This is a genomic window from Streptomyces sp. NPDC090798 (assembly GCF_044768965.1).
GTDB lineage: Bacteria > Actinomycetota > Actinomycetes > Streptomycetales > Streptomycetaceae > Streptomyces.
Genome location: NZ_JBIVXA010000039.1, coordinates 1 through 45,134 on the forward strand (window position 1 = coordinate 1; position 45,134 = coordinate 45,134).

The following is a 45,134-nucleotide window of genomic DNA, read 5'->3' on the forward strand; positions in this document are numbered from 1 at the left end:
CTCGGTATGGGCGTCGTCGCCGGCCTTCTCGAACTGCTTGAACAGCTTCTCCACCGTCTTGTGGTCTTCCTTGAGCAGCACAATCCCGTCCACAGGTATCCCTCCGCATCGACTTTCCCGGGCGACCCGTGCCGCCCAGGGGAACCGAGTACCCACTGCGGCCTCATATCTGTCACAGACGACGTTCGTGTGACTCGGAACGATGACCCGAGCTGAGCCGTCCGCCGGTGAGTGAAGAGGCCGGGAATCCGCACGGCGCGCCCGTGAAGAGCACAAGCGACCGCGGAGAAGAACAGAGCAAGGCCCGTAGTGACGAGAAGGGCATGGCCCCAAGGGCCGCTCCCGGCGCCCCAGCGGAACCAGGGACGCATCCGCCACCGCCGGCGTCGACCCGCAGGGCCCGCCCGGCAGCCGCAAGGCCCGCTGACCTTCGCGCCCAGTCTCTGGTCGTGGTCTACGACATCCCCCCCGATCGAGCGTCGAGGTCTCGTCGATGGCATCGTCCGTGCCCGGTACCGTAACGGCCCCCGTGGCCTCCACCGCGACGCAGACGGCCCGCCCGAGGCCCGCCCGGCGTTGCCGCACTGCCGATGCGGCACGTGCACGCACGGTGGGCGGAGCGATGTCGGCAGCCGACGGGCCGACCCTCACAGGCACCGGGGCATCTTCACCGTCGAACCCCGCTCTGACCTACGCCTTCGCATTTCTCGTGCTCCGACCGACTGCACAGCGGGATCTCATGCCGGCTCCTGGCCGGCCCGCTCGTGCGAGCCGCAGGCTCGGACTGCGTGGCACTGAGCCGTGGTGGCGGGTCTACACAGCGAGCTGCGCCTGTGCCCCGGCTGCGTGGGGCCTCTGGCCGTTCCGAGCATTTTCCAGAAGCGCGTCCGCAGCGGCGATGGCGTCCTCGACGGTAGCCGTCGCGGTCGTCACACACAGCGTGTAGGCGACATTGTCAAGGTCCCTGGCCGTGCGCGGATCGCTGCTGTGCGCGTGAGCGAAGCGAGCCTCCGCATAGCGTGCAAGGAGTGTCCGCAGGACCTTGGGGTGAGGTTCGAGCATCGCAGTAGCGCCTCTCGTCTTGTGCTGCTCACGACCGGTTTCCCGCTTGCCGTGGCCGCACACGTGCACGTTTCGGCCAGGAGGTGTAGCGCTCTTTGCGCCACTGCGCTCCGAGGGGTCCGGTCGACACTCGTGTCCTGGTGCATCGGTTCTCCTGCTTTGCAGTGCCAGGCGGCGTGCCCCCCCGCTCCCCGCTTCCATGCGTCCCGGTACAGCTTTTCGACATGCCTGGACGACAGAACACCACCAGTTCGGCGTGCAGAAAATCTGTCATGGTGGGAGTAGACATTCGTGATCGCGGGGGTTAATGTCTTGCCCGTAGCCAGGAAGTCAGGAAGGCGCGGCAGACACGAAACTGCCGTGCACCAGCAGGTATTGGCACGGCAGTAGAGCGGCGGGGCCGGAGCAGTCTCGGGGTCCTCTCGCTGGCTGCCGGGCTGGGCGGCTCACAGGGGCCGCCGGCAGTACGTAGGTGCAAGAGATGGATCAGGAAGAGGAGAAGGAGGCAGACGCCATCAGGATCGCCCGGGCAGGGACGTAGTCGGCCCGGGTACCGCAGGCCCCGGAACGGAAGGTGGTCCCACGGTCACGCATACGCGATCCCCGCACGCATTTCCCTCTCCCGGGAGAGCGGGCGGAAACAGAAGGCCGGCACCGCAGTAGGCCGGCAGATGGTGTTCAACTCCCTCGGGGCCCTGGTGCCGTACGGCACCAGGGCCCCTGATGTGTTCCCACGACAGAGGCGCGAATGACCGCAGAAAACTCTCCGAGTCGTCTCGATGGACGACGACTACCCCGCCTACACCATGGGTCGTGCCGCCGAAATGCTCGGCACCACACCCGCCTTCCTGCGGGCGATCGGTGAAGCCCGCCTCATCACGCCCCTGCGCTCGGAGGGTGGCCACCGCCGCTACTCCCGCTACCAGTTGAAGATCGCCGCTCGCGCCCGCGAACTCGTCGACCAGGGCACTCCGGTCGAGGCTGCCTGCCGCATCGTCATCCTCGAAGACCAACTCGAAGAGGCCCGGCGCATCAACGAAGAACACCGGACCGGTGTTCAACCGCGCCGCACAGCGGACGCCTGAGTTCGGCGCGGCCGAACAGCGGCGTGTATCCGGACGGGAGCTTGGTGAAGAGGCCGCTCGGAGAGCTCCATCTGTACGCCGTTGGCCTTCACGACCGGGCGGCGCTCGACCTCGATGTCGAGCGCGCCCTTCGCGACACCGGCAGGGCGAGGGCGATCACGTACTCCTTGCCTTGACGGAAGGCATCACTCGGCATTGCCGAGGCGGGTGATCCAGACGAAACTGCTCAGTCCCGGGTGCCTCGCCAGTCCAGGCAGACCACGGCGGCGTCGTCGTGCAGGACACCTTGTTGGGTGCGCAGGACGGCCTGCGTCAGCGCGTGAACGGTGTCGCGAGGGTGCAGGTCGCGGGTGCCCTCGATCAGGGCGGGAAGATCCTTGGCGATGGCATTGCGTTCGAGCATGCCGTCAGTGACCAGGATGAGGCGGTCTCCCGGTTGCAGTTGGCGGGACTGGACGCGGTGTGGGTGCGGCAGGGGGGCGCCGAAGGGGGGATCGATCTCGGGAGTGATGTGGTGGAGATGTCCCTCGCGCAGGAGCCAGGGCCACGGGTGGCCGGCGTTGATGAGACCGACACCTCCCGTCCGCAGATCGATGCGCAAGAGCTGGCCGGTGACCAAGGAGCCGAATGAGCCGTGGTCGAGCAGGGCCTGATGGGCTTGTCGGGCCTGTTCGGCCAGGTCAGCGCCACTGCGACGGGCCATGCGCAGAGCGCCGACAAACAGGGTGGCCAGCAGGGCGGCCTGGACGTCGTGGCCCATGGCGTCGGTGATGGACACGTGCAGGGTGTGGCGGTCGAGGGAGTGGTCGAAGGTATCGCCGGCGACCGTTTCGGCCGGGATCAGCTCGCCGGAGACCGTGAACTGCGGTGCCTCACAGGTGAGGCAGTCGGGGAGGAGAGTGTTCTGGATCTCAGCGGCCAGGACTGCAGGGAGGGTGCGCCGGCCCCACTGATACAGGTCGGTGAAGCGGCGGTTGGCGATGAGGATGTAGGCCAGAGCATGGGCCGATTCCACGATCGCCTGCACGGTTGCGGATTCGGGGGCCTGAGAGAGGAAGACCTCGAGAAGTCCGATGGCATCCCCCCGGTTGGTCACCGGAGCCACGATCTGAACCTGCCCGTCAGGGTGCCCCTCTCGCATGAGTACCCGCTGGTCGCGCAGGACTTGCTCGTAGACGGTGCCGGGCAATCCGATGTGCTCCCGCTCCTCGCCGGCGTCGGCGTTGCTCAGACGCACAACGGCGTTGCCGGTGTAGTCGGTGATCAGGAAGGACACGGATCGGGCGTCCAGGCTCCTCGCCAGCTCGAAGGCGACCACCTCGGCCGACTCAACAGGCATCCGGGCCTCCGCCGCAGCAAGCAGTCCGGACAGCCCTGCAGATCCTTCAGCCATCTCCGGTTCCTCTCGGCCGGATCCACTCAAAGATCCACTCGTGCGACGGGTGCACCCACGGGCTGTGCCCGTCATCCGGCGCAACACAGAGTCACCCCACCCGACGGCGCGGCACTCCCATTACGCCACCAGCGGCATGTCACAACCTGTCAGACGGATTGGGGCGATATCCCGTTAGTGAGGCTCCGACGCAGATCGTCGACGCGCTCCGGCCTCAGGTTCCATCGGCTGGGTTTCTACCTACGGACAGGACTCGCACTTCCGGCGCTTCCTGGAGAACTAGCAGCTCTCCTACATCGCTGCCGTCCCCCAGCCGCAGCAGGTGAACAGCCCGCGCGTCGAACCTGTCATACCGCTCGCTCGTCCAGGTTCCAGTCGTGTCAAGTCACGACCGGATGGCCGCCAGCGGCAGGAAAGCGGTGACCGCCCGCCCCCGGCGCGGATCCGCTCCCAGGCGGAACGACGACTTGATCTGACGAGACCGAGCTGTCCGGCGGCCTGCGTCGGGTGGTTTGTTAGCGGTGCTGGCCCTGGATCCGGTCCCACAAACCGGTATGTCCTTACTGGGTATCCCGAGCAGCAGGTCGACCCCGTCACGCCATGGAGGTCCACCCGTCCGGGCTCGCCGTCTCGGCGCTTTACGTGTGGCTCTGGATTGGCTGGGTGCGCGTCGGCGGGCGGGGCGCTGAGGCGGGCCTGAGGTCGGGTGGAGGACTCAGGCGATGGCCTGGTTTTGTGCCGGGCTGAGGTAGTGCACGGCGGTCTGTTCGGCATGCGGGATGAGCAGGCCCTGCAACTCCTCGGCTGCGACCTTGAGAAGGTCGCCGTCACGGGTGGAGTGGAGGGTTTCGAGGACGAAGGTGACGTGGGTGGAGTCCCTGGTGACGCGGGTGCGGTGGGCGTCGCGGTGGTTCCAGTGGCGTGTCAGGACGCCGGAGGTATCCGCATAGATGATCTCGCCGGGCTTGGGGTTCTCGGTGGTGTCAGGTTCACCGAGCGGGGTGAAAGTCTCGGTGCCGTCTGCGGGGCGGATGTCGACGTCGCCGGTGACGTGGTCGAGGTCGAAGGCGCCGGCGGGCAGGCCATGGCGGACGGAGACGGAGTTGTAGGAGTCGACGGCCGGGTTGATACGCGGCAGGACCCCCTTCTTCGCGAGGCGGCGACCGAGTGCGTCGACGCTGGGGCGGATGCGGCGGGGGTTGGTGCCGAAGGCGCGGTAGGCGGTGTGCCACGCCTCGATGCGGGGGTCGGTCTCGTTGGCGGGCTGCCAGGCACCGTCGGCGAGTTGCTGCTCCAGGTCCTCCATGGCGGCGGTGGTGTGGGGCCAGGATTCGTGGCTACGCAGGCCGGTGGCGGTGATCAGGGCGACAAGGGTGTCGGGGAAGGCGTCGGCGACGGCGGGGCTGAGACGGAATACGGTCATGGGAGGGGTTCCGTTCCTGTGTGCGTGCGTGCGGTTGGGCGCGGGTCAGGGTTTCCAGGGTCCGATACGGTCCAGACGGCGGCGCTGCTGGAGGGCGGTGGGCACGTCGAGACCCTGGCCGCGTGCGGTGAGGTGGTCGGCGACGGCGGTGCGGTGCTCGACGGGCTTGTGGTCGTCGTACTTGAACTTGGCCACCACTCCGGTGACTTCGAGGCGCAGGCCGCGGATGCCGGGCAGCATCCGGCCGTAGGGCGGCTGGTCGACCGCGACGGGGGCGTGGTCGCCGTCGGGCTGGAAGTGGGCGAGTTGGCGGCGCAGCAGCTCGGCCTTGGCCTCGGGGTCGTCGATGATGTGGGCGCGGCAGGTGAACTGGACGGCCGTGTAGTAGCTGGTGGGGACGCCGTCCGTGGGCGGGGCGCCGGCTGGGGCGCGCCATGGGCCAGGGATGAAGGCGTAGTCGCCGAAGACGGTGAGAAGGACATTCGGGTCGTGGTCGATCGACTTCCAGGCCGGGTTGGGACGGGCGAGGTGGACCAGGAGGTGATCGCCGTCGCTGGTGAAGTGGGTGGGGACGGCGACGGGCGGGTGGCCGGGCAGGCCGTTGACGCTCAGGATTCCGAAGTCGTGCCCTTCGGCTATCCAGCTCTGCCATTCGGCTTCGTCCAGGCTGGTGTCCCAGGGCTGGATGAACATGCTGTGCTCCTTGGGTAGTCGGCGGAGATGGGGGCGGGGAAGGGGGGGTTCAGGTGAGAGCGAGGAGACTGACGGCGACGGCGGCGGTGGCCAGCCCGACGAGCTGGCCGCGGTGGATGTGCTCGGCGAGCACGCCGCGGGCGAGCAGGACGGTGCCGGCCGGGTAGAGAGCGGTGATCACGGCGACGACGGTGAGGTCCCCGCTGCGGGCGGCGAGAAGGAACAGCAGGTTCGCCATGGAGTCCAGCACACCGGCGGCTGTCGACATCGCGTACGCGGGGCGCTCGGAGCCGAGCCTGCGGTACATGAGGCCGGCCGCGACCAGGATGACGGCAGAGGAGACCGTCCGGCCGATGATCAGCGGGGCCACGCCGCTGTCGGAGGGTGCCTGGTGCAGGAAGATCAGCTGGAGGGCGATGGCACCGCCCGCGCCGCAGGCCAACACCAGCGCGGTGCGCGACGGGCGTGCCGACCCGGTGCCATGTCCGGCGCTGACCAGCACCACCGCGACCAGCGCGAGCGGCAGGCCCACCAGCCCGGCAGCGCTCAGGTGCTCGCCCTCCAGCAGACCCACGCCGGCGGGCAGCATGGCGGACACGAGGGCGGTGACGGGCGAGAGTACGTTCATCGGGCCGATCGCCAGGGTGCGGTAGAGCAGGGCGAATGCGGCGGCCGAGGCGATCCCGGACGCGGCGCCCCAGCCAAGGGCGCCGGCGCTGAACGAGGCTCCGAGGAACGGCCACAGCAGCAGCTCGACCGCGAGAGAGGCCGGGGCCGCGATCATCACGGTGCGCAGCACATGAGCCTTACGGGCCCCCAGGCCGCCGAGGAAATCGGCGCATCCGTAGGCGAGTGAGCTGCCCAGGGCCAGCAGCAGAGCGATCACGGTACATCCCTTACGATTGCGATGGAACGACTAAACGGTACAACGAATCGACTGGCCCGTGTCAACCAAACGACCGGGCGGTGCATCAAAGTGGTCCACTGGCGAGGATGGTGATCGGATGGCCGAGACAGAGGCAGCCCTGCGGACGCTCGCGCACAACGTCAGGACGGCCCGCACCCGCGCGGGCCTGTCCCTGGACGAGCTAGGCCGTCGCGCCAAGGTCAGCAAGGGGGCCCTCGTCGGGTTGGAGAAAGCGCAGGGCAACCCGAACTTCGCCACCCTGGTCCGACTGGCCGACACCCTCGGCGTCTCGGTGTCCGCTCTGATGGAGGGACCGTCCGAAGGTCGCGTCCGTGTCGTGGCCGCCGACGCCGTGATGCCGTTGTGGACCGGCGCGCAGGGCAGCGAGGCCCGGCTCATGCTGACGACCTCGGGCCCGGCGCCGGTCGAGGTCTGGCGCTGGAAACTGGAACCGGGCGAGGAGTACCCCAGCCACCCCCACCAGGCGGGAGTCGTAGAAACCGTCAGCGTCACCGCCGGCCGGATGACCCTGATCGTCGACGGGGCCGAGCACCCGGTTGAAGTCGGACAGACCGCCACCTTCGACGGCGACGTCACCCACACCTACCGAGGCGTCGGCACCGAGTCCTGTCACCTGATCATGACGGTCCACCTGCCGCCCGGCCCCGCTTCCACATCCTGAGCTGACGACACTCGGGAAAGCCGCAGCGGCGCCGCCCCCCTTGGTCCTGGGGTCCTGGTCTCACACTCGCACCTACGCGGTGGTGCTCCACCTCGCTGTACGCGACCGGGATCCGGGCGAAGCCCCGGGCCGGCCCGTACAGCTGGACGCTGCGGGCAAGTACCCGGGCCCGTCACGGTGTCTACCGCCCGTCCTGGGAAGTGGTGCAGCGGCTGTTCTGTGCATTCGTCACCGATAGCCGGTGCGGCTGGCCGGGGGAGTGCCTGCACACGTTTGAACCGGGCGCCGCGGCTGGCGGCGTCGCGGGATGCCGTGCCGCTGAAGACGGTCTACGGCGCTGGAAGTTCCCCGCCGCCGGATCCCTCGCCCTCCTTTACGGCATCCCCGGCGAACGTCTGCTGTACCTGACCACCGACCAGATACACGGCACCTCGGATAGCATGGTCCTCCAGCTCGGAAACTCGCGTTGTGGATAGCGCCCAGCCTGGCCGAACTCGTTCACCAACTCGCCAAGGCACCCCGTCAGCGCTCCGCTCTCGCCCGCCGCCTGGCCAACCTGACTCCACGGTTGTTCCCTTGCGCGCTGCCCGGCCATCCCCTCAGCCGCAAGGCGTTCAACGACCAACTCGCGTGCCACGGCATCAAGGTCAGACCGGCAAGGACCGCAGCCCTCATCGCACTCGCCGCCGAACTGCCCCCGCCGCTCCCGGCCGAGCTGCTCGATGTCCATATCCACACCGCACTCAGATGGCCCCACCGTGCTCGGCGTGAGCGGAGCGCCCACCTCGCCGTCCGCATCACCGACGTTACGGGGGTGGATGAACCTGCGTATCAGCCAACAGGAATGGGACCAGGAACTCGTGACGAAGCGGTACATCCTCACCGGCGCGCCCGGCGCAGGAAAGACAACGATCCTCCGACAACTGCAAGAACGCGGGTTCGATGTCGTTGACGAGGCAGCGACTGAGGTCATCACGCGCGAACAAGCCGAGGGGGATGCCGAGCCCTGGAACCAGGCAGCCTTTGTCCAGAAGGTGGCGGACCTGCAGCGCCGCCGACAAACGCAGTCCACAGCGAGCGACGTGCCCCTCCAGATCTACGACAGGTCTCCGATCTGCACTTACGCCCTGAGCGCATACCTCGGACGCCCTGTCCCGGAGGTGCTCTCCTTCGAGATCGACAGAATCACCCACGAGCGGGTCTATGAACAGCAGGTCTTCTTCATCCGCAACATCGGGTTCTGCGAGCCAACTGCCGCCCGCCGGATCAGCTTCCAGGAGTCGCTGGCGTTCGAGCGGATCCACGAGCAGAGCTACCGGCAGTTCGGCTACGACCTCATCGACGTCCCGGCCGGTGATGTGGCCCATCGGGTGGCGATGATCGCAGACATCATTTCGCAGCTTGCGTAGGGAGGGTCCGCAGTAGCCACTCCCAACAGCTGGGAGGGGGCACGGACCTCAGTAGTCCGCGTCGGCTGACGGCATGGAGTAGGGACCGGCTGAACTGAGGCTGAGGTCCTCGGTTCTCGGGCTCATCGGCGGCGATTGTCAGTCGACGGAGTCCATGAAGTCCAGCATTCGACGGTTGACCTCTTCCGCGTGGTCGATCTGTGGTCCGTGACCTGTGCCGGTGATGATCTCTGCCCGGGTTCCCGGTATCAGGCGGGGCACGCGCTCCATTTGCTGCTGTGGGTGCACGAGCAGGCTGCGCTTGCCGAGCGCGAGGTAGAGCGGGGTACGGATGGTGGACAACTCGTCGTCGGTCAGGGGGAGAGGGGCCGGGCGGCGTATGCGGTAGGCGCGGACGGCTGTTCTGATCATCGTGCGTAGCTCCGGCACGACGAGGACCGGCTGCTCCAGCCAGGCCGCCAGCCGTGGGCGGAGTGCCTTGGGGGCGAAGGTCGCGAAGAGACTGGCGAATATCCAGACGAAGAAGCGAAGTCCCACCTTCTCCAGGCCGCCGGGGTCGAGCAGCGTGACCGAGGCGAGGCGGTCGGGCCTGCGGTGCGCCTGGTTCAGGGCGAGCCAACCGCCGTAAGAGGAGCCGACGAGGTGGACGCGGTCGAGTCCGAGTCCGGCGAGTGTCTCGTCCAGCCACTGTGCGGCGCGTTCCGGTTGGTGGATGGGTTCGCGCTGCACGCTGCGTCCGGGGTCACCCGGGGTGTCGATCGCGTAGACCGGGCGATCGTCGCTGAGCGCGCGGGTGTTCGGGTACCACATGGCGGAGCAGGAGCCCGCACCGTGCACCAGGACGACCGGGATGCGCGACCGGGCGGCAGCGTCCACAGGACCATAGCGGTAGACGTGCGTGGCGCCGAAGGATGTCTCCACGTCTTCTTCCGCGAGGGCGGGCGCCCCCAGCGCGTAGACCGCGTCGCAGGCCGCGAAGTAGCGGTCGCGCCAGGCTTCGCTCACGTAGCGGCCGACGTCAGCCTGAGGGCGGTCAGCGGTTTCGGGCACAGACACCTCCTGGTTCAGTTCCTTTGTGGTACGAACGTACCACCATGATGATACCGCTGTACCATCAACGAGTCCCGGCAGGGTCGTACCAGCGAAACGACGAGCGGAGGAGAAGAGGCCGATGCCCAAGCGCGTGGATCATGCGGAGCGCCGTACCGAGATCGCCGAGGCGCTCGTCCGGGTTGCCGGGCGGCACGGGCTGCATGCCGTGGGAATGCGCGATGTGGCGGCCGAGGCGGGCGTGTCACTGCGACTGGTGCAGTACTACTTCGAGACCAAAGAGAAGCTGCTGCTCTTCGGGCTGCAGTACCTGACGCAGAGGTTCGGGGCGCGGGTCGCCACCCGGATCAAGGACAGCGGGGACAGTCCCGGGCCGCGCGCCACGATCGAGGCGCTGCTGATGGCGGCCCTGCCCACGGACGAGGAGAGCCGCACCTTCCACTTCCTGTACACCTCATACGCCTTGCTGGCCGTCAATGACCCCGCACTCGCTGCCCAGCCCTTCATCAAGGACCCCGATGCCGCTGAGGACGCCGTGACCGGATTCCTCCAGCAGGCGCGGGAGGCCGGTCTGCTCCGGCCGGGTGTGGAACCGCGACTGGAGGCAGCCGGCCTGCTCGCCATGTCCGCGGGACTCGGCACCGGCATTCTCGTCGGCCAGCGCAGCCCCGAGTCGGCCGCCGCCGTCTTGGACCACCACCTGGATCGCATCTTCCACGGCGGTGAACGTGACCTTCCGACTCGGCCGACGCGCGAGTGACGTCTTGTCTCGTGGACGTCCTGGAGGACCGCGGCGGCGCCGTGGTGCCCGCAGTGGCAGAAGCGCTATGACGTCCGAGCGCGGCTGCACGCCCTGCGGCTCGCCCACCAGTAGCACAAGGAGCCTTGACCAGCGGCGTCCCGAAGTCGTCGGCCTCGGCACCGGACTCCAAATTGAACGCGTTCAAAAAGGAGGCTACGCTGAGGCCGAGCAAAGCCGAGGGGGTTCGATGAAGGTAGTGCTGCCCGGGGGAACCGGACAGGTGGGCACGATTCTCGACCGTGCGCTGACGGCGGCCGGCCACGAGGTCACGGTGGTGACCCGGCGTCCCGCGCGGGCGCACGACATCGGATGGGACGGGGCCACGCTCGGCCGCTGGGCCGCGGCGATCGACGGCTGCGATGTCGTGATCAACCTGGCCGGGCGCAGCGTCTCCTGCCGTTACACCACCGAGAACCTGCAAGCCATGCTGGACTCCCGGGTGGACTCGGCGCGGGTGGTCGGCGAGGCCATCGCCGCCGCCGCGCGGCCGCCGCGCGTCTGGCTGCAGATGAGTACGGCCACGGTCTACGCACACCGCTTCGACGCGGCACACGACGAGGCGACCGGGGTGATCGGAGGCTCGGAGGCCGGGGTGCCGGGCCACTGGGCGTACAGCGTCGAGATCGCGCAGAACTGGGAGCGGGCGCAGGCCGAGGCGCCGACTCCTGTGACCCGCAAGGTGGCCCTGCGCTCGGCCATGGTCATGAGCCCGGATCGGGGCGGTGTGTTCGACGTACTGTCACGGCTGGTACGACTCGGGCTGGGCGGTCCGGTGGCCGGCGGCGCGCAGTACGTCTCCTGGATCCATGACGAGGACTTCGTGCGAGCGGTGGAGTTCCTGATCGCCCGGGACGACCTCGAGGGGCCGGTGAACCTCGCCTCGCCCGGCCCCCTTCCGCACCGCGACTTCATGCGGGCGCTGCGCACGGCCTGGGGCGTCCCTGTGGGGCTGCCGGCGACGCGCTGGATGGCCGAGTTGGGGGCGTTCGCGCTGCGCTCGGACACGGAGTTGCTGCTCAAGAGCCGTCGGGTGGTGCCGGGTCGGCTGGGCGCAGCCGGGTTCGCTTTCGCGCATCCCGAGTGGGAAAGGGCCGCTACGTCCCTCGTGCAGCGGGCCAGGCTGGTTCGTGCGGGCTCGGGGCGGCCCCGTAGATCGAGCCACGCTGTGTAGACGACCGCAAGAAGTGGACCGGAGCCTGACAGCCGACACCGTGTGTCGCCGAGTTCGGGCGGCATTCGTCGATCACAGTGCCCGAAAACGTCGGTGAGAACTGACTCCGGTGCGGGAGGGCGGGCACCTTCTCGGCAGGTGCGGGTCGACGGAAAGCTGGTCGAGCCAGTGCCTTGCGCACGGCGCTGGATGGTCGTCGGAATGCACACAGGGGCACGGCGTAGGTTCCGCACACCCTTTGCCTCTGGCATTCACTCCCAGGGTCCACTTCTTTCACCCGTTTCACCCGGTTGGAGCGCTGGCCGAGCCTGCCGGTGCGGACGCGTGAACACTCCATGTCATAGATCTCACAGAAAGCGAGAACGGCATGGCAGCATTTCCGGTCCCCGGTTCACGGCGCCGAATACGTCGCGCACAGGTCATGGCGGCCGGGTGCGCCGTGGCCATGTGCACGGTCCTGGCGGCCCCTGTTGCCGCGGACGGCGGCACGGCCACGACCAAACCCACCATCGTGCTGGTGCACGGCGCGTTCGCGGACGCCTCCAGCTGGAATGGGGTAGCCGAACGGCTCGAACGCCGTGGCTACACGGTCATCGCTCCCGCCAACCCGCTGCGCGGGCTGTACAGCGACGCCACCTACATCGCCTCCGTGCTGGACAGCATCAAGGGCCCGATCGTGCTGGCGGGTCACTCATATGGCGGCGCCTTGATCAGCACGGCCGCCGCGGGCAACCCCCGGGTGAAGTCCCTGGTGTACGTATCGGCACTGATGCTCGACGTGGGCGAGAGCGGAATGTCCCTGGGGGCCAAGTTCCCCAGCGAACTCGGCACCGCCACGAAGTCCGTTCCCTACCGGGCCGGCGGCGTCAGCGGGACAGACCTGTACCTCAAGGCCGACAAGATCCATCCGGTCTTCGCCGCAGACCTGCCGGAGATGACCACGAGGGTCATGGCGGTCACCCAACGACCTGCGGCAACGACTGCGTTCTCGGAGACGGCCAAGGTGGCCGCCTGGAAGCACATCCCGTCGTGGTTCCTCGTTGCGAAGCAGGACAAGACCATCAATCCCGACCAGGAACGCTTCGAGGCGAAACGCGCGGGTTCACACACGGTGGAGATCGATTCCTCCCACGTGGCCATGATCTCGCACCCCGACGCGGTCACCGACCTCGTCCTCCAAGCCGCCGCGGCCACCGATCCCGCCCGGCCTGCGCTGGCCGCCACCGGAACCACCCATGACGCCCGGACCGAGACCGCACTCACCGGCATCGCCGCCGGCTCGTTGATCGCCGGCACAGGAGCCGTCCTTCTGGGCCGTCGTCTGAGGCGCTCCCGGCCCTGACAATGCTCCGGGACGGCGTGATCCCGCCCGGCGTCGCGGGCTGCGGCCCGGGACCCCGGGCGGTCTTGGTCCAGCCGCTGAAACTCTCGTTCAAGGCGATAGCGACGCTGTTCCTCTCCTGTCGCCCCGTCAGAACCTGGAACGGCGGCTCGGTTCCCCTGTGGTCCAGCTCCATGTAGCTCAGCTCATCGATATAGCCCAGCCAATCGATGCATAAAAGATCGACTCGGCCATAGCGGGTGATGGTCTTGGACAGCTGCGTCTCCTCCGCGGCCTCGACCAACTCGTTGACGAGTTTGGTGGCGAGTGTGTAGCGGACCCGGTAGCCGGCCATCGCCGCCTCGGTGCCCAGGACGATCAGCAGGTGGGGCCCGCCGGCGCCGGAATCGCCGATCAGGCAGAGCGGCAGGCCCTTCTTGACCGAGCTGCACCTGCCCGGGCATTACGGCGAATCGCCGCCTATAGGTCGACCTTGGACTTCGGTGGCATCGAGGCCCCCTCACCACGCAGAGCAGGGACGACCTGCCCAGCCTTCATACCCTCGCCGCAGGCATCGACCGCGACCGCGACGCCGTCATCGCCGGCCTCACGCTGCCATGGAACTCTGGCGTCGTCGAAGGGCATGTCAACCGCATCAAGATGCTCAAGCGCCAGATGTTCGGCCGAGCCGGTTTCGGCCTGTTACGCAAGCGCGTACTGCTGGCCACCTGATCAACCGCCCGGCTCTGAGCGGTGATACGACTTCCCTCTACAGAAAGATGATGAGGGGGCGACAGCGTGGACGCGGTAGTAACGATCAGCCTGATCCGCATGGCGGCCGCTGACTTGACCATGGGGCCCTGGCAGCGCCCCTCGGACGCTTATCTGGTCCAGTTGGGCCTGGACGCTCTGATGGCCGATCTCGAGACTCCCTCGCTTCCCCTGTTGGCTGGGCTCGCGCGCGGTGAGTACCCCCAGGCCCGCGAGCTGTTCGACCTTGTGCTGGAAGAGATGGGCCTGCTGCCCCTGGCCTCGGAAGATCTTGCCAAGGCGCGATGGACTGCGGCCCGTTGGTGGGGCGGCCAAATCGTGGCGGGCCAGCTCGATCCCGTACACGGAGCCAAACTGATCTATCAGGAGTCCGCAGCGGAACTCGAATACCCCGACACTCTGCAACCCATCGTTGACCTGGCGAGAGCACTCGACCTGCTGAACGATCAACCTCCGGTCCAGCAGCACATCCGCGACCAGGTCACCTCCGCGGCGCGAGACTTTCTCGCCACAGAAACGCGCCATGACCGCAGCTTTTGAACTACGTCGCATGACCCACCGTGACCGGTTCACGGAAAGCGAGCCAGCACCAGGACTCACTGATAGAGCCACCGCTGTCGGTGTGCACGACCTTCCCCGAACGACCCGCGCACAGACTCCTGCCCGGTCCGCCCCCCTCGGCCCGCGCGGACAAGGCGGACACGACGGAGACCGATACGCCCGGCTCCGGTGAGCTGGGTCGGCCGACTTCATGAGCGCCGGGCAGCCGGCCCTTCGGCCTCAGCTTCGAATTCCGAGCCCCGAGCCCTGACCGACCTCAGGCGTCGACTTCCGTCTCCAGAATCTCCGCTGAGTACAGGCGTGCCGTCCCGACTCGTGCTCGCAACGCCGGAACAAAGCTCAGGACTTGTGGGTCAGCCGCCGTCTCAGCAGCCAAGGCGCCGACTTCGGCGGACAGCGCTTCGCTGCTCAGAGCTGTCGCCCTGCGACCGGAAGGCGCGGTAGTGGCCCCTTCCGCGACCTCCCTGACCGAACCTCCGCAGGGCTGTACGGAGGCAGGTCGAGGGCCGTCCTGACGCCCGGTGAGGGCAACGGCACGTTTCGGTAGTTGTGTCCGGGATGCGGACGTGGCCCAAGGAGTGGCTGAGCCCGCGCTCTCCCATAGGTCAGATGACGTAGCCGTGGCAGCCGCTGTACGAACTACGTCATTTGGCTCAATCGACGGTCGTGGCCGCCCTTCTAGCGTTCGGGTCATCATCCCCACGAGCCCGGACCGGAATTCCGGGCGAAGGAGGCAATGCCGTGAGCGAAGTGAAGAACATCGTGCTGGTCCACGGCGGATTCGTCGATGGCTCCGGCTGGCAGGGCGTCTACGATCACCTGACCGCCGACGGCTACCGGGTCACCGTCGTGCAGAATCCCACCCTGTCACTGGCCGGCGACGTCGCCGCGACGCACCAGATCCTCGACGGCCTCGACGGCCCTGCCGTGCTGGTCGGCCACTCCTACGGTGGCGTCGTCATCACTGAGGCGGGGAACCACCCGAACGTCGCCGGGCTCGCGTACATCGCGGCATTCGCGCCCGACAAGGGCGAGTCCGTCAGCTCCCTGATCGCCGACCCGCCGCCCGGCGCGCCGGTTCCGCCGATCCTGCCGCCCAAGGACGGGTTCCTGTTCCTGGACAGGGGCAAGTTCGCGGCGTCGTTCGCCGCCGACGTGCCCGCGGCGGTGGCGGCCTTCATGGCCGATTCGCAGGTGCCGTGGGGCGTGGACGCGCTCGGCGGGACGGTGTCGGAACCGGCTTGGCGGACCAAGCCCTCGTGGTACCTGGTCGCCACCGATGACCACATGATCCCGCCGCCCGCCCAGCGAGTCATGTCCGAGCGGGCGGGTTCGACCGTCACCGAGACCCCGGGCAGCCACGCCGTCTACGTGTCCAACCCCGCGGCCGTGGCGGCCGTGATCAACCAGGCGGCCCACGCGGTCTCCGCCCGTTAGCGGCGGCGGCACCTCCCACGTCGCCGCCCAGTCCGTCCCGCCCGGTCCCACCGGCCGGGCGGGACTTCACTCCCCGCCTTCTCCCAAAGGAGTTTCGCCATGCACGTCCGCCGAATGATCACCCGCCGCCGGGCGCTCGTGGGCGGAGTCGCCGTCGCCGCGACGGCCGCGATGGTCGCCCCGGTCGGCTCCACCGCCGCGGCCGCCGACGACACCGAGGCCCAGCCGAAGGACAGGCCGACCATCGTTCTCGTGCACGGCGGATTCGCCGACGCCTCCGGCTGGAACGGTGTCATCGAGCGGCTCCAGCACGACGGCTACAAGACCATCGCCCCCGCCAACCCGCTGCGCGGCATCCCCACCGACGCCACGTACATCGCGAGCGTCCTCAGCTCGATCGAAGGACCGATCGTCCTGGTCGGCCACTCCTATGGCGGCGCCGTCATCACCAACGCCGCCGCGGGCAACCCCAACGTGAAGGCACTGGTCTACGTCGCGGCGTTCGCACCCGACAAGGGCGAGCAGCTAGGCGTCCTGCTCAACAAGTACCCCGGCAGCCTGATCGGCTCGTCCGTGCAGGAAGTGCCCTACCCCAACCCGGACGGCACCACCGGCACCGATCTTTACCTGCGGGCCGAAAAATTCCGGGCCGCGTTCGCAGCCGACCTGCCGGTCTCCACCACCCGGCTCATGCAGGCGACCCAGCGGCCCTTCTCGGCCTCGTCACTCACCGACGTCACCCAGGCCGCCGCCTGGCGCACCATCCCCTCCTGGGCCATCGTCGCCACCGAGGACAAGGCCATCCCGCCCGCCCTGGAGCGCTGGTTCTACAAGCGCGCCAAGTCCCACGTCATCGAGGTCAAGGGCGCCTCGCACGTCCCCATGATCAGCCACCCGGTCACTATCGCCAAGCAGATCGAGTCCGCCGCCCAGGCCACCAGCTGACCGGCGCCACCTCGGAGAGCAGGCCGCTGAGCGCGGGCCATTCTCACGCTCAGCGGCCACACATCCCACCCCGCCAGGCAGCCGCCCGACGTTCCAGGTCCGGCGTCACGCCAGAGCAGCAGAACGGGCTCACCGCGAGCCGCTCCCTCCTCTGCGACATCCAGGACGGCGAAACCCTGAGCCGACACCGCCACGCTGCTCCAGGAACGCGAAGAACCTCGGGCCGGTCCGTCATGACCAACCACATCTTGGAGATCTCGCGGCCTCGCCCCGCACAGGCGCCGACCGTCCGCGGCCCGGTGGCCGTGGACGATCTGGGCACCGCCCTGATCGACGAACACGTCTTCGTCCTGAGCGAGGAACCGCGCCGGAGCGTCCCGGAGAACTGGGACGAGCAGCAGCGCACAGACAACGCGGTCACTCGGCTGACCGCCCCGGCCACGATCACGATGTGGCTGTGCGGTTCGTCCTGGCCGGCGGCGACGTCGGCCGTCCGGAGGCCGCGAGGCGCGCTCGGCACGGGGATGCGCGCCCCGGCCGTGCCCGGCTTCGCACCGAGCCGAGCGCCCCTGTTCCAGCCCGTGGTGTGGCGATCGGAGCGCAGGTAGCGTGCGGGCTGTGACACCTGACGATGGGGCCGGCCCGGTACGGAAACCGCACGACGGCCTTTTGCCGGCAGCGGGTGGCACGTTGGTCGGGCGGGAGCACGAGCTGAAGTTCGTTGAGGAGTTCGTGCTGCGTGCTGCCAGTGACGGAGATGCCCTTGTGCTCTACGGGGAAGCCGGCGTCGGTAAGACGGTCTTGCTCGACGCCGCCGAAGAGGCGGCTGCCGCGAGCGGGGTTCCCGTCATTCGTACCGCCGGCGTCGAGGTCGAAACGGATCTGGCGTACGCCGCTCTGCACCGGCTACTGACGCCGTTCCTGACGCAGCTCGACGGGTTGAGCGCGCAGCAGTGTCGCACGCTGGCGACGGCGCTCGGGCTCGACGAGGGACCGCCGCCTGACCGGTTGGCCGTGTCGAATGCGGTGCTGTCGCTGCTCGGGCTGGCCGGAGGTGACGGTCCGCTCCTGGTGATCGTGGACGACCTGCCGTGGCTGGACCGGATGAGCGCAGCGGTACTCGCGTTCGTCGCGCGGCGGCTCGCCGGCACCCGGATCGGGTTGCTCGGCGCCTTCCGCACGGGTGAGTCGAGTTTCTTCGACGGTGGTGGGCTGGCGGCCGTCGAGGTGATGCCGCTGGGCCAGACCGCCGCGGCCGGCCTGGTCGACCGGCGCTTCCCGGCACTTGCGCCAAGAGTGCGTCAGCAAGTGCTCGCCGAGGCCGCCGGGAATCCGCTGGCGCTGCTGGAACTGCCCGCGCGAGTGGCCGATGGAAACCATGAACGCCAGACGGCTCCGGTGCTGCCGTTGAGCCAGCGGTTGGAGCATCTGTTCGCCGCCAGGGTCGATCCGCTTCCGGTCGCGACCCGGCGCGCCCTGTTGCTCGCCGCGCTCGACGCCACCGGTGACCTCGGCATCCTCGTAGCGGCCTTCGGCGCCAACGCCATCGACGACCTCGCCCCGGCGGAGCGCGCACAGTTGATACGGGTCGATGGTGAGCGGCGTCGGCTGGCGTTCCGTCACCCGCTGATGCGGTCCGCGGTCATCGCGATGTCCACCGATCAGCAGCGGCGCGACCTCCATGGGGCGATCGCCGCGCAGATGCCGGACCAGCCCGACCGCCGCGCCTGGCATCTGGCCGAGGCCGCCGAAGCCCCGGACGAGTCCATCGCGGTGCTCCTGGAGCAGACGGCGGACCGGATCCTCCGTCGTGGCGACGCGGTCGGCGCGCTCGCCGCCCTGCTGCGCGCGGCCGACCTCACTCCCGCCGGCCGGGACCGCAGCCGGCGGCTGGCACGCGCCGCGTACGTCGGAGCAGAGGTCACGGGGGACATCGGCAGGGTGCCGCGGCTGTTGGCCGACGCGCAGAATGCCGACCCGGGCGGTGCCGACGCGCTGGCCGCGGCGGTCGCGACGGCCGCGTATCTGCTGAACGGTGAGGGCGACGTCAACGCGGCGCACCGCATGCTCTTCGGGGCCATCGCGGCTCGCGAGGTGCTGGACGGCGACGACGACGGCCTGATCGAAGCCCTCTGGTTTCTCATCGCCATCTGCGTGTTCGGTGGACGGGCGGAACTGTGGCAGCCGTTGGATGGCTTGATGGGGCGTTTCAGACCGGCGCCACCGCGATATCTGACCGTCCTCGCCAAGGCTTTCGGCGATCCCGCGCATCAGGCCCTGCCGGTACTCGACGAACTCGACGGATTGATCGGTGGGCTGAGCCAGGAGCCCGATCCGGCATACGTGGCACGTGTCGCCATCGCCGGTGCCTATGTGGATCGACAGCGCGCGTGCCGAGGCCCCGTGCAGGCGGTCGTCGACCACGGCAGGGAGGGCGGTGCCGTCACCTCGCAGATCCAGACCGAGGTCATCCTGGCCAACGACGACTTCTTCTCCGGCCAATGGGATGAGGCGCTGGAGCTGTGTGGCGAAGGGATACGCCTCTGCGAGCTGCACGGCTACCCGTTGCTGAGATGGCTGTACGTCCATCAGGACGCCGTGATCGCGGCGGCGCGGGGCCGGACCGAGCGCGCGCGGGCCGCAGCAGAGGCGATGACTCGCTGGGCGGCACCGCGCGGAGTCGGGCTTCTCCTCGCGTATGGGCACGGTATCGAGGCCCTGCTGTCGCTCGGACGCGGTAAGTATCAGGAGGCATTCGTCCATGCGTCCTCCATCACTCCGCCGGGGAAGTTGCAGCCGTACGCCCCCTACGCCCTGTGGACCGCTCTGGATCTCGTCGAGGCAGCGGTACGCGCAGGCTTGCGCACCGAAGCCGCTCGGCACGTCGCCGCACTGAGTGACATGGACGTCCCCGCGATCTCCCCCCGCCTGGCACTCGTCACGGCGGGAGCCGCCGGCATGGTGTCTCCCGACGGGCGGTTCACGGACCACTTCGAAGCAGCGCTCGCCGTCGCCGGAGCGGAACGGTGGCCCTTCGACCGAGCCCGGATCCAGCTGTCCTTCGGGCAACGCCTCCGCCACGGCCGAGCCATGACCGAGGCGCGCAGACATCTCAGCGAGGCCTTCGACACCTTCCAGCGGCTCGATGCCACGCCGTGGTCCGCCCTCGCCGGCAAGGAACTGCGGGCCGCCGGCGGAGCACGGGGGAAGCTTCAGGCGGGTGGCATCGCAGCATTGACGCCGCAACAGCGGGAGATAGCGACGCTGGCGGCAGCGGGTCTGACGAACAAGCAGATCGCCGAGCGACTCTTTCTGTCGCCGCGCACAGTCAGCACGCACCTCTATCAGATCTATCCCAAGCTCGGCGTGACCACCAGGGCCGGACTACGTGATGCTCTGAGCTACGAGGAGCCCCCCACGGAGTGAGCTGCCGCGCGCCGTCCGGTGCGGAGCCTCGCCCTCCGCCGCCAACTGCGGCTCGCCTCCGGGGGAGATCGGGTCTTGTCGCCGCGGCCGCCGACCATGCCGGGCCGGCCCCTACCCCAACTACCCATACGGCGTTACAAGTTGACATGATAGTTTGTGAAATGTGAGGGATGCCCATGTGAAGCGGGCGTTCAAGTACCGCTTCTGTCGGACCGATACGCAGGCAGCTGAGCTGTGGCGCACGTTCGGACGCGTGCGCAAGGTCTACGGTGACCGTGTCGCAGGAAGCCGCCGGACGCTGGTTCGTGTCCCTCCCGGTCGAGGATCTGGGCGTGCGGCTGCTTCCCGCCATGGACACCGGGCCCAGCGAGAACTCTTCCGCAAGGCCGGGAGCAATGGCACCAACCGGGCCAAGGCCCGCCGGAAGGTCGTTCGCAACCTGCTCAAGCACGGCAACCTCGCCCGCGCCCCAGTGGTACGGCCGCGAGGTGATCGCGGTCGACCGCTTCTTCTCCTCCTCCAAGCTGTGCTCGACCTGCGGAAGGCTGCAGAACAGAGCCGTAGGAACCCCCTTCTTCAGGGTGGAGGAAGTCAATTGACTGAATTGGGGGGCTGTGGACGGGCCTGGCGTGGCGGCAGCACTCGTTGGGAGGATGCGAATGCATACCGGTGATGCCAACGCCACCGTGACCCGGCAGGAGCTCGGAGTGCAGGGCGGCCCCACTGGATTGGTCGGCCACTCGTGCGGTGGCACCGTCATCAGCGAGGCCGGCACCCACGACAAGGTCGCGGCCCTCGTCCACGTCGCGGCGTACGCGCCTGACAAGGGCGAGCCCGTCGGGCCTCTGACCGCCGACCCGCCGCCCGCCGTCCCGGTGCCGGTCCCGCCGAACCTGCCGCCCAAGGGCGGGTTCTTGTTCCTCGACCGCGACTCGGCGTCGTTCGCCGACGACCTCCCCGCCGACCGCGCGGCCTTCCTCGCGGACTCGCGGGTTCCGTGGGGCGCCGACGCGCTCGGCGGCAGCGTGACCGATCCGGACGACCGTCCCGGCCGTGCCTCTTTCGGCCCGGACCTCCCGCCATCCAGCCGTATCGCCCGTCGGTCCGACGGCGTACGTTCGGCCGAGAGACACTTGCGAGGCACGTCATGAGGACCGGCGTCATCTCACCAGCCGACCCACGTCAGCTGCTCTATGGCCGCGACCACGATCTCGCCGTCATCGGCGCCTTCGTCCACGGCGCCGCCAACCACGGCGGCGGGTCCCTGCTGGTCACCGGAGACGCAGGTGTCGGCAAGAGTGCGCTCCTGCATGCCGCAGCAGCGCGAGCCGTCGACGGAGGCGTCCGGGTACTGCGGGCGGCCGGCGCGGAGTTCGAGGGGGACCTGCGCTTCGCCGGGCTCCACCAGATTCTGCTTCCGCTGCTCGACGGGCTGGCCGACCTTTCCGACCACCATCGGAACGTACTCACGGTGGCCCTCGGCATCGCATCCGGACAGGCCCCTCCGCAACACGCTGTCACGGGCGCCACCATGGCCCTGCTCCGGCACGCCTCGCAAGCCCACCCCCTCCTGCTGGCGATCGACGATCTTCCGTGGCTGGACCGGGGGAGTGCCAAGGTGCTGCGCTCACTCGACCTCGCCGCGACCCGGATAGGGATGCTGGCCGTCACCCGCAACGATCACAGCGCGCATCGCGGATCCGGCGCCACGCGCGTCCACGAACTCGCGCCGCTGGACGACCAGTCGGCGGCCGCGCTGCTGACGGATCGGTTTCCCGCCCTGCCCCCAGAGGTACGTCGGCGCCTCCTTGTCGAAGCGCTCGGTAACCCGCTGACTCTCCAGGAGCTGCCGACCGCACTCGACGCGGCCCAGCGGTCGGGATCCGCGCCGCTGCCTCGCGTGCTGCCGCTCAGCCGGCGCCTACAGGCGGTCTTCGCCTCACAAGTGGCCGATCTCCCGCCGTCCAGCCAGCGTCTGCTGTTGTTGGCGGTACTGGACGGCACCGGTGATCTGTCGGCCCTCCGGTCGCTGCTGCCTGACCGTGTGGTGACGGAGGCCTTGCGGGACGCACAAGAAACCGGACTGATAGACCTGGATCGTGCGAAGACGCGCCTGAACTTCCGCCATCCGCTGATCCGCTCGGCTGTGGTGGAGCTGTCCACCGCCGGTGAGCAGCGCAGGGCTCACGAGGCGCTGGCGCGGCGGCCGGACGGAGATGACGAGCGCCGCACCTGGCACCTCGCGCACGCGACGGTCGAGCCGGACGAGCATGTCGCCGAGCTTCTGGAACAACTGGCCCGCCGGGCGCGCGGACGCGGCGATGTCGCCGGTGCGGTCGCCGCCTTCACCCGAGCGGCCGCTCTCAGCCCGGACACGCGCGACCGGAGCCGCAGGGCCGCCGTAGCCGCCTACCTGGGCGCGGACGCGACCGGAAACCTGCTCGACGTGCCGCGGCTCCTGGAAGCGTGCCGGCCGACCCACGACGCCGATGCGACCTCATTGACGACGGCGCTCGCGGCCGCCTCCCACCTCCTGTTCAGCGGCAACGGGGACGTCGACTCCGCGTACCGTCTGCTGATCAAGCCCGTCGACGCCGGGCTCAGCCGGGCGGACACACCGCACGACGTCCTTCAGGAGGGCCTGTACACGCTGATGTGGATCAGCTTCTTCGGCGCCCGCGCGGAACTTTGGGAACCCCTCGAGCAAGCCATCGCGCGTCTGACTCCCCGCGTCCCGGCATCGTTGGCGCTGTTGATGAGCTGTCTCGGCGATCCGATCCACACCTCGCTCCCTGACCTGCGCCGACTCGATGACGCGGTCGGCGGACTCGCGACGGCGGACCCCGTCGAGGTGATCCGGATCGGCATGGCCGGCCAGTACGTCGGCCGGGTGAAGACCTGCCGTCCGGCACTGCAGAGGCTGCTGGAGGAGGGCCGCGAAGGCGAACATGTCACGCTGACGGTCCACGCGATGAATCTGCTGAGCCGGCACTGCTACGAGTCCGGGGAGTGGGATCAGCTCGCCCACCTCAGTGAGGAAGGACTGCGGCTCAGCCGCCGGCACGGCTACCACCTCCTCGCCCAGACGTTTCTCCACCACCAAGCCCTGCTCGCAGCGACACGCGGAGACACCGACCGGGCGGACGACCTCGCCGACGAGATCACGCGCTTCGCGGCACCCAGGCGTATCCAGCTCCTCCTCACGCTGGCCGCGGAGATCAGAACGAGAACGGCTCTCGGCCGCGGAGAATACGAAGCGGCATTCCTGCAGGCGACCTCGGTCAGCCCCGCCGGTGTCCTTCCGCACTTCCAGGCACCTTCCCTGTGGCTGATCCCGGACCTCGTGGAGTCGGCCATTCTCTCCGGTCGGCACGCCGACGCAGAGGCGCACGTCGCAGCGCTGCACCGCGCCCAGGTGCCCGCGATATCGGGCAGGCTGGCGCTGGTGACGTACGGCGCCGCAGCCATGACCGCCGACGACGACCGCTTCGTGGCACAGTTCGAACACACGCTGGCCCTACCCGACGCCGGCACCTGGCCGTTTGACCTTGCCCGCATCCGGCTCTTCTACGGCGAACGCCTCCGACGCGCCAAGGCCACGCAGACAGCGCGTGAAGAGCTCAACGCCGCCCTCACGACCTTCACGCAGCTGGGGGCATCGCCCTGGGCCGACCGCGCGCGAAGCGAACTGCGAGCGTCAGGCCTCGTGGCCGTCCAGGCCGGTGCCTCGCCGGACACCCGCCTGTCACCTCAGCAGTACGAGATCGCAAGGCTCGCCGCCGCGGGTATGACGAACAAGCAAATCGGTCAACGGCTGCACCTCTCGCCGCGGACCGTGGGAAGCCACCTCTACCAGGTCTTCCCCAAACTGGGCATCACCTCGCGCGCAGCGCTCCGCGACGCCCTGCAAGAGGCCGGGAAACCGCCGCACGCCGGGCCGAAGGGCACCGTGACTCTGCAGCCGTGATCGCCGACCTGCGGGGGACGGCCCCGAGTGGCGGAGCCGACGCCGACGGCGTCCAGGCGGTGGCCGCGACAGCAGGCCGCCGCCGAACTGCCGGAGCACCGGCGGCCGGTGCCGGGAATGCTGGCGCGCACGCTGGAGACGGAGGCCGAAGCACGGCGGCGCACGCCACCGAACAGCCCGCGGACCTGGTCCGCGAGCACATCGCCCAACACCTGCTGGCCACGCGGCTGGGGCAGTCGCACGAGCTGACCGGTGGCCGCGCGGATACGGCCGCCCCGGGGCCGCGGGATGGGCCGAACGCCTGGCTCCGCCGGCCGACCGGCCGGTCCGCGAGGACGTCATGGTGGTGGCTGCCGGCAGGACGGGACTCCGGGCGTTTCAGGCGTGGACTTGGCTGTTGTGGACGGCGACGGACGCGTTGTCGTGTGCGGACGGTCCGGTGATGGCACCGGTGGATCTGACGTTGCTGGACCAGGGGTCCGGCACCACGCCGGTGGCTGCCGCCGCGCCGGGAAAGCCCGGTCGGCCCACACCCCGTACCGCCGCACAGGCAGCGCCCGGCCCGTACACCTTCTACACCGTCACACCGGCCCACCCCACCGCCGGCCTCGCCCAGTTCCCGCCCCCGTCCCAGACGGTCGGCCCGGACGGTCACTTACCGGCGGCGCGCATTACGGGTCTCTTTCGATCTTCTCCGGGTGTGTGGCCCGTGCTCCGTACCGTCCCCATCACGGCAGTACCAAGCTCGGGCGGCGCCCGTCGTACACGCAAGGTTCCAACGGCATCGATCCGGTACGAGGACGCGCCGGTACGGGAAGTGCCGTTAGGGCAGCCGTGGTTGGCGGACGTCGCCGAGGCCGTGGACGGGCCCGTCCCGTCCGGTGTGGGGCGAGTCGGTTCGGCGGAGGGTGCGCGTGAGCGCGTGGACGACGGCGCTCCGGCCGGGCTCAGACCCCAGCCACAACACCTCCGGCGGTAGCACCAGGGCGCCAGCTAGGGAAACCAGACCTCGCCGATGCCCTCCTCGCCCTCCTCACTCCGGTCGACGACGAACGCCGACTCGACGCGCTCTTCATCCGCGTAGACGGACAGGGCGCCGCCGGTGAGCATGTGGAGGAAGCCGTCGTAGTCGAAGATCCCTTCATCACTGACGTCGTATCCCTCGCCCAGCCCTTCGGGGTCGATCCCCACAGCGGCCAGAGTGGCATACCGGTCGCCGGTGATCTCCAGCTCATCGAAGCCCTCGACCATCAGATCCGGGGCACCGGGCACGGCAACAAGGATCTTCGTGTAGGAGGCGCCGAAGTCGCGTTCGCAGACAGCGACGATCCGGGCATCCGGATGCTGCTTCTTCTGGGCCTGGAACTCGTCCTCCAAAGCACTGGCCAGTACACCGTCTTCGACAAGCGCCGGGTCGGTGATCTTCACTGTGGAGCCCCACACGGCCGCGCGTACGCCGTCCAGCTCTTCCCGGCTGGCCGGGCTTCCCGGATGCTCCAGCTGGGACGGAGCGTACTCACGGCGGATCACCGAGACGGTCGACAGGGACAACACCGCGACCCTGGCCGCCCCCGGGTCGTGGGCAGTGGCGGACGGCCGCTCGTTGGGCTGGAGCGGGGCCGCGAAGGGGGGATGGACGATGACCAGATGCGCGTGCCCGCTGTGACGGGGATTCACCTGCGTTCCGGGGGATACGGGACTCATGTCGCCGAGCGTATGCCGCTGCCCACCATCAGGATGTAACGGTCTTGTGGAGAAGGGGAGTTGACCCGGTATCGAACCGTGTATCGACTACAGCCGGTACACGCGTGTCCCTAGCGTGAGGTCTGTTCGTCGGCGCCACATCGACCACGGGGGCCCCTGGCGCCTCACGAGCACGCCATGCCCTACCGGGCCCCCACGGGGACATCACGTGAAAAAACCCATACGCAACCGGCGGTTGCATGCGCTGCGCCGGTCGGCCGTCGCGCTCGCATGTGCTTCGGTCATGGCCCTCACCGGGCTTCCCGGGATCACCTTAGCGATCGCTGCACCGAAGCCGCTGGACCCGGGCAAGCGCTGTGACGAGTTGTACGGCCTGCCCAGCAGCACCAGCCCGACCGTTGACCTGCCGGAGTTCGACGCCTCCCGTGCGAAGTCCCAGTGGGACGAATACGAGTACGTCAACCCTGCCAAGGAGTGGGACGGCCTCGGGCCGCCGTCCGCCGCCAAGGAGGCCACGCTGTCCAAGCTGACCAAGGCCCCGGCGACGCAGCCCGACCGGGTCTGGTGGAGATGGCTCCAACAGAAGGACCAGTACCCCAAGTTCGAGGACTACCGTGACGCGAAGTTCATCACGAACTCCGGGAACGACCCCCGCGGCAAGGCCTTCGAGCGGAAGGTGATCAAGGATCACGGGCTGGTCGGACCGGACTGGATCTGCCAGAAGGAGGTCGAGTTCAAGGACCCCGCCAACCCCGACAAGACGTACCGGCGCAAGCTCGACGCCTACAACACGCGCACGAAGCAGATCCTGGAGATCAAGTCCAACGGCAGCCCGGACCGCACCCAGATCCCCAAGGACCTGGCCTGGGCCAAGGACCCCAACTGGAAGGACAGCCGGGTCAAGTACGTCTTCGCCGAGCCCCAGAAGGCCGACGCGAAGAAGTTCCTGGGGGACATGCGCCAGATCGCCGGTGACCGGGTAACCGAGTACAACTACCGCTCCGACCGCGTGGAGTTGGCCCCCAAGGGCGGACAGCGCGCCACGAGCGGTCTGCTGGAGCCCCCGGGCCAGTCCGGCACCACCCGCGGCGGCGCCACCGACCTGATCCGTGAGTCGCGGCCCACCCCGAAGGACATGGCGGACTACCTGAACCGCAGGAACCTCGCCAACCCCGGTGGTCTGCCCCGCGGCCCCGGCGGCGTCGACTTCTCCACCCTGGACCTGAAGTACATCGGCAAGCCGGTCAAGGGCAGGGGCGTCGACTTCGCGTTCGATGCCAAGGAAGACCCCACCGAGCAGTCCGGATGGGGCGGCAAAGCCAAGGCCCAGCTCATCTCGGACGCGTTCTTCACCTGGCTCGCCCTGACCCCCGACAAGTTCTGGGTCAACCTCAACCCGGATGAGCCGGACCGCATCATGGACGCCAAGTTCGGCAAGACCGACGCCGGCCGCGTGCTCCTGGAAGCCGACCTCCAGATGAAGCACGACTTCTACAAGGCCATGGACCCCGATACCGACCTCGGCAAACGCTATTGGGCGGCCCTGCCCAAGCAGAACGGCTACCCGTGCATGCCCGGTCTGCGCAACTGGATCGAGCCGAAGACCGCGCAGGTCCGAGAGCAGGACGGCGGCATCTACATCCTCGACACCCCGCTGCGCCTGAAGTCGACCGCGCAGACCACGATCACCCCCGGCCCGGGCACGCCGATCTGCACCCCGAACGAGGCCGAGACCAAGGCGGCACAGCGCGTCATCGACCAGATGATCGTCCCCGCGGTGGAGAAGACCATCAACACCGCGCCCCAGTACGCGGACCTGCGGCGCGTCTACACCGCCCGCGTCGCGGCCGAGTACATCCGCCAGCAGGACGCCAAGACGCCCACGGACTACCACCAGATCATCAACAGCGGTGACGTGTCCCGCTGGCCGCTGCGCGCGCCCAACCAGGACTGGACACGTGAGGCCCTGTTCAAGAAGTACCGGTACATCTACACCCACGGCGAGTTCGAGTACAAGATCCCCGCGAACGGCACCGTCCAGGTCTACCTCGTGGGCGGCGTCGACATGTCCAAGCAGCCCAAGCACAACGTCAGCAAGGTCAACTTCACAGCCCAGCACCGCTACCTGCCCCGACAGGCGCAGACCAGCGTGAAGACCCTCACCGACAACACCGACCTGACGGGACAGGTCCTCCTCGGCGCAAACACGGCTGCCGACGACACCGGCACCCCCACACCCACGCCAACCCCGACACCGACGCACACGGGCAGGCCGACCCCCACCCCGACCCACAGCGGTGGAGGCGGCGCAGGCACGCACACTCCGGCACCCACCACGCCCGCACCCAGCGAGCCCGGGGGTGACCTCGCGCACACCGGTAACGACTCCCCGATCGGCCTGATCTTGGGCGTCGCCGCCGTCCTTGCCGTGGCCGGCGGGGCGCTCGTGTGGTGGATGCGCCGCCGCAGGACCGCCCAGGAGTAGCCTCCCGGCGGACGAACACACCTGATGGGGCCGGTACGCGCAACCCGCGTACCGGCCCCATCATCTTCAGCAGCCCTGCTGGGCTTCCCGGCTCCTGCACGGAGGCCGCCGCGTTCGGCGACCTGCGCCACGCCGGTGTCGGCACTCCGCAAGAGCGCAGCGTCCCGTTGCCGGGGTGGCCGACGACCATGTGGGTTAGTCCGGCCCGGTGCCGCCGGGGGTAGTGCTGCGGTGTGCCTCGTCGGGTGCGTGTGCGACTTCGGACGGGAGGAAGGCTGCTGTGTCGCGCAGCTCGCGGACGATGTCGATGAGCGCGGTGACGGCGGGGTTGGTGTTGTCGCGGCGCCAGACGATGCGGTGGTCGGCGTAGGGGCTCGGGTCGGTGAAGGGGCGGTAGACGATTCCGGCGAAGGGTCTTGCCGCGGCTGCGCTGGTGATGGTGAGTCCGATGGCCGAGCCGGTGAGCACCAGGGGCAGGAGCCGGTCGAGGCTGGAGATCTCGCGGTGGATGGTCACCGTGGCGCCGCGGGATTCGAGCTGGCCGACGAAGTGATCGTGCAGCCAGGGGTTGACCTCGCGCTCGACGATGACAAGGGGCTGGTGGGACAGCTGGGCGGGGTCGATCGCGTCCGAGGCCGCGAGGGGATGACCGGCGGCGACTGCGACCACGAGCGGTTCGCGGGCCACCAGGAGCGAGGTCAGCTCGGGTGGGTGCTGGGCGGTCCAGGAGAAGCCGAGGTCGAGGCGGCGGTCGCTGAGCTCGGAGAGCTGGGCGGTAGTGGTCATCGGTCGCGGGGCCAGCCGGATGGCGGGGAAGCGGGCGTGGAGCGCGGGCACCGCGAGTTGGAACAGGCGCGGACCAAGATCCTCTGCGTACCCCAGGCGGAGTTCGTCGACCGTGCCGGTGGCGGCGCGGCGGCCGACGTCGAGAGCGTGACGGACGGCGGCGATGGCACTGCGTGCCTCGGGCAGGAACGCCTCGCCCACCTCGGTGAGGGCCACGCGGCGGCTGGTCCGGGTGAACAGGGGGGCGCCGAGTTCGCGTTCCAGACGGCGGATCTGCTCGCTGACCGATTGCTGAGTGACATGCATCCGGGCCGCAGCCCGGCCGAAGTGCAGTTCCTCGGCCACGGTCACGGCGTACTCCAGCTGGCGCAGCTCCATGTCTCCATATTGACAGGCTTTGCCTGTTGAACAAACGAGCGTTCGTCGTTGATCGCGTCGCGGCACGGCGCTGTCATGGAGGTTGGCAACCAACCGTCCGACCCGAGGGGTACCGACATGAGGACCTGGTTCATCACCGGAACCTCCAGTGGCTTCGGCCGCCAGATGACCGAGCTGCTGTTGCAGCGCGGCGACCGGGTCGCCGCCACCTTGCGCAATCCCGTGCGCCTCGACGACCTGGCCGCACGCCACGGCGACCGGCTGTGGCGCGCGGACCTGGACGTCACCGACACCGCACACATGCGGAAGGTCGTGGACAGCGCGTTCGCCGAGCTCGGACGCATCGACGTGGTGGTCTCCAACGCCGGGTACGGCCTCATCGGCCTGGCCGAGGAGCTGACCGACGAGCAGATCGAGCGCCAGATCGACACCAACGTGATCGCTCCCATCCAACTCGCCCGCGCGGTGACGCCACACCTGCGCGCCCAGGGTGGCGGCAACTTCCTGCAGACCTCCAGCATGGGCGGCCACATCGCGTTCCCCGCGATGTCGCTGTACCACACCAGCAAGTGGGGCATCGAGGGCTTCTTCGAGGCGTACGTCCTGGAGACCGAGCCGTTCGGCATCCACACCACGCTGATCGAACCGGGCATGGTCGCCACCGATTTCTACGGCTCGGCGGACATCACCCCCTCGCGGCTGCCCGCCTACGCCGGCACCCAGGCGGCGGACTTCACCCACGGCAAGAACAGTGTGCCCCTGGAAGCCATGCCAGGTGACCCCCGCAAGGTGGCCGAGGCGATGATCCGCATCGGCGACCTGACGGAGCCGCCGCGGCGCCAGCTCCTCGGTTCCGACGCCTACCACCTGGTCCACGACGCCCTCACCGCTCGGGTGGAAAGCGCTGAGGCCCAGCGTGAGGTCGCCTTCTCGACCGACCGGGACGGCTTCACCCCGCCCTCGGTGTGACGCCTTGCTGTCGGCTCACCGGAAAGGACATCCGCCCAGGCCTCGCTTCACCGACAAGACCGTCATCATCTCCGGCGCCTCTCAGAACTGGAATCTCAGAACTGGGACATCGAGCCCACCCATTTGGCGCGCCAGGCGGGCGGAGTGAACGGATCCGCGAAGTACTGGGTCTCGTGTGAGACCTTGCCTTCCTGGAATTCCATGATGCTGATAGTGGATGCCGGTTTCCCGTCATAGTCGATCACATATTCGGTGATCCAAAGATCCCCACTACCGAGAATCCGGCGGACGGTGAAGGTGAGCTTGGCCGGGTGGTGTGAGCGCAACGCCTGTAGATTGCGGCGGCCGTGGATGCGTTCACCCGACTGGGGATAGTCAGTGATGACGTCGTCGTGATAGATCTCGTGCTCGGCGTCTTGATCCCCGGCAGCAGACGCTGCCCAGTGCCGGTCCAGCGCCGCTCGAGTCTCCTGGTCGCCCACCGCGTTCCCTCCGATCACAGAAGTATCGGACGAGATCATTTTAGGCCGTGTCCTCATTCTTCCCACGGACTATGTCCCCGGCCAGCCACAGCGGGCACTGCGCCAGGGCGATCAGTGATCTCCAGAAGGAGGAACGAGGAGCTCTCTGATGGTGAAGCCGACCAGCAAGATCACTGGCATGGCGTAGATGGAGACTCCGACCAGGACCATTCCCGAGGGTGGCGCGACCTGGCGCGGCTTGTCGGACGAGCACGAGTTCTTGAGATCATCCTTGGCGCGCGACTCTTCGACGCGGTGACCACCGAGGAATGCGGCTGGCCCCAACGCGCGCTCCCCGCCGCTGAGCTCGACGAGTTCGTCGACCGCCTTGCGTGAAGCATCACCACACGCGCACCCGGAGTGGTGAGCGGGAGCCGGAGCTCAGCACGCTCAGTGACGGCAGCGCCGCTGGTAACCGGTTCGAATCGGTAACGCATCGCGTCGTCGACATCACCCATCTCATATCGATTCCCGCGCCCAGAAACCAAGAGACGATCTCGATTGCTGTCGGGAGCCCCTCCGCGACTGACCCGGGGTCGGTGCGATCCCGCTTCGCACACCCAAACCGCACGACAGGCCACCGCGCCGTCATCCGCGTGGCCCCGGTATGGCCGGAAGACGTAGCCAACAAATCGCTCCAGCGATGCAAGGCCGCCGCCGCTGTTCACGCCCACACCAAGACCCTCCTTTCACGTGCGACATGCGATGTCGCCGGTCAGCGAGCGAACGGCGTGCTGATCAGGCAGAGGAACTCGTATTCCGCAGCATGATCCTTCGCGGGGGACCTGCCCGAACGATTCGGGCCGTGGAAAACGGTCTACTGACGGCACCGGCGGTGGTCGGCTGATGGGACATGCGAGCACCCACTGCAGCAGCTTCAAGCCGCGGCCGATGAGGTAGGCGAGATCGATCGGACACGCCAGCAGGTGAAGGCCTCGGCCGTTCTCGCGGCGGCTTTCACCACCAGAGTCCCTCTGAGCGCAGACGGTCACTGCCGCCCACTGTGTCTCTGAGTCACGCCGGGACAGCGGACAGACCGCGCCCAGTTCACACTGGTGCCGGAGAAGATCCGCGTCCCACGGCGTGGGCCAGGCAGACCGCGCAAGGAGCCGCAGAGCGTCGCGGTCGGCAAGGCGTACAGCAACGGGTCTTGCCGTCAGTACCTGCGAGATCGAGACATCCACCAGCGTGAGGCGGTTGAGGAGGTCCAGCGCCTTTTACCATCCGGCACGGAGCGTAGAGAGCCGGGGCGTTTGCGGCTCGGGTTGGGAAGCCAGTCGGCGCTTCCGAACGCAGCCTTTCTGGCGCCTTGCTGGATGGCCCGTTGCTTGCAACGGGCCATCGCGAACAGACGGCGGCACTCGCTACGCGGCGCCGCCAGGAGATCAGGGCCGATCAGGAAGCGACCATAGCGTTCAGCCCATAGTCCAGTTCTGAACCATCGACCAGCACCGCCTCGACCGTGCGCGTACTGGGGTCGATGTCGGCCACGATCCCGTCCCCGGCGTAGCGGGGATAGCCCGAGGCTCCCGTCTCGCCCGTCGCCTCGACAACCGCCGATCGCACGGCCGAGTCCTCCACGGTGGCGGCGCCTCTGTTCTCGATGTGTTCAGGGACCAACAAGATTCGGAAGCGCTGCGGCTCTGTAGTCATGCTCCGGTATTTAATCGCCTGTCCGGCCAACCGCGGGAAAGGCGCACGACGGGTCTGCGCAAACAGGCTCCGCCGGCCGGGTCCCCACCCGGCACCTAGGGCGTGCGGTGAAAGCTGGAGTTGGGCTGATGGAGTCCATGAAATTGCTGGACGGTCAGGGACGTTGATCACTTCATGACTCAACGACCAGCGCCTCGCACACTGTCCGACGAAGCCCTCTCCAGCTTGCTTGGCCAGCAGCAGTTCGGCACGCTCGCCACCATCAAGCGCAGTGGCCACCCCCACCTGACAACCATGGTGTACAGCTGGGACCCCGAAGCCCGCATTGTGCGGTTCTCGACCACGGCCGACCGGGTCAAAGTCCAGCACCTGCGGCGCAATTCACGCGCGGCGCTGCACGTGTCGGGCGGCGACGTGTGGTCGTTTGCCGTCGCCGAAGGCGAGACCGTGGTCTCTGAGAGCTCGGCAGTTCCTGGGGACGCGGTCGGGCGGGAACTGCTCGGGATGATCCCGAAGTCCGGGAGGCCCGAGGACGAAGCTGCGTTCCTGGAGGAGTTGGTTGCCGAGCGCCGGGTGGTCATCCGGCTGAAGGTGGACCGACTGTACGGCACAGTGCTCGACATCGACGGCTAGCACGTATCGGGTCCGTGCTGGTCACAGCCGCTCGTTGAGGACTGCGACCAGCACGGTCGTCGCTTCGTAGCGGACGGCAAGCTTGTCGTACCTCGTTGCCACGGCCCGATGCCGCTTGAGGCGGTTGATCCCGCACTCGACCGCGTGGCGTCCGCGGTAGTCGGTCTTCTCGAACTTCGGCGGCCGACCGCCCCGGGAGCCCCGCTTCTGACGGATGCGGACGCGGTCCGCCGGGACCGGGATGGTCGCCTTGATCCCACGTCCGCGCAGGCAGGCCCGGTTACGGCGGGAGTCGTACGCCTAGTCGGCCCGCACCCGTTCCGGCCTGCTGCGCGGCGTGCCAGGACCGAGGCGGAGCACCCAGCCCCAGAGGCCGTAGCGTTCGGGTACATCGCGCTACTGGGCACCGGTCCGGGTCCGCCACCGCATACCGTCGATCAGCCGCCGACGCGTCCACAGCGGCGTACGGCCCGGCTTGAAGCCCTGCGGCAACAACGGCTCCAGCCGGGCCCACTGGCCATTCGTCAGATCACAACGCCCCACAGGACGCGATCATCCACAACCAAGATCCACTTTCGCAACAGACCCGAGTGCTGTGACCAGATCGGTAAGCCGGTTCGCGATGCGGGGGTTCTCGGAGAGTGCCGCGTGAGTCTTCACCGCGGGGCTGGGGGCACCTCCCGGCCGAAGGCTGGGGGAGGGAATCGCTTGGGAACGCACTCAATTCCAGGACGGGCCGTGGAGCGGATACGCCGGAACGTGGCTCGGCGCCACGGTCCGTACCGGCGGTGCAGCGCTCAGTTCGTCAGTGGGCCCGGTCACCGTGCCCGGGGCCTGCGCGAGTCCGGTGGCCCACGCCTGGTCGACACGCGAGCGCTCGGTGACGTTCGGGTAGCGGTTGGTGCAGGACGGGCCGGCGCTGCCGCCCGACATCAGCTCACTGCACGGCCCGCCGTAGTCGTCCGGCAGGCCCAGCACGTGCCCGGTCTCGTGGGTGACGACGCGGACCGAGTCGTACTGCTGGTTCTGGGTGTAGTCGAGGAAGACGTAGCCACTTCCGTGGCCGTTGGTGGAGGCGTAGGACCCGCGCGCGTCGTTGCCCTCGTAGTAGGAGAAGTCGGCACCGCTCGACGCCTCCTGGAGCTTGACGTTGGACTCGGAGCTGTTCCAGATCGAGGCCGCGCTCGATATCTGCGAACGGAAGCTCGGTGCCTTGGAGTCGTCGTAGTAGACAGTCACCGCCTGCGCGTTCGGCTGGGCGGCGCGCTTCTCAGCGACGGACTTGAGCACCGCCTCGAAGAACGCCTTGTTGCTCGCGGCCTCCTCACCCGACCCGGCGTACCGTGCCACGGAGGTACCGGCGGCAGCGGACGGGGTGGCGGCCGTCTGGGCGCTCGCCGGCACCGCCGCGCCCAGCGCGCTGGAGGCCAGACCCAGGCCGAGAGCGAGGGCGAGGAGTCTCGCGGACCTTCGGGACGACTTCATGTGGGGGGCTCCTACTCACTCGGTGACGCCGAGCGCACGGTGCGCTGTCGACTCTGCGTGAACACCGGTTCCGAACTGCGGCGACGTCCTGTGGGTCGACATTCTTAGAACGGCTCGACAGGGAGCGCAAAGGGTCCCGCCACTACGTCGCCTCGTAGGTCCCGGGATCCCTCGCCTGGGCAGAGCACGGGTCTCCGGTCCGCGCATGGCGGCAGGAGGGGAAGCTGTCGCGGCGTCAGAAGCCTTACAGCGATGGGCAACGGGCGTGCGGGCCAACCGGGCGGAATCACGGGAAGCGCAGCAGGATCCGCATCCGGGCCAAAACGGATAAATCCTCAGATGTCTGCCATGCCGCGTCTACTAAGTGTGCCGGTGTGTTGGTGGGGCGCTGTGACCGACGTCATAGAACATGGGCTTCCGCTTCTTTCGCACCCCACCGGCCCTGGGGCGCCCCCCAGCGAGCGCCCTCAGCGCTGGGCGGCATCCCTCACCGCCGAGCCGCCGCCGCTCAGTCTTGATCAGGATGGAGGTCAGGCCCGCCGTGCAGCCCGGCGAGCGGCGTGAGGGAGAGGTCGGTGGTGGGTTCCTCGCCCGCCTCCAGCAGCGTGTCCGCCGCACCCGGTGGCTTCGGGCCTATGCGGGCCGGGCTGTCGTCAGCCACGCGAACGAGGTGCGGGCCCGGCCGTAGAGTGCCAGCTGCACTCTGGCCCCTTCCGCCGGCACCAGCACCACCCAGTCGTCTTCCATGTCCTTGCGCGGGACGTATCCCAGGGCCTCCATCCACAGCGCGGCCGCACGCGTCACATCCGAGACACCCAGCGCAACGGAACCGACTCTCAGCATGGGCCGATTCCCGCGGACAGCAGCGAGCCGAGGCCCCCGACTACACCCCTCCCAACAACGAGGCGAACATCGCCTGAGACGGCGCGAGCCCGTGACATCAATCCGAAGGGTGTGGCCGACGAGGGCGTCTTCGGCTGCGGATACGAGCGAGTGGCCGATCGGGCATCGGACGGCGAAAGGCGCCAGTCGAGTTCTTCATCGCCATGGCCAGTGCGACATCACGGTCCGATGCCTGATCAGACGCGCGTGGATCGTCTGTCGCTGGGACGCCCGTCCGTCGAAGCCCCCGCATCCGATGACCACCGGTGGAAACGGCTAGCCCGACGCGTTGGCGACTGACAGACTCGCTCCGTGCGGATGTTCATCGAGGACATGGCCAAGCGCTTGGCCGAGGTGCCGGGCGTAGTCGGGGTAATGCTCGGCGGCAGCCGGGCACGTGGAGAGCACCGGCCGGAATCAGACTGGGACCTCGGCGTCTACTACAGTGCCGGGCTCGATCTCGCCGCGTTGCGCGCATTGGCCGGACCCGATGTGGAAGTGGCCGGCCCAGGCAGTTGGGGGCCTTGGGTAAACGGTGGTGCGTGGCTGCATGCCGACGGCGTGGCGGTGGACTGGATCCTGCGGGACCTGGACCGGGTCGAGCAGGTGTGGGCGGACTGCCGTGAGGGCCGGTACGAGGTAGGCGTACAGGCGGGTCATCCGCTTGGGTTCTGGTCGCCGTGCTATGCAGGCGAGGTAGCGCTCGGTCAGGTTCTGGCTGACCCGAGCGGCGAACTGGCGGACCTTAGGCGCCGGACCACGAACTACCCTGAGCCGCTGCGCGTGGCGCTGACGGCGGGAGCCTGGGAGGCGGAGTTCCTGGTCAACGCCGCAGCAAAGGGCGCGGCCCGGGCGGACACGCTCTACGTCTCGCTCTGCCTGTCCCGGGCCGTGGGCGTGCTGGTGCAGGCGTTGTTCGCAGAGGACCGGCGCTGGTGCCTCAATGAGAAGGGCGCGCTGGCTGTCGCCGAGACATTGCCGGGCGCGCCAACCGGCTTCGGCCAGCGAGTCCGCGGCTTGCTGGGGGCACCCGGCGAGACTGCGGAGTCGCTGGCGGCAACGGTGACCGAGGCACGGGCGTTCGTTGAGGAGGCCCTCACCGTGCTGAGGAGCCGCGTCGAGTAGCAACAGGACGTGCGCTACGCCTGGGACTCCCATACGAGGCAGAAGCAACCCGGAACTGGCTCCGTTCGGCGCCGAAGGGCTCGACTGGTTCGTGGGCATGACGGACTCCGGCCCGGCGTCCCTGCGTGCTGCCGCCCTGGGGCGCGCGGCGAAGGAGAACCACGAGGCGGGTGCCGAGTACGACCCGGAGATGTTCACCCCGGCCGACCATGCCGCGCTCTGTGATGAGTGGTCCTGGTTCGGCGACGTCGTCGCTCCCGCCGTCGAGGCCGGCCCGGACGGGCTGATAGACGACGACCTTGTCTACGTCGCTCCGTCTCGGCCGGCCCGCGCAGCTCGTGGCGAAACGACGTCGCAAGTCGCGTACACAAGCCAGGCCGACAGACGGGAGGCCAAGCCGAAGGGTCTGTCCCTGGTGGAGGAGAGCCGACGGTTGTTCTCCCAGCAGGACCGCGCCCCCGAGTTGCGCAGCCGGCGAGGCGCGTCGAAGTAGCCGGGCTACGCCGCATCCTGGCGACGTCAGCCTTCCGCGACCTCGTACGAGTCGACAGGGTGCGGCAGAGTGCCCAGAAGTTCACGCAGGTCGGCGTGGCTCTCGGCGGGTCGGGCCGCGAGGAGTCCGTCCAGCGCGGGCCGCTGAACTCGGCCTCACCAGCGGAGTCGATCCCCGTTCCTGCCGCGCAAGGAGCTGTGGAAGCGGTTCGCCGACTTCGACGCCCTGTCGTTCACCGCCCGCCGACTTGAAGCGTTCGGGCTGGTCGCCGATGAGGCGCAGGCCCACGGCCTGACAGTTCTGTTCAACGAGCGCACTCACGACCCGGGTGATGGGGGCCGCGCATGCCTGACTCTCCGCTGTACGCCGGTCAGTTGTGGCCGCCGTGTGGCCGCGGTCCGTGAACCCGACGCTGATGACGATGAACCGGCTGGAGACCCTCGGCTTCGTCGGCCGGACCGCCGCAACCGGCGCGCACACCCTCCTGCCGCTCGGCCTGCGCGTCCATGACCGGCTCTCCCACATCGCCCGCGACGCGTTGGTGGACCGCGGCGCGAACGCCGCCGCCTTTCCCACGCTGCAAAGCCCCGCGTTGTTGTGGGAGCAGCACACGGCGTACGAGTTCGTAGTCAAGGATGCTGATCTGGCAGTGACCAGCATGGTGGAGGACGCCAGCGTGATGCATCTGCTGACGATGATCGGTGGTTTCGGCAAGTGAGGGCGCGGGCGGCCGCGTTTGAGCGGGACGAGGGCCAGCAGGTGTCGCCGGTGCGCGAGGCGGTCTCGATATCACTCCGCATTACCTGCCGCAGCTCGCGTGATCAGCTGACAGGCCCGAATTGCCTTCCCGGAGGCGCCGGGAGGCGAAACCGTTCGAGATGGGACGGCTCGGAGAGAACTCTGCGGCCCCGCAGCCCAGCCCTTCTAGCCTGAACCCGGCGCCGAGAAGCCGGCCGAGGAACTGCTCCAGCGTCATCCGCCAGCAGCTGATGGTGAACTCATTGCCGAAAGGAAGCTCAACACGCTCATCGGCGAACGAAGAGGAGGAACCGCAGAAGTGTCACCACGGACATCATCATTTGCCGTCGTGCAGGGCGGTCTTGAGTGCGTCGATGGCGAGGTGACGAGCGACCTTGGTGGCATTGGTGTCACGGAGGAGGTCCAGCATCAGGAAGTCGTGGACCATGCCCAGAACGCGGACCGCGGTGACGTCGACACCGGCCTCACGCAGCTTGGCCGCGTAGGCCTCGCCCTCGTCACGCAGGACGTCGGCCTCGTCGGTGATGACCAGGGTCGGGGGCAGGCCGCGCAACTGGTCGATGCTCGCCCGCAGCGGTGAGGCGTAGGGCTCGGCGCGCTGGGCGGCATCGGTGGTGTACTGGTCCCAGAACCAGATCATTCCGTCCCGGGTCAGGTACTCCCCGTCCGCGAACTGGTGGTACGACGGGGTGTCGAAGTCGGCGTTGGTGACGGGGTAGAGCAGGACCTGGCAGCCGACCCGGACGTCATCGCCCCTGTCCTTGGCCATCAGGGCGAGGGCCGCGGACATGTTTCCGCCTACGGAGTCGCCGCACACGGCGAGGCGCGAGGCGTCCAGGCCGTGCTGTGCGCCTTCGCGGGCGGACCATTGGGCCACGGCGTAGTTCTGCTCGATCTGGGTGGGGTACTTGGCCTCGGGGGCCCGGTCGTAGACGGGGAAGACCGCAGCCGCGCCGGCGCCGACGGCGAGTTCGCGTACGAGGCGGTCGTGGGTGTTCTCGTCGCCGAACACCCACCCGGCTCCGTGGATGTAGAGGATGACCGGAAGCGCCCCGGAGATGCCGCGCGGACGCACGATGCGGGTGCGTACCTGCCCCCACTTGCCGGCGTCGACGGTCACCCATTCCTCTTCGACGTCGGGTTTCGCGACACCTTCTCCGGTCTGCAGGCCGGCGAGGATGTCACGCCCCTGATCCGGCGGCACCTCGTAGATCCGCGGGTGCGGGGAGGTCGCCTCCGTCAGGTCCTGCGCCGCGGGCTCCAGGATCGGAGTGGGAGGGGGAAGCACTGAAGTCATGCTGATCTTCCTTTCCCCGCAGGGTTGGGGGCAGCGAGGACGCTAGATGCGTTATTTGCACATATGTATGCATCCTTGATCAGGATAACGGGGCGGTGGCACGCTCGCGATCGCACCAGTCCGTCCCTGGGTGGGCAGAGGAAGGGCAACGGCGACGTGCTGATGAATGCGGCGCGCACTTTGCGCGCACCGGGTACTGCAACCCGAATTGATCGACCCGTTCGACAATCCGCACGGCACGGTGGATCGCGGCGTACAGATCGACTGTGGATCCGGTGATACCAGCGAAGCCGCCGGACCGCCCCGCGATCACGCGGCCCGCACTGTTCTCCGTTCTCCGTTCTCCGTTCTCCGTAGTCCGTTCACGGGGGAACCGAAAGGGTGTTCCAATTAGGGGAGGTGACGGGTTAAGGTCGCGACCAGCGAGTTCTTGTACGGAGGTGCCCGGGATGGAGAACAGTGCGCCGGCACGGCAGGGCCGTCCCCCCGGCCCCCGGACCGCCGAGGGGAAGTTGACGAGCCGCCAGTCGGCCATCGTCCGCTACATCACGGAGTCGGTCGACCGGCAGGGCTACCCCCCGTCGATGCGGGAGATCGGCCAGGCCGTGAAGCTCGCCAGTACATCCTCGGTCGCCCACCAGCTGATGGCCCTCGAGCGCAAGGGCGTTCTCTACCGCGACCCGCACCGTCCCCGCGCCTACCGGGTCCGGCCCACGTGGGCGCCCGACCTGGGCAGCAGGAGCGCGGCACCGGTCGACGTACCGCTCGTCGGACGGATCGCCGCCGGCGCACCTCTGCTCGCCGAGGAGATGATCGAGGACGTCTACTCGCTGCCCCGCCAGGTCGTGGGGGAGGGCGACCTGTTCGCCCTGACGGTCTCCGGCGACAGCATGATCGACGCGGCGATCTGCGACGGCGACATCGTGACCGTCAGACGGCAGGACAGCGCCGACCATGGCGACATCGTCGCCGCGCTTTTGGGCGACGAGGCGACCGTGAAGGTGCTGCGCCGGCAGGACGGGCGAGTGTGGCTCATGCCTCGAAACCCGTCGTACTCGCCGATCCCCGGCGACGAGGCGCAGATCCTTGGCAAGGTCGTCGGCGTCCTGCGTCTGCTCTGAGGGAGTGACCCGCACCGGTTTCCTCCCGATGAGGGACCGCGACGGCAGCGTCCGAGAAGGGCTCTTCTGGCACCTCGGCGACGAGTTCGTACGCCGTCTGACGGCCCTCCGGGAGGCCGGGGAAGTTGTCAGACCGCAGAGACACGCCCGGATCGAGCGTCTGAAGGCCCAGAACACTGAGTTGAAGGCCCAGAACGTCGAGCTGAAGGGCCGCGATCGCCGACCCGGACGCGACCATCGCAGAGCTGACCGAGTTCAAGAAGCTCGCACTGTCCCAGCTCGTTGCGCAGCTGAAGGCCTGTCATTGGCCGGTTGTGATTCACCGCCGACGGCCGCTTGATGGGGAGCTGTCCGGCCGCCAGCGGTGATACTGCGTTGCTGTTCCGGGGCGAGTGGCTGTGTCAGTTCCAGGTCTCCGTCGACGGCGAGGACCTGGCCGGCGAGCCAGACGGTGGCGAGGTCGGCCAAGGCGCAGGATCCGAGCGGCGCCTCATCGCCGCGGACGGGCGTACCCAGCCCCGCGTCTGCGGCATGGTCCGCCGCACACAACCTAGGGCCGAAGCACGATCTTGCCGTGGGTGTGTCGGCGTTCCAGCTCGCGGAACGCGTCTCGCACCCGCTCCAGTGGGTAGACGCGGGCGATCGGCACCTCCAACTCCCCGCGCGCGGCAAGCCGGGCCAGCTCGCCGAGCACGACCGCACACGCCGCCGCACCTTCTCCGTAGGTTCGCGCCCCAACCCTGGCCGCGGCCTCCCAATCGCGGATGGTGTTGATCCGTTCGGGCCGCACACCCAACTCCACTGCCAGCTCCACGTAGCCGTCGCCGAACGTGTCGATGAACGCGTCGACGTTCCCGCCGGAAGCCTGCCGGATCCGTTCGTCCACGTTCTCCCCGTACTCGACCGGGACGATACCGCGATCCTTCAACCAGGCGTGGTTCCGCTCGCTCGCCAGCCCGATCACCGTGGCGCCGCGCCGCCGTGCGAGCTGCGCGGCAAGAGACCCGACGCCGCCGGCCGCACCGGACACGACGACTGTGTCGGCCGGGCCGGGGTCCACCGCGAACACGGTGGCGTATGCGGTCGTGCCGGCCACGTACAACGACCCGGCCACGTCCCAGGACAGCCCCTTGGGACGCGTGGTCAGCGCCACGTCGTCGACCACGACGAACTCCGCATGGCTCGCCCTGTTATGCGTGAAACCCAGGACCTCATCGCCCACCGCGAAGCCGCGCACCTGCAGACCGACCTCCACCACGACGCCGGCCAGATCGCTGCCCTGCCCGGAGGGGAACGTCGCCGGCCAGCGTTTGTGCCGCGCGCCCTCGCGGATCATCACCTCGCCTGGCTGGATCCCGGCCGCGCGGACCTCGACCAGCACCTGCCCGGGGCCGGGCGTCGGCCGCTCCACCTCCTCCACCCGCAGCACATCGATCCCGCCGTACTCGTGGAACCGCACTGCCTTCATCGCGTGATCACCGCTCCTTCTCGTTCGCGCAAGCCTTGGACGGTCACGCCCCGGACAGCGACACATCGACCGGGCCATCGCATTCAACGGCTCAGGAACGGAGCTTTCTTCCCAGGATCAACGGTCGAGGATGTATGTGATGACGGTGATATCGCCAAGGCCATGGGGATGCGCCGCGACGAACTCGATGCCTGCTTCCCCTGCCTGCCGGACGCCGTCCTCGGCGCGGCCGACAGCGAAGACGTCCGCGCCGACGTCGGCCGAGTCGGCGACGCACCTGCGGCCTGACCTGCATCGTGCAACCCCGAGCACGCGGGACGTCGATGGAGAGTGACGGCAGCAGTGGCCGTATGTGGGGCATTCTCAATGGCCGCCGACAACGGCCACGGGGGCACAGAGGGACACACTTCTCGGAAACCGCCGAGTTTCGTCCTGCACCAGAGCGACACGGCCGACCGAACCGCCGGGACACGGCCTCCGGCGTGATCTTGTCAGAACGAGACACGACCAGCGCGGGACACAGCGAGTGCGGAAACAAGTACGGCCACCTACCCGGTCGTGTTCCAGCAGCCCTGCGTTGAGATACGCCGGGAAGGGCGCGTTCATGTACGCGGACTGGAGAGCGGGGACGGGGAAGGCGACCGTTCGCGCGGCAGAAGCCTTCTCCGAACTGAGCTGGCGTGCACGGCCGTTCTGCCGTTCTCGGTGCCAATCTCCGTTTCGCCGGGGGCAAAGCCCATAGGAACCGCCACCGGCGCAGCAGATCCATCCCGTACGAGCGCGGGATCCGAGGTGAGCTGTCAGCCGCCATAAGATCCTTGAAGAACCCTGCAGCAGGCGGGATCGCTTTCGCTTCCTGCCGCGCTCGTGGTGCAACGCCGACTCGCAGCTTGCGGTCCACGGACAGGCCAACTCCTCCATCAGCTCGGCGAGGTCATACTCAAAGAACTCGTGCGGCCGTCCCCACATCATGGCTTGGGTCCTGAAGTCTCGTGAATCGCATTGGCAGAGAGAATGAGCCGAAGTCGATGAGGGGTGGGGCGTGTGTCGCTGAGGACGGAATCAGCCTGGCGGTGGGGGTACGTCGCGTGTGGGTGGGCGGTGATCTTTGCCGGATCACACTTCTACTGGGCCGTCGGCGGCGATGTGGGGCTGAGCGTGTCCGCCGGGCGGCAGCTCGCCGACGCACGCCCGCTCTGGTTCGTGCTGGTGGGTCTGTGGGGTGTGGGGTCCCTCTGCCTGGTCGGCGCCTTGTAGGCATGGCTGCTCGTTCAGTCGCGTCCCCGTTCCAAGCCAACGAGGCGCATGCTGAGGTATTTGGGATGGGGGTCAGCTTCATCCTGCTGACGAGAGGCATCCTCGTTGAGTTCTTGGTGCTGACAGACGTGACGCACCTGGATGCCAGCGTGAGTGCGGGGCAACGGTTTTGGACCCTGGCGCTCTGGAACCCCTGGTTCATCGTAGGTGGGCTGGCCTTTGGAATGTCCGTACTTGAAGCCGGCAGGCGCGATCGCTCTTCGTTACTTCGGAGCAATCCGCGCTGACGCACCGAGAGGTCGTTAAGTCCGATCTTCCTTGGTTCGTGATCGCTCGATCGTGGTACTGATCGCCGCCCGGGCCGTCTGCCGCTGACCGCCTGCGGGCAGGCGCTCAGCGGCCCTGGCCACGCCTCCAGTAAGCCGACTCCGACCTGGCGTTTTCCCGGGACAACGGCGGGAGGGGAGGCAGTGGCGGAGGCGGAGCAACAGTTCATAGAACACGTGATTCAATGACCGCATGGTGGAGGATCGTACATTTCTGGGGCCGCTGCAACTGACCAACGGCCGTTGGGGAGTCGGGGACGCCACACGACCTGACGCCCACTGGGTGGAGTTCCGTCCCGACGGGCTCTACCAGCACGAGCCAGACTCCGAGGGACAGTTGATCCTGTGGTCCAGGATCATGAATGGCATCTGGATCACCTGGGGCAAGCACTCCTGGAACACAAACAGCAGAGGCGTATACACGCTGAGGGGAGTGGTCGCCACGCGCAACGGCGGCTGGATGCGCACGACGCTGCGCCACCCGTACGAGGACCACCAGTTGCGCTTCGACCAGCACACGCGCCCGTACCGGGCCGTGGACGCCCTCCGGCTGGAGTCCCTGCTGCGGCAGCTCACCACTGAGGGAAAGCTACATCTCCTCGGCGACCCGGAATGGGTGGGTCGTGCCGCGGCGTACCTGGCCGGCGGGAAGAACCGCTGGATTACCAGCCGTGCACTGCGGCAGGTGGCGGCGGAGGCCCTGGCAGCAGCCGGCCCTGGCAGCCCCTGACAGCCGCCATGCGCTATGAAACGACTTCAGAGGTGGCGAGCCACCTCTCTCCGAGGTCCATCTCATGGCTTCCGTTCGGCTGCATGGTTCGGTTCCTCCTTCTCAGCGCAGTTGCTCGGCCAGTCCGACGATGATGCCCTCCGGGCCGCGGAGGTAGCAGAGCAGATAGCTGTCCTCGAACCGGGCGATCTCGCCGACGAGTTCGGCGCCGTGAGGGCGCAGGCGGGCAACAGTGTCCTCGATGTCGTCGACAGCGAACATGACGCGGTGCGTGCCCAGAATGTTGTGCGGCCGGTTGCGCGGCCCGGCGCTGATCACCGCGGGGTTGCGGTACTTCGCCAGCTCGAGCCGGCTGTGACCGTCTGGGGTACGGACCATCGCGATGTCACAGCGGACGCCCTCGAGTCCGGTGCACTGGTCGGCGAAGAGGCCCTCGACCTCCGCCCTGCCCTCCAGCTCCATACCGAGTTCCACGAAGAACGCGATGGCGGCATCCATGTCCTCGACGACGATGCCGACGTTGTCCATCCGCTGAATCGACATGCTGGTTTCTCCTTCTTCTTCGTGCGGCCGGTGGTGGCCGCTGATGTCCCTGGGACGGAGCCGGTGGCACGTTCTCGACATCCGCAGACTGCCGAACTCCGAAAGATCTGGATCGCGCCTCAGGTGGGATTCATCCGGATGTACCAACCCCCTGTCGAATACGTGTCGAAGGCGCCGATCTATCGCGCTCGGCGTCCGTGGAGCACCAGGTCAGGAGGGATGGGCCGACGATCACACCAGGCGCCTTCTAAGCGCTAGGTGTATTGACCCGCAGCGTTGTTCACGCGGCTGATCGGTGGCTGGCCGCCGAGCGCGGTGGGGCAGCGGTGGTGGTTGTAGGTGTGGAGGAAGTCTGTCAGGGCTGCGGTGCGCTCGTCGTTTGAGGTGTAGGGCCGCTGGTAGGCCCATTCGTCG

At 68.3% G+C, this 45,134-nt stretch carries 36 protein-coding genes and 9 pseudogenes; 24 read left to right on the forward strand and 21 right to left on the reverse strand.

From position 1 onward, the window contains the following. Together ACIQTP_RS45205 and ACIQTP_RS45210 are read right to left on the reverse strand one after the other, a co-directional pair. Positions 1-93: pseudogene (locus tag ACIQTP_RS45205) on the reverse strand (hemerythrin domain-containing protein); the annotation flags it as partial. 720 nt (positions 94-813) lie between these two features. Next, entirely contained in the window at positions 814-1,263 is a 450-nt protein-coding gene (locus ACIQTP_RS45210) for a DUF5133 domain-containing protein (RefSeq protein WP_403411623.1), read from the reverse strand. Positions 1,264-1,810: 547 nt separating this feature from the next. Here ACIQTP_RS45210 and ACIQTP_RS45215 point away from each other — a divergent pair. Continuing rightward, positions 1,811-2,147, forward strand: a pseudogene (locus ACIQTP_RS45215) (MerR family transcriptional regulator). Between the two features lie 47 nt (positions 2,148-2,194). Here the strand turns inward: ACIQTP_RS45215 and ACIQTP_RS45220 are convergent. The 5 genes and pseudogenes from ACIQTP_RS45220 to ACIQTP_RS45240 all read right to left on the reverse strand — a co-directional run. After that, positions 2,195-2,358: pseudogene (locus tag ACIQTP_RS45220) on the reverse strand (Hsp20/alpha crystallin family protein); the annotation flags it as partial. Positions 2,359-2,373: 15 nt separating this feature from the next. Continuing rightward, positions 2,374-3,540, reverse strand: a complete 1,167-nt coding sequence (locus ACIQTP_RS45225) for a PP2C family protein-serine/threonine phosphatase (protein WP_403411626.1) — start codon at positions 3,538-3,540, stop codon at positions 2,374-2,376. 715 nt (positions 3,541-4,255) lie between these two features. Further along, positions 4,256-4,963 carry a B3/4 domain-containing protein gene (locus tag ACIQTP_RS45230; protein ID WP_403411629.1) on the reverse strand — a complete coding sequence of 236 codons (708 nt, stop codon included), beginning with the start codon at positions 4,961-4,963 and terminating at the stop codon, positions 4,256-4,258. Between the two features lie 45 nt (positions 4,964-5,008). Then, positions 5,009-5,656, reverse strand: a complete 648-nt coding sequence (locus tag ACIQTP_RS45235) for an FMN-binding negative transcriptional regulator (RefSeq protein ID WP_403411632.1) — start codon at positions 5,654-5,656, stop codon at positions 5,009-5,011. Positions 5,657-5,705: 49 nt separating this feature from the next. Beyond that, positions 5,706-6,542, reverse strand: a complete 837-nt coding sequence (locus ACIQTP_RS45240) for an EamA family transporter (RefSeq protein ID WP_403411635.1) — start codon at positions 6,540-6,542, stop codon at positions 5,706-5,708. Between the two features lie 118 nt (positions 6,543-6,660). On the opposite strand from ACIQTP_RS45240, the gene ACIQTP_RS45245 reads away from it, so the two are divergent. After that, positions 6,661-7,245, forward strand: coding sequence for a helix-turn-helix domain-containing protein (locus ACIQTP_RS45245; protein ID WP_403411638.1), 585 nt, complete (start codon positions 6,661-6,663; stop codon positions 7,243-7,245). Between the two features lie 818 nt (positions 7,246-8,063). Continuing rightward, a complete protein-coding gene (locus ACIQTP_RS45250; protein ID WP_403411640.1) occupies positions 8,064-8,654 on the forward strand; it encodes an AAA family ATPase in 591 nt (196 codons plus the stop codon). A gap of 138 nt (positions 8,655-8,792) precedes the next feature. Here ACIQTP_RS45250 and ACIQTP_RS45255 read toward each other — a convergent pair whose 3' ends face one another. Next, complete coding sequence (locus ACIQTP_RS45255; protein WP_403411643.1) at positions 8,793-9,704, reverse strand: alpha/beta fold hydrolase; 912 nt, start codon at positions 9,702-9,704, stop codon at positions 8,793-8,795. A 121-nt stretch (positions 9,705-9,825) separates the two neighbouring features. On the opposite strand from ACIQTP_RS45255, the gene ACIQTP_RS45260 reads away from it, so the two are divergent. The 3 genes from ACIQTP_RS45260 to ACIQTP_RS45270 all read left to right on the forward strand — a co-directional run bounded on the left by ACIQTP_RS45260 (position 9,826) and on the right by ACIQTP_RS45270 (position 13,019). Beyond that, positions 9,826-10,464 (forward strand): TetR/AcrR family transcriptional regulator, encoded by a 639-nt coding sequence (locus tag ACIQTP_RS45260; RefSeq protein ID WP_403411646.1) that lies wholly within the window; start codon positions 9,826-9,828, stop codon positions 10,462-10,464. Positions 10,465-10,693: 229 nt separating this feature from the next. Next, complete coding sequence (locus ACIQTP_RS45265; protein WP_403411649.1) at positions 10,694-11,677, forward strand: TIGR01777 family oxidoreductase; 984 nt, start codon at positions 10,694-10,696, stop codon at positions 11,675-11,677. Between the two features lie 367 nt (positions 11,678-12,044). After that, positions 12,045-13,019, forward strand: a complete 975-nt coding sequence (locus ACIQTP_RS45270) for an alpha/beta fold hydrolase (RefSeq protein ID WP_403411652.1) — start codon at positions 12,045-12,047, stop codon at positions 13,017-13,019. Here ACIQTP_RS45270 and ACIQTP_RS45275 read toward each other — a convergent pair. After that, positions 12,937-13,449 (reverse strand): annotated as a pseudogene (locus ACIQTP_RS45275) (ATP-binding protein); the annotation flags it as partial. The gene ACIQTP_RS45270 and the pseudogene ACIQTP_RS45275 sit on opposite strands and share 83 nt — an antisense overlap. Before the next feature lie 347 nt (positions 13,450-13,796). Here ACIQTP_RS45275 and ACIQTP_RS45280 point away from each other — a divergent pair. From ACIQTP_RS45280 to ACIQTP_RS45315, 8 genes and pseudogenes are all read left to right on the forward strand, one after another. Then, positions 13,797-14,309, forward strand: coding sequence for a hypothetical protein (locus tag ACIQTP_RS45280; RefSeq protein ID WP_403411655.1), 513 nt, complete (start codon positions 13,797-13,799; stop codon positions 14,307-14,309). 762 nt (positions 14,310-15,071) lie between these two features. Beyond that, positions 15,072-15,767 (forward strand): alpha/beta hydrolase, encoded by a 696-nt coding sequence (locus ACIQTP_RS45285; RefSeq protein WP_364562588.1) that lies wholly within the window; start codon positions 15,072-15,074, stop codon positions 15,765-15,767. A 99-nt stretch (positions 15,768-15,866) separates the two neighbouring features. Beyond that, entirely contained in the window at positions 15,867-16,712 is an 846-nt protein-coding gene (locus tag ACIQTP_RS45290) for an alpha/beta fold hydrolase (RefSeq protein WP_403411659.1), read from the forward strand. 233 nt (positions 16,713-16,945) lie between these two features. Next, entirely contained in the window at positions 16,946-17,320 is a 375-nt protein-coding gene (locus ACIQTP_RS45295) for a hypothetical protein (protein WP_403411662.1), read from the forward strand. Between the two features lie 82 nt (positions 17,321-17,402). Then, positions 17,403-20,138 (forward strand): AAA family ATPase, encoded by a 2,736-nt coding sequence (locus tag ACIQTP_RS45300; RefSeq protein ID WP_403411665.1) that lies wholly within the window; start codon positions 17,403-17,405, stop codon positions 20,136-20,138. 163 nt (positions 20,139-20,301) lie between these two features. Further along, positions 20,302-20,407, forward strand: a pseudogene (locus tag ACIQTP_RS45305) (helix-turn-helix domain-containing protein); the annotation flags it as partial. Between the two features lie 390 nt (positions 20,408-20,797). Further along, the gene (locus ACIQTP_RS45310) at positions 20,798-21,289 is read left to right on the forward strand and encodes an alpha/beta fold hydrolase (RefSeq protein ID WP_403411668.1); all 492 of its coding nucleotides are present in this window, start codon (positions 20,798-20,800) and stop codon (positions 21,287-21,289) included. Beyond that, on the forward strand, positions 21,286-24,105 hold the full coding sequence (locus tag ACIQTP_RS45315; RefSeq protein ID WP_403411670.1) for an AAA family ATPase: 2,820 nt from the start codon (positions 21,286-21,288) through the stop codon (positions 24,103-24,105). The genes ACIQTP_RS45310 and ACIQTP_RS45315 overlap by 4 nt, the downstream gene beginning before the upstream one ends. A gap of 993 nt (positions 24,106-25,098) precedes the next feature. Here ACIQTP_RS45315 and ACIQTP_RS45320 read toward each other — a convergent pair. Continuing rightward, complete coding sequence (locus ACIQTP_RS45320) at positions 25,099-25,809, reverse strand: DUF6333 family protein (protein WP_403411672.1); 711 nt, start codon at positions 25,807-25,809, stop codon at positions 25,099-25,101. Positions 25,810-26,092: 283 nt separating this feature from the next. Here ACIQTP_RS45320 and ACIQTP_RS45325 point away from each other — a divergent pair, with 283 nt between their 5' ends. Further along, entirely contained in the window at positions 26,093-28,294 is a 2,202-nt protein-coding gene (locus tag ACIQTP_RS45325) for a hypothetical protein (protein WP_403411674.1), read from the forward strand. Positions 28,295-28,489: 195 nt separating this feature from the next. On the opposite strand, the gene ACIQTP_RS45330 is transcribed toward ACIQTP_RS45325, so the two are convergent. Beyond that, complete coding sequence (locus ACIQTP_RS45330) at positions 28,490-29,458, reverse strand: LysR family transcriptional regulator (protein WP_403411677.1); 969 nt, start codon at positions 29,456-29,458, stop codon at positions 28,490-28,492. A gap of 117 nt (positions 29,459-29,575) precedes the next feature. Here ACIQTP_RS45330 and ACIQTP_RS45335 point away from each other — a divergent pair, with 117 nt between their 5' ends. After that, on the forward strand, positions 29,576-30,427 hold the full coding sequence (locus ACIQTP_RS45335; protein WP_403411680.1) for an SDR family oxidoreductase: 852 nt from the start codon (positions 29,576-29,578) through the stop codon (positions 30,425-30,427). Positions 30,428-30,522: 95 nt separating this feature from the next. Here the strand turns inward: ACIQTP_RS45335 and ACIQTP_RS45340 are convergent, their stop codons facing one another. Both ACIQTP_RS45340 and ACIQTP_RS45345 read right to left on the reverse strand, forming a co-directional pair. Next, a complete protein-coding gene (locus ACIQTP_RS45340; protein WP_403411683.1) occupies positions 30,523-30,948 on the reverse strand; it encodes a nuclear transport factor 2 family protein in 426 nt (141 codons plus the stop codon). Between the two features lie 1,395 nt (positions 30,949-32,343). After that, on the reverse strand, positions 32,344-32,601 hold the full coding sequence (locus ACIQTP_RS45345) for a hypothetical protein (RefSeq protein ID WP_402052659.1): 258 nt from the start codon (positions 32,599-32,601) through the stop codon (positions 32,344-32,346). A gap of 174 nt (positions 32,602-32,775) precedes the next feature. Between ACIQTP_RS45345 and ACIQTP_RS45350 the strand changes: the two genes are divergently transcribed. Then, positions 32,776-33,234 (forward strand): TIGR03618 family F420-dependent PPOX class oxidoreductase, encoded by a 459-nt coding sequence (locus ACIQTP_RS45350; RefSeq protein WP_403411686.1) that lies wholly within the window; start codon positions 32,776-32,778, stop codon positions 33,232-33,234. A 21-nt stretch (positions 33,235-33,255) separates the two neighbouring features. Here the strand turns inward: ACIQTP_RS45350 and ACIQTP_RS45355 are convergent. The 4 genes and pseudogenes from ACIQTP_RS45355 to ACIQTP_RS45370 all read right to left on the reverse strand — a co-directional run bounded on the left by ACIQTP_RS45355 (position 33,256) and on the right by ACIQTP_RS45370 (position 35,562). After that, positions 33,256-33,777: pseudogene (locus ACIQTP_RS45355) on the reverse strand (transposase). A gap of 288 nt (positions 33,778-34,065) precedes the next feature. Further along, positions 34,066-34,719: pseudogene (gene snpA, locus ACIQTP_RS45360) on the reverse strand (snapalysin); the annotation flags it as partial. Between the two features lie 508 nt (positions 34,720-35,227). Beyond that, complete coding sequence (locus ACIQTP_RS45365; RefSeq protein ID WP_403411689.1) at positions 35,228-35,380, reverse strand: hypothetical protein; 153 nt, start codon at positions 35,378-35,380, stop codon at positions 35,228-35,230. Then, a complete protein-coding gene (locus ACIQTP_RS45370) occupies positions 35,353-35,562 on the reverse strand; it encodes a hypothetical protein (RefSeq protein WP_403411692.1) in 210 nt (69 codons plus the stop codon). Before ACIQTP_RS45370 ends, ACIQTP_RS45365 begins: the two co-directional genes overlap by 28 nt. A gap of 357 nt (positions 35,563-35,919) precedes the next feature. Between ACIQTP_RS45370 and ACIQTP_RS45375 the strand changes: the two genes are divergently transcribed. The 3 genes and pseudogenes from ACIQTP_RS45375 (at position 35,920) to ACIQTP_RS45385 (ending at position 37,937) form a co-directional block, all read left to right on the forward strand. After that, the gene (locus tag ACIQTP_RS45375) at positions 35,920-36,726 is read left to right on the forward strand and encodes a DUF4037 domain-containing protein (RefSeq protein ID WP_403411717.1); all 807 of its coding nucleotides are present in this window, start codon (positions 35,920-35,922) and stop codon (positions 36,724-36,726) included. Positions 36,727-36,781: 55 nt separating this feature from the next. Next, a pseudogene (locus ACIQTP_RS45380) lies at positions 36,782-37,042 on the forward strand (alpha/beta hydrolase); the annotation flags it as partial. Positions 37,043-37,640: 598 nt separating this feature from the next. Further along, positions 37,641-37,937 carry a hypothetical protein gene (locus ACIQTP_RS45385; protein ID WP_403411694.1) on the forward strand — a complete coding sequence of 99 codons (297 nt, stop codon included), beginning with the start codon at positions 37,641-37,643 and terminating at the stop codon, positions 37,935-37,937. A 357-nt stretch (positions 37,938-38,294) separates the two neighbouring features. On the opposite strand, the gene ACIQTP_RS45390 is transcribed toward ACIQTP_RS45385, so the two are convergent. Beyond that, complete coding sequence (locus ACIQTP_RS45390; RefSeq protein ID WP_403411697.1) at positions 38,295-39,275, reverse strand: alpha/beta hydrolase; 981 nt, start codon at positions 39,273-39,275, stop codon at positions 38,295-38,297. A 449-nt stretch (positions 39,276-39,724) separates the two neighbouring features. On the opposite strand from ACIQTP_RS45390, the gene lexA reads away from it, so the two are divergent. After that, complete coding sequence (gene lexA / locus ACIQTP_RS45395) at positions 39,725-40,396, forward strand: transcriptional repressor LexA (protein ID WP_403411700.1); 672 nt, start codon at positions 39,725-39,727, stop codon at positions 40,394-40,396. 550 nt (positions 40,397-40,946) lie between these two features. Here the strand turns inward: lexA and ACIQTP_RS45400 are convergent. Then, a complete protein-coding gene (locus ACIQTP_RS45400) occupies positions 40,947-41,864 on the reverse strand; it encodes an NADP-dependent oxidoreductase (protein ID WP_403411703.1) in 918 nt (305 codons plus the stop codon). A gap of 162 nt (positions 41,865-42,026) precedes the next feature. Between ACIQTP_RS45400 and ACIQTP_RS45405 the strand changes: the two genes are divergently transcribed. The 3 genes from ACIQTP_RS45405 (at position 42,027) to ACIQTP_RS45415 (ending at position 44,177) form a co-directional block, all read left to right on the forward strand. After that, the gene (locus ACIQTP_RS45405; protein ID WP_403411706.1) at positions 42,027-42,152 is read left to right on the forward strand and encodes a hypothetical protein; all 126 of its coding nucleotides are present in this window, start codon (positions 42,027-42,029) and stop codon (positions 42,150-42,152) included. An 813-nt stretch (positions 42,153-42,965) separates the two neighbouring features. Beyond that, positions 42,966-43,121 (forward strand): DUF3995 domain-containing protein, encoded by a 156-nt coding sequence (locus ACIQTP_RS45410; RefSeq protein WP_403411709.1) that lies wholly within the window; start codon positions 42,966-42,968, stop codon positions 43,119-43,121. A 519-nt stretch (positions 43,122-43,640) separates the two neighbouring features. After that, on the forward strand, positions 43,641-44,177 hold the full coding sequence (locus ACIQTP_RS45415) for a hypothetical protein (protein WP_403411712.1): 537 nt from the start codon (positions 43,641-43,643) through the stop codon (positions 44,175-44,177). 102 nt (positions 44,178-44,279) lie between these two features. On the opposite strand, the gene ACIQTP_RS45420 is transcribed toward ACIQTP_RS45415, so the two are convergent. Continuing rightward, the gene (locus ACIQTP_RS45420) at positions 44,280-44,720 is read right to left on the reverse strand and encodes a VOC family protein (protein ID WP_403411715.1); all 441 of its coding nucleotides are present in this window, start codon (positions 44,718-44,720) and stop codon (positions 44,280-44,282) included. A 254-nt stretch (positions 44,721-44,974) separates the two neighbouring features. Further along, positions 44,975-45,134 (reverse strand): annotated as a pseudogene (locus ACIQTP_RS45425) (IS481 family transposase); the annotation flags it as partial.

Excerpts from the sequence above, each read along its gene's own strand:
- ACIQTP_RS45210 (WP_403411623.1), bottom strand. The coding sequence starts at position 1,263 with ATGGAAGCGGGGAGCGGGGGGGCACGCCGCCTGGCACTGCAAAGCAGG.
- ACIQTP_RS45225 (WP_403411626.1), bottom strand. The coding sequence starts at position 3,540 with ATGGCTGAAGGATCTGCAGGGCTGTCCGGACTGCTTGCTGCGGCGGAG.
- ACIQTP_RS45230 (WP_403411629.1), bottom strand. The coding sequence starts at position 4,963 with ATGACCGTATTCCGTCTCAGCCCCGCCGTCGCCGACGCCTTCCCCGAC.
- ACIQTP_RS45235 (WP_403411632.1), bottom strand. The coding sequence starts at position 5,656 with ATGTTCATCCAGCCCTGGGACACCAGCCTGGACGAAGCCGAATGGCAG.
- ACIQTP_RS45245 (WP_403411638.1), top strand. The coding sequence starts at position 6,661 with ATGGCCGAGACAGAGGCAGCCCTGCGGACGCTCGCGCACAACGTCAGG.
- ACIQTP_RS45250 (WP_403411640.1), top strand. The coding sequence starts at position 8,064 with ATGAACCTGCGTATCAGCCAACAGGAATGGGACCAGGAACTCGTGACG.
- ACIQTP_RS45260 (WP_403411646.1), top strand. The coding sequence starts at position 9,826 with ATGCCCAAGCGCGTGGATCATGCGGAGCGCCGTACCGAGATCGCCGAG.
- ACIQTP_RS45265 (WP_403411649.1), top strand. The coding sequence starts at position 10,694 with ATGAAGGTAGTGCTGCCCGGGGGAACCGGACAGGTGGGCACGATTCTC.
- ACIQTP_RS45270 (WP_403411652.1), top strand. The coding sequence starts at position 12,045 with ATGGCAGCATTTCCGGTCCCCGGTTCACGGCGCCGAATACGTCGCGCA.
- ACIQTP_RS45290 (WP_403411659.1), top strand. The coding sequence starts at position 15,867 with ATGCACGTCCGCCGAATGATCACCCGCCGCCGGGCGCTCGTGGGCGGA.
- ACIQTP_RS45295 (WP_403411662.1), top strand. The coding sequence starts at position 16,946 with ATGACCAACCACATCTTGGAGATCTCGCGGCCTCGCCCCGCACAGGCG.
- ACIQTP_RS45310 (WP_403411668.1), top strand. The coding sequence starts at position 20,798 with ATGCATACCGGTGATGCCAACGCCACCGTGACCCGGCAGGAGCTCGGA.
- ACIQTP_RS45315 (WP_403411670.1), top strand. The coding sequence starts at position 21,286 with ATGAGGACCGGCGTCATCTCACCAGCCGACCCACGTCAGCTGCTCTAT.
- ACIQTP_RS45320 (WP_403411672.1), bottom strand. The coding sequence starts at position 25,809 with ATGAGTCCCGTATCCCCCGGAACGCAGGTGAATCCCCGTCACAGCGGG.
- ACIQTP_RS45325 (WP_403411674.1), top strand. The coding sequence starts at position 26,093 with ATGGCCCTCACCGGGCTTCCCGGGATCACCTTAGCGATCGCTGCACCG.
- ACIQTP_RS45330 (WP_403411677.1), bottom strand. The coding sequence starts at position 29,458 with ATGGAGCTGCGCCAGCTGGAGTACGCCGTGACCGTGGCCGAGGAACTG.
- ACIQTP_RS45335 (WP_403411680.1), top strand. The coding sequence starts at position 29,576 with ATGAGGACCTGGTTCATCACCGGAACCTCCAGTGGCTTCGGCCGCCAG.
- ACIQTP_RS45340 (WP_403411683.1), bottom strand. The coding sequence starts at position 30,948 with ATGATCTCGTCCGATACTTCTGTGATCGGAGGGAACGCGGTGGGCGAC.
- ACIQTP_RS45345 (WP_402052659.1), bottom strand. The coding sequence starts at position 32,601 with ATGACTACAGAGCCGCAGCGCTTCCGAATCTTGTTGGTCCCTGAACAC.
- ACIQTP_RS45350 (WP_403411686.1), top strand. The coding sequence starts at position 32,776 with ATGACTCAACGACCAGCGCCTCGCACACTGTCCGACGAAGCCCTCTCC.
- ACIQTP_RS45370 (WP_403411692.1), bottom strand. The coding sequence starts at position 35,562 with ATGCTGAGAGTCGGTTCCGTTGCGCTGGGTGTCTCGGATGTGACGCGT.
- ACIQTP_RS45375 (WP_403411717.1), top strand. The coding sequence starts at position 35,920 with ATGTTCATCGAGGACATGGCCAAGCGCTTGGCCGAGGTGCCGGGCGTA.
- ACIQTP_RS45385 (WP_403411694.1), top strand. The coding sequence starts at position 37,641 with ATGAACCGGCTGGAGACCCTCGGCTTCGTCGGCCGGACCGCCGCAACC.
- ACIQTP_RS45390 (WP_403411697.1), bottom strand. The coding sequence starts at position 39,275 with ATGACTTCAGTGCTTCCCCCTCCCACTCCGATCCTGGAGCCCGCGGCG.
- lexA (WP_403411700.1), top strand. The coding sequence starts at position 39,725 with ATGGAGAACAGTGCGCCGGCACGGCAGGGCCGTCCCCCCGGCCCCCGG.
- ACIQTP_RS45400 (WP_403411703.1), bottom strand. The coding sequence starts at position 41,864 with ATGAAGGCAGTGCGGTTCCACGAGTACGGCGGGATCGATGTGCTGCGG.
- ACIQTP_RS45405 (WP_403411706.1), top strand. The coding sequence starts at position 42,027 with ATGGGGATGCGCCGCGACGAACTCGATGCCTGCTTCCCCTGCCTGCCG.
- ACIQTP_RS45415 (WP_403411712.1), top strand. The coding sequence starts at position 43,641 with ATGGTGGAGGATCGTACATTTCTGGGGCCGCTGCAACTGACCAACGGC.
- ACIQTP_RS45420 (WP_403411715.1), bottom strand. The coding sequence starts at position 44,720 with ATGTCGATTCAGCGGATGGACAACGTCGGCATCGTCGTCGAGGACATG.